The sequence below is a fragment of the Microcoleus sp. S13_B4 genome (assembly GCF_036700885.1).
In the GTDB taxonomy this organism is placed as follows: Bacteria; Cyanobacteriota; Cyanobacteriia; order Cyanobacteriales; family Microcoleaceae; genus Microcoleus.
Genome location: NZ_JAUBPU010000032.1, coordinates 1 through 57671 on the forward strand (window position 1 = coordinate 1; position 57671 = coordinate 57671).

Below are 57671 nucleotides of genomic sequence, written 5' to 3' on the forward strand. Positions count from 1 at the left end.
TAGCTCGTCAGCAGGGTTTTGACATCACTGTTAGTGGTTGGCAGTATGGCTAATTGAGAATGGTGCAAGATCTCAGTAATAACAGATGATCGTAAGGTGTTGAAGATCATTACTTCGGGGGAAGTGATTGAAGTCGGAGGTTCTTAAAAGTTCGCTGGGCGACGCAGCACAAGAACGCTTATGCACCCGATTGCACAGAGGTTATTTGTTGGGTTCGGAGGTAGTCTGCGGCGGGTGATTGATACCGTTTGATCGCTCTATTCCTGCGAGGGTGGTTCCGCAGATGGTACGGCTAGCTTCCCAACCTAACATGACTGTTTTACGCTCTACTCCCCAGCCATAGCCACCGAGTTCTCCAGATTCTCGAATGACTCGGTGACATGGAATTAGATAGCCGATCGGATTTTTACCGATCGCATTTCCTACAGCTCTAGCAGCAGTTGGGCGTGCTACCATTTGAGCTATGGTCTGATAGGTGGCGATCGCCCCAAATGGCAATTTCAAAAGTGCTCGCCAAACTTGGATCTGAAAGTTAGTGCCTTTTAGTAAGAGCGTTAGTGGTTTTTGAGCGTTGAGAGTTTCTGAAGTGAAAATCAGGTCACGCAATGATTGAGTGGCTTGCTCATCGCGGATAATTTCAGCGTTTTTCCATGCCAATCGCAGTCTTTGTGCAGCGGTTTGTTCGTCTGTTGTCTCCAAGAAATAAAGATTACAAATACCACGGGCCGTTGTAGCAATTAGTGATTTACCAAAAGGGGTATCATGAATACCATAGCGAATTTGTAAACCTGCTCCGCCTGCTTTGAACTCCCCTGGTGACATTGCTTCCAACGTGACAAATAAATCGTGTAATCGTCCGGGACTCGATAGTCTTACGTCCAATGTTAGGTCTAGAAGGCTTTTAGTCTGAGTGATTTTTGACTTGGCATATTCAACTGTCAGATATTGCAAAAACCGCTTGGGGCTAATGCCGGCCCATTGAGTAAATAGCCGCTGAAAATGATATTCACTCAGTCCTATGTGTTGGGCCACAGTTGCCAGATTGGGCTGGTTTAGGTGGTGTTGTCGCATAAAGGCGATCGCCCGAGCAATCCGGTGATAATCTTCGCTAGCATAGACACTCGCATTCTGCATCGAAATCATCTAGTCTAAATCAAGGGAATTTTGATGTTTCCTTACTTTAGCCATAGAGTTGGCTCAAAGCCACCCGTTTCTTGCGGTGAATGCAGTCAGTCGATTTTAGATTGAAGAAAGCGACATCCTTGCTAAACCTGGGGGCTTGCGATGAGGCTTCAAAGCTTTTTTCTCGCTCCACGGATGCCTCGGGCGACTTGTAACTAAATTTCTTTCGGTCAATCAATTAACCGAACTTTGGCCCTCACCCTCCGCGCAACTGCGTCACCAAGTGAACTAATTCAGGTAAAATTAGCTTTTCCACAGCTAGTTTCACACCATTGCTAGAGCCCGGAAGGGAAAAGACTAACTTGCCTTGATACACGCCTGCAACGGCCCGAGAGGCGATCGCCCTTGAACCAATTTCTTGATAGCTCAAAAACCGAAATATCTCACCAAATCCCGGTAAAATCCTGTCTAGCAAACTCTCCATCACATCATAAGTCGTATCTCGCGGAGCGATGCCCGTGCCGCCGTTAAAAATGATTGCATCCACATCTTCACGCTGGGAAAACGCCTGCATTTGCAATACAATTTTGGCCGCATCATCTTTAACAACAGTGTAAGCTACCACAGAGTGACCCGCATCTTTTAGCAGCTTCTTAGTTAACAAGCCACTATTGTCTGTTTCAGCCGAGCGCGTGTCGCTAACAGTAATGATAGCGCAATTTACGGTTATTGTAGATAAGTCGGGGTGAGGAATTTGCGTCATATAACAGATGTTGAAGGAAAAAGGAAGAAGCAAAAAGGAAGAGGGAATCAGGAAAAGGGAAGAGGGAGGAAGTCAATTAGTTAGTTGTGATTTGTTCGTTATTAGTTATTAGTTATTATCAAATAACTAATAACCAATAACCAATAACCAATAACCAATGCCCCATGCCCCATGCCCCATGCCCCATGCCCTATTCCCCATCAATTATGCCTTGCTAAATCCTAAGCCGTTTGCTTCCGAGTATCGTTCCATAAAACGCATAAATCGATCCCATTCTTCGGGACTTTTCATTAGATAAAGAGCTTCCAAACCCGCAGGCTGACCGTTGATGAACTTAGCCTTAACCTCGCGAGTGAGGATTTCACCTTCTTCGTCGATCATGTACATTCCAGTAATGTCTTCGGTACTGGTGCTGCTGAGAGCTTTGGGATTTTCAAAGATAAACGTGGCAGTGCCTTGAGCTCCCGTTTTAGAACGGGTTAGGCGCACTTCGGGTACAGCATCTTCGTCTATACCCCGAGAGAATTGAATTTTAGCCATAATCTGACACTCGAACCTTAAGGATTGCTTAATTTCTTAATGTTTAATCATAAAACGATTCGGGTACTCCCAAATCAAGACTTGGGAGAGTGGGAGTGGGTGAGAGCGGGCGAGAGTGGGGGAGAGTGGGGGAATCGGAGACAAGGGCGAGGGGAGATGGGTTGGTTCTTTGTACCCCAAGTTCTCCTCTCCCTTGTCTCCCAGTTCCCTTAGACGATGTAAAGAGAGTTAATGGCCTCGGCTCGCTTTGTCGCTACCAGAGTTTGGTAGATGAGGGCGGATATCTCGCCACGGGTGATGTCGTGGGCGGGGGAAAGCTTTTCGCGCGCGGGATAGTTGACCACGATTTTGCGCTCTGTGGCGGTTGCTATCTCGTCGGTGGCAAAACTGGGAATCTGAGCTCGATCGACATAAACGCTTAAAGAATTGGGGTTGCCGCCCGCCAACTGCAACCCGTTTACCAAAGATACGATCGCCTGAACTCTAGTCAAATTCTGCTCCGGGCGAAACGTGCTGTCTGGATATCCAGCCAAAAAGCCAGCTCGATTAGCTTGGTCGATCGCTCCCTGCGCCCAAAAATCCGCCGCCACATCCTTAAAAACCGTCGCCTCACGGCGCGGCATCAATTCAAACGCCTTCGCCAACATAGCCGCATACTGAGCTCTAGTTACAATCTCGTAAGGTTGAAAAGTGCCGTTAGGAAACCCGCTAACAATATTCATCTTTGCCAAGCAATCGATAAAATCCTGAGCCCAATGCGTGCTGATGTCGCTGAACTTTAGCCCGCCAGGAGTCGGAGTTGGCGTCACATTGCCCAAATCAAATAAACCTTTCACCCGCGAAGAATTGAGTTGATTCCCCACGGCAGAAATCTTAACCCCAGTCGCATTTTCCAAGTCTAATTCACCGTTATTCATAAAAATATTTCCGCCCAAATCTTGAGGATTACCCATATCTGGCAGCGACTTCCCCCCCGCAGTCAAACCGTATTCGGTATTTTTTTCAATGCGATTATTGCGTAAAATCGGCTTAGATTCTCCTGCTAAAACTATACCGGAGCGATTTTCCAAAATTTGGTTATCAGCAATCAAAGGAGCCGACTGAGCTTGCAGAGAAATTCCAAAACCCGTCTTTTGAAAAAGATTGCGCCGTATTGCTCCTTTAGCAGTTCCCGCCGTAATTACCCCAGCCGCTGAGTTTTCCATAAATATGTTGTCGAGAATCGCAGGATTAGCGGTTCCCGTGGCAAAAATGCCTTCGCGCTTGCATTGAGTGAAAGTGCAGTTAGCCACAGTCGGAGAAGTTGACTCTATCCAGACTCCCGTGCCGCGACTATCGAGATTAGTGACAGTTACTCCGCGCAATTCCGAATTAGTTGCTAGCAGCATAGTGATATTTTGATCCGCAGCGGTGGGACTGACAAATTTGCCGCTGCCTTGAATCAGAATGCCTCTACCTTTGTTAGCTTCATTACCAATAACTTTTACTCCCGATGGAATTTCCAAGGGGAATTTTTCGCCACTAGCTGCGCTGTAAGTTCCCGGTGCTAACTGAATCGTAGTTCCCGATGCAGCGCGGGCGATCGCGCGGGCTATAGTTTTGAATGGGGCTGATTGGCTGCCGACTGCGGAATCGCTGCCTGTTGCTGGGTTGACGTAAAGTGTTGTCATGTTTTTGCCCAAGAGATAATTTGCGATCGAGCTTTTCAATAGTCCGGACAGTTTTTATATTGCCCAATGGCTTATACTCTAAGACTTTGAGCCACTGTGGATAATTAAATCAATGTCAGCTCCACCCCTGACTTACATTTAATTCGGCTTTTTTATGATCCTTGCCCTGTAAAGCTTGTAGTATCGTTCCAAAAACTGTCCGGAGTATTGCTTTTGTGGAATTTTCATTGTCTACCAAGCAGACCCCGGATCTATATTCACCTTTGAGGAGATTATTTAATTGCACCATATCCGCCACCTTACTCATCAGCAGTGGCCACTGCTGCGGGATTGTCCCTACAAATCACTAAACTACTAATTTTAGGGTCGCAAACCGTTTTTTTTGCCTCCGCTTCAACCGGAAAACCGAGATTTTTAGTCATGAAACCAGATTTTTTTCTGGTTCCCAGTCAGAGGATAGTAACGGATTTATTTCTGGATCTGCTGCCTCTTAATTCCCGGTCAATTTTACAATACAAGACGCATCCAAAACCACTACAAATTCATTCTGAAAAACAGCACAACTTGTCATTGCTGAAGCTAAGGCGGGAATTTTCCCTTGTTTGAGATAAAGCATCGCCTCCGGTGTAGAATCAAATTGATTTAGCCACCCGTACTCCTCTACATAATCAAGAGTCAACGCCTTGCGCTCGATCATCCAAAAATCAACTCCATATTGATTAATGAAATTTTGCAACACAGCTCGATCCGGAGTGTATTGAGCGCGAATTAAATCGCTCACTCGCTGCCTAAATTTGCTATAGTAGCCTTTCTGATAAGGCACTGCATACTCCTTTGCCACCAAAACCGATCGCTGACTAAATGTTGGCAAATCGTCCGTCTCTGCCGCGATTGAAGCAATCAGGATATCTTTAGGTTGTTGTTCAAAGAATTTGTACAAAGCCGGCATTTCACCTTCTACATACCCGGCTGTGGGAAATTTTTCGACAAAGCAGGGATAAAGGACAACAGCGATAGCTATGGTTGCTGTCGTAATTAGTGCAACTAGATTTTTTAAATCAAATGTTGTTGCAGTTTTTGATGCCCAATGACCGACTCTATCGATAATTAAAGTTAGGACTATCGCACTTATAAAAACCACAATAAATCGCAAGCTGTAGGCAGTATAGCGACCTGGTTGATACAACTTAAAAATGGTAGCGTGAGCCGCGAAAAACATCGCCGAGGATGCTAAAAATAGCTGAAGCAAAAGCCAGATTTTGCTTTGAATCTGATTGGCTAAGGGAAAAGCCGATCGCAAAAACAGCAGCAGCGGAAATAGCAATCCGACACAGTGAGTTACAGGCGTAAACAGCGACTTTGGAAACATCCCGCTGCCCCGCCCTGTCAACCAATAATCTTTGGGATTTGGACGAAAAAAAGCATTTCTGCCGCCGGGTGCAAATTCGCTCATTTGCTTGGCTTCTGCTGCGGTATAAGTTGGGCCAAATTCAGAGTTATCTAAGGCATAGGGAAGCATTACTAAAAAGATTACTCCCAAACCTGTAGTGCAAAATAGATAATTAGTTCGATCGCCCGACAAGCGCCAACCGCCGTTTTTCCAGGATAGCAGCCGCAGAACTAAAATTCCGGCAGCAACCAAGGCGTAAGGAGGATAGAATAGTCCGATAAGTGCGATCGCCCCCAAACACGGCAGCAATGAAGTGCGCGACAAATAATATAAAAAAGCCAGAAATATCGGATAGATAAAAGCTCTTGGCGTTGTGGAAGCCAAATCATCAGTCATCCACATATGCTGATTTAGCAGCAAAGATGCAATAAATCCAGTCATCGGGACTGGCAACATTTCTAGACACAAGCCAAAACAGTAATAAGTGGAGATTAAGCCGAGAAATAGCGGCAATATCTTGTGAAAAAATAGTGGGTGAATGCCAACTGTTGCTGCTAATTTGTAGAGTGTGCTGTATCCTGCGGGGGCGACTGATTGAAAGTAATTAGCAATGAAATCGTTGGGGAATAATTCAGGATCGACAAACCGCATCATCCAGAAAACGTGCTGCCTCGCATCGTCTTGCACCATATACTCGGCGCTAAAGACTTGCTTGAGTCCTAAAATAGCATAAACTGCGGCAAATGTCAAGCTCAGAGTCAACCAAAATATTGTTTGCGATCGGGATGTGCGATCGACTGTAGCAGTTAGAAATTTGTGTAACCGAGCTATTAATACCATTTGAGATTGCAGATGTGAGATTAAAGAATCGGGAAGGAGTGATTCTCAAACCTACGACTATATCATGCCCGGCTAATTACCCCTAATAAAAACCACTTTACTTTACTTTCAACGTCGCCCGATTTGAGATTATTTGCCCGGCCGCACGCCCGCAATTTTAAGGCGAATCCGATACAGACTTGTATTTGCCGTAATATAAAGCGTTTTGCGATCGCTTTCTCCCCAAGCCAAATTAGTCGCCGTCTCAGGCACAGGAATCCTCCCCAAAAGCTTGCCATCCGGTGATAAAATCCACACTCCCCCCGGCCCGGTGCTGTAAACATTCCCCTCTAAATCAACTTTTAAACCGTCGGGAACTCCGCCTTGACTGGCGTCTTTTAAATCCGCAAAAAGCCGCTCATTTGTAACAGTTCCGTCCGGTTTTACATCGAAAACAGCAATGTATCCCGCTTCCGAATTGTTGACATAAAGCTTTTGCTCGTCTGGTGAAAAGGCGATGCCATTCGGTAGCACCAAATCCTTAACCAGCAGAGTTAATTGCCCGTCGGATGCCAGCCTGTAAACACCGTAAAAACCCAATTCTTCCTGCTCTTTAGTAACACCGTAGGACGGATCGGTAAAATAAATGCTGCCGTCGGATTTAACGACCAAATCGTTCGGACTGTTGAGCCTTTTCCCCTCATATCTATCCGCCAAGGTGATAACTTGGCCGTCTTTTTCTGTGCGGGATACGCGGCGATTTTCGTGTTCGGCAGTAAGTAAGCGGTTTTCTTTGTCTAAAGTATTGCCGTTGGCTTTTCCCGAAGGGCGACGAAATACCTCAACTTTCTGATTTGAGCCGAACTTATAGATAATATTGGCGGGAATATCACTGAACAGCAAAAAGCCGTCTGGATGCCAAATCGGGCCTTCTATAAATTGGAAATCCCCAGCTATTTTTTCTAATTTTGCGCTTTCATCGAGAATATCTTGCACGGTGTTTTTTTTGTCCTGGTTTTCCGTTTGGGCGGTCAACTTTGTTAAGTTACCCCTGACTTTCTGGTTGGGGTTGTTGACTGCTAAAGTTAATACTATCAAGAATAAACTAATTGTAGCAATTTTTAGAGTCATGTTTTCTCACAACTGAATTACTTCCTTCCAACCCTAAGATTACCTATCTCCTTCTTTACTTCTTCCTTTCTTCTTTTTTTTTTGCTACAAGAGCGGTATCACGCCCCTTGGCTAACACATTTAAAGCGGTTGGTAAACTCACTCTTTTGAGCGAAAAAAAAGATAATTGAGAGCGGTATTAAGTTCCATAGTACCGTATGCAACAAAAAAAAGAAGCTCGCATTTTCGAGCTTAATTATATTTAAGTTAAAACGTTTTACCTGTCAACTGTTAAGCTGGAAATGAAACAAAAAGCACCGCAATACCGATCGCGATCACCCCTATAGCCATCACAACAGACCAGAAGCGGTGATAACTCTTAACCGTCGTACCGCTATCGCTTTCAAGCTGAATCAAATCCATCCAAGGTGCAACACCCCGGCGGAACCAACCCAAAGTGCTAACATCCATTCCAATCAAACTTTTAACCCGTTTCATGCCAAACATAAAATTGCCAATTGGCCCAAAACGAGAAGCATACCGCAGATAAATCATTCCCGTTCTATCTTGCAATTTAAAATCAGAACCAAACGCATAACCGGCATCGCCGCGACCAATTAATTCCCCTTGTAGTTGCGCCGGTTGACCCCGCAAAGGACTTGCGTAAGGGTCAGACATTAAGGTTAAAACATCCAAGTGTTCTGCTTGTTCGTAATTGGGGAACATCACCAAAGTCTTCAGCAAAATTCCTGCACCCAAAGCGATTAAAGGACAAGCAACCATCATCATCGGGTTTACAGCATACAGGGAAATGCCGATCGCAAAACCCACCGCTAAGCCCAGAGTTTCTGCACTGTACAGCAGTAAATCGAAGACAAAATTGCCGTACAATCTCCGCTTGCTCAAATCGTTGCCTTCGCCGACAATCCGGCCCATGTCAAACTCAATATCCAAGCCTAATTGTTCGGCATAAGTGCTCAAAGCGCGAACTCGTTTACCAGTCAGCGGGTGAGTAGAGTTCAACTCCATCCACCAACCCCACGGATTAAACATATCCCACAGAAACACTCGCCCAATTTTTGCTGGTTCCGAAGTAATTCGGTAAGCGGTACCGGTAGATGTGGCAGCTTTGGCATCGTAAATGCCTAAAGCGCGAGTTCCTTCTAATAAGCGGCTGGGTTCGGTGGCTCTTTGTCCTTCTTCCAAAATACCGTAAGCAATTTTTACCAAAGCGCGAGACAAAGCATTGGGGTTGCCAGTAGTTTCGGCGGCAAAATGATCGGCAAAATATTCTCGCGTCCGCGACAAATACAGCAATAAATAAGTGCCGGCGATGTAAAACAAATAAGCAACAGCAGCTACACTACCCGCCGCATCTTTAGCTTTGTGGCCACCACTTCGACCCATCCTTTGAGCTGTAGTGTAAATTAAATAAGTAATCTGCACCAAAGTCGAAGCTAAAGTCATTACTGCAAAGTCCCAGTGGACGATGTGACCGAGCTCGTGGGCGTAAACAGTGGCAATTTCTTCGTCGTCTAAATAGGTAAAAAGACCTTGACTGACGACTAAGCGAGCGCTGTTGGGAAATGAACCGTAAGTAAAAGCAGTAGGGTTTTGGTCGTCGATAATTCCTAAACGAGGCTGCTGGAGTTTTTTCTGCTTGCAAACTTTCTTAATAACTTTCGCTGTTTCGGGACTTAGGCTTTCAATTTCTGCTAGGGAAACCCAGCGAGTATGGTATAGCCAATTTTGGCTTAAGTCCATCAAGTAAGGCGATAGGAAAAAAGCAGCAATGTTAAAAATCAGAGTTATTGGAAGTGCGATCGCCAATCCGGCGACTGGATCGGGACTGTTGAGAATCAAAACAGAGGCTAAAGATAGCGCTAACACCATACCAAACAGGAGGCTGATGGTGACGCCGGAAGCTAAAACGAGATTTCCGCCTGTTTTCTGTATCAGTTTAATGCCGGGTTTGGCGGATCGCCCTGCCTTGCGTAAAGGGGCGTGAGATGACATAATACTCTCCAAAGGTTATTGACAAATGGAAATGACCGTGGGATTTTATCTATACTTCACTGTTTTAACCTGTTAATGAGGATTGCTGTAAGGGGTCTCAACAAAAATATAGAATTTCCTTGAAAATTGTTAAAACTCAAAACCGCCCCTAAATTTATTTCTGGGGATTCAATTCAAAACTCAAAACCCAACAATCAAAACTATTTAAAAGTTACAGCCATGTCTATTATTGAAATTGCCCAAAAAACGCGCGTATCTGCTAGAAAATTGGCAGTTTTGTCCGCTAATGCCAAAAATCAAGCTATAGAAGCTATAGCGAAAGCTTTAGAAGCTGCTGCGCCGGATATTGTGGCGGCGAATGCGGCTGATTGCAAGGCGGCCCAGGCGGATGGAATTGCGAAACCGCTGTACGATCGCCTCAAGTTGGATGAGAGCAAGTTGAAAAGTGCGATCGCAGGCGTGCGAGATGTTGCGAAACTCCCAGATCCCGTAGGTTCCGTGCAAATCCACCGTGAATTGGATACAGGATTAATTCTGAAGCGCATCACCTGTCCTTTGGGCGTTTTAGGCATTATTTTTGAAGCGCGCCCAGAGGCGTTAATTCAGATAGTATCCTTGGCAATCAAATCAGGAAACGGCGTCATTCTCAAAGGCGGCAAAGAGGCTGTTCGCTCCTGCGAAATATTGACAAAAGTGATACATCAAGCATTAGCAGAAACTGCGGTTAATCCAGAAGTCGTGCAGTTGCTAACCACGCGGGAAGAAACAATCGAACTGCTCAAAATGGATGAATATGTAGATTTGATTATTCCCCGAGGTTCTAATTCCTTCGTGCGGTTCGTGCAGGAAAATACGCGCATTCCCGTGTTGGGACACGCCGACGGAATTTGTCATTTGTACGCAGACAAAGCAGCGGATATTCAGAAAGCAGTAGAGATTTCTGTAGATGCAAAAACTCAGTATCCAGCCGCCTGCAATGCCATTGAAACTTTATTAGTTCACAGTGCGATCGCCCCTAAATTCCTGCCCGCTGTGGCCGCAGCTTTGCAGCAGAAAAAAGTCGAATTGCGGGGAGACGAAAAAACTCGCGCCATCCTCGAAAATATTGCCGAAGCAAATGAAGCGGATTGGTCTACAGAATACAGCGATTTGATTTTGTCTATCAAAATAGTAGATTCTGTAGAAGAGGCAATTAGCCATATCAATACTTACGGTTCCAGACATACAGATGTCATTGTTACCGAAGATAGCGAAACCGCCGAGACATTTTTAAATGGAGTAGATGCGGCCGGAGTTTATCACAATTGTTCGACTAGATTTGCCGACGGTTTCCGCTACGGTTTCGGTGCAGAAGTGGGGATTAGCACGCAGCAAATGCCGCCTCGCGGGCCTGTTGGTTTAGAAGGGTTGATTACCTATAAGTATCGAGTTGTTGGAGATGGCCATGTTGCCGCTAGTTATGTAGGGAAGGATGCGAAGGAGTTTACTCATCGGGATTTGTAAAATCGAGGTGAAGTCAACTGGCTGTGCATATTCTGCACAATTTTGTCCCAGTAGGTGATTCAGCTTTTGGGGAGATGTCTAATGTTTATGCTACCAATGACAACTTGAGTAATTTTACTGAATTCTGTCTGCTCTGGAAATAGCGATCGCCTCTAGGGGCAGTTATACAAAATATAAACATTTTGTCAATGTGTAAGTCCTAGCGGCTTCTCTTAATTTTTATTGACTGGCTGGGGGAACTGCGGGGATGAAAATCATCTTTTCTCCAAGGGCGTTGATAAATCCTGCTTTGAACCGCTATATAGCGGGTCTAAATGAAGGGTCTCATTGACCGAGTAGAGACGTTCCCTGCTCTGTCGGTTTAGTCTCCAATAAATTCGTTAATTCCTAGGCTCTCCCTTCAGGCTAAAGGAATTTCAATAATGAACTCTGTCCCAACACCCTGTTCTGAAAAGCAACTCAGTTGACCACAATGTTTTTCTACAACAATCTGATGGCTAATCGATAAACCCAGTCCCGTACCTTTTTCTGCTGGCTTGGTTGTAAATAGATAATCAAATATTTTAGTGCATACCTCTTCCGGCATTCCCAAACCGTTATCTTTAATGTGAATAATGGCGATATTTCGATGGCGGTCCACTTCCGTGTCAATCATAATTTGTCTTGGATTTACTTTAATTTCTTCCAAGTTTTGCTTTTGAAGAGAATCTTCTAAAACATCAATGGCATTAGCAATAATGTTAATAAATACCTGATTTAGCTGTCCGGGGTAACACGGTACTAGAGGTAAATTTCCATATTCTTTAACGACTTCTATTTTTGGACGTGTATCATTTGCTTTTAATCGATGTTGTAGAATTAGTAATGCACTGTCAATCCCTTCATGCAGGTTAGCTTCTACTTTTGATGTACTATCAGCGCGGGAAAAAGTTCTTAAAGATACACTAATTTGACGAATCCGTTCTACACCCACTTTCATGGATGAAATAAGGTCGGGTAAGTCTTGTATGAGATACTCTAAATCCACTTCTTCGGCACGAGTTGCAATCGCTGCACCTGGAGAGGGAAACTGTTGCTGATAAAGATCAACAATTTCTAATAAATCTTGAATATAAGTTTCAGCATGAGTCAGGTTTCCCTTGATAAAGCCTACTGGATTATTAATTTCATGAGCCACTCCAGCCACTAATTGACCGAGGGTAGACATTTTTTCGCTTTGGATTAATTGGAGTTGAGCTTGTTGTATAGTCTGTAGAGCTTGTTTTAGTTCAGAGGTTCGGTCTTCAACTCGTTTTTCTAATTCTTGATTCAATTGTTGTAAAGTTGTTTCTAAAGTCGTTTTTTCTTCAATTTTTTCTTGGAGCAATTGATTTTTGCTTGCCAGATCTTTGGTCAAGTTTCGCAACTCTAAATGAACTTGAATTCGAGCTAATACTTCTTCTTTTTGAAAGGGTTTAGTGATATAATCTACAGCCCCAAGGCTCAAACCTTTGACTTTTTGATCGGTGTTGCCAAGAGCCGTCATAAAAATGATCGGGATTCCTGAAGTTGACGGGTTACTTTTCAGTCGAGAACACGTTTCAAATCCGTCAATTCCCGGCATCATTATATCTAATAAAATTAAATCGGGGGTGACATATTCTATTTTTTGCAGCGCACTTTCTCCATCTTGAGCTACTAAAACTTCTAGTCCTGCCTCATCTAAAACGTTAAATATAACACCTAAGTTTGTAGGATTATCATCGACAATTAAGAGGGTGTTTTTTGAGAAAGATAAATTATTCATAAAGCTTTAGCCTTCTCCTTGGTTTGTAATTATAGGCCGCGTGGCGTCCTGACTATCTAATCTGCCAGTTGGCAGAGCCAATCTGCAACAGGATTTTTCAATTATAAGCTGCGTGACGTTCTGACCATCTAGGGGTAGGGAAAAATTAACCTTCTCCCCATTGGTGTATCATCATATTATAGTTCAACGAGGATGCTAACCAATGTAATCTTTTTTATTTTAACGTAAAGTTTTTGTAACGCACTCTAGTCTTATGGCTTTCCTATCCCTTTCTCTACAGAAGAGTCCTACGTCTGGTGAATATTCTATGGCTCTATAGTATAGACAAATACATTTTTCCTAAAAAGTTATGCGTACAAATGTTGCTAAGTTCCAGAAAATGCCGCTACGCCATGTCTTAATTGTTCCTTTTGTTTTACAAATCTTTACAGCCGTAGGGTTAACCGGATATTTTTCGTTACAAAATGGACAGAAAGCTGTGAATGATGTAACGACACAGTTGCGCCGTGAAATTGCCACGAGAATTGACCAGAATTTGCATACCTATCTAGCGGTTCCCCATTTAGTTAATCAAATTAATGCAGATGCTATTAGTGTTGGTCAATTTAGCCTAGACAACCTGACAGTATGGGAGCGTCATTTTTGGCTACAAAAAAATCGCTTTAATAGCGTAGATGGTCTGACAATTATCAATGAAAAAGGGAAAGGTGTATCTATTATTAGTAACGATGAAAAAAAGCTCGTCATTCAAGCAACAATTCCAACCAAGCCGAACCAAGTATTCATGTATTTGGCTGGTAGTCAAGGAGAAAGAATAAAATTAATCAAAGTGGTTAAAAATTTCGATCCCCGAAGAATTATAGCTTACAAAGAAAGCATAAAAGCTGGCAAACCTAGCTGGACAAAAATACATTTTGGGGAAATTATTATCACCCCTATAATGACCGCAGGGCAACCAGTTTTTGATAAAAATGGAAAAGCTACTGGTGTCTTGTTAACTACTCTACGTTTATCCCTAATTGGGAATTTTTTGCAAACTCTAAAAGTTGGAAAAACAGGACAAAGTTTTATTATCGAGCGAAGCGGAATGCTAGTGGCAACTTCCACATCAGAAAAACCATACCGAAATAGGCAAAGATTTCCAGCCACTGACAGCAAAGATATTTTAACCAAAGCTACTGCAAAATATTTAACAGAGCGATTCAACAATCTTAATGAAATTAAAACTTCTCAGCAGTTAGACTTTTTAGTGAACGAACAAAAACAATTCGTACAAGTTGTACCTTTTCAAGATGGTAAAGGTATTGATTGGTTAATTGTAATTGCGGTTCCAGAAAATGATTTTATGGAACAAATTAACTGGAGTAAACATACCACGATTTTATTATGTTTTTTGGCACTATTTTGGGCAACTGTTTTGGGAATTGTGACTTCTGAATGGATAGCCCGACCGATTCGGCGTTTGGGTAAAGCCACAAGCGCGATCGCTGACGGCGACTTCGAGCAAAAAGTAACGGCTTCCTCCGTTAAAGAAATCAGTGCTTTAGCGACTTCTTTCAATTTAATGAGCCAGCAACTCAAGCAGTCCTACGCACAATTAGAAGATTATTCGCACTCCTTAGAACAAAAAGTCGCAGAAAGAACTCAAGCATTAGAGCAAGAAATGGGCGATCGCCAACAGATACAAGAGACGCTCCGGCAAAGCGAAGAAAGGTATCAATTAACCCTAGAAAGCGTTAATGAAGGCATCTGGGACTGGCAAGTCCAAACAAACGCTATCTATTTTTCACCCCAATGGAAAGCCATGCTAGGCTATCAAGACAGCGAAATTTCTAACGAGTTTAGCTCTTGGGAAGAACTGATTCACTCCGATGATTTACACCCGATATTAGACTCTTTAGGACAGTATTTAAAAAGAGGAAGTAACGAACCTTATAGTTGGGAATTTCGGATGCGGCACAAAAACGGTAGCTACAGGTGGATACTATCGCGAGGTCGGGTTGTCGAGCGAGATGGGGAAGGCCAACCCCTACGTTTAGTCGGCTCTCACACCGATCTTACCGATCGCAAACAAACGGAAATAGAATTGCAAATAGCCAAGGAAGCTGCCGACGCTGCGAACAAAGCCAAAAGCGAATTTTTGGCAAACATGAGCCACGAACTTCGCACACCCCTCAACGGGGTTTTAGGCTACGCTCAAATCCTCATGCGTTCAAAAAACTTAGACAATCAAGAGGTAAATAGTCTAAAAATTATTTATCAATGTGGCTCTCATTTGCTCACTTTAATTAACGACATCCTCGACTTTTCTAAAATCGAAGCCAGAAAAATAGAACTTTACCCGACGCAATTTCATTTTTGGGCATTTTTAGAAGATGTCAGCCAAATCTTTCGCCTCAGATCGGAACAAAAAGCCATCAGTTTTATTTGTCAATTTGACTCTTCCTTACCCACCAACGTGCAAGGGGATGAAAAACGCTTAAGGCAGATTTTAATTAATCTCTTAGGTAATGCTGTAAAATTTACCGATCGAGGGGGCGTCACCTTCAAAGTTCAACTGATAAAATCAGTACCCTTAGAAACTCACCCTAATGAATTAAATGCCATCAACTCTATCCGCTTTCAAATTGAAGATACTGGAGTGGGGATCGGCGAAGAGAAAATGCAGAAAATCTTTCAACCTTTTGAACAGGTAGGCAATACCGATAAGATGTCAGAAGGAACGGGTTTGGGATTAGCAATTACTTTAAAAATCATCGAAATGATGGGTGGCAGTATTCAAGTTAACAGTCAGTTAAATGCTGGCAGCCAATTTTGGTTTGATTTAGATTTACCTTCTGCTAGTAAATGGGAATCGGCAATTCAGCTACAAGCTGCGATCGATGGCTATCAAGGAACTAAACTGAAAATTCTCGCAGTTGACGATCAGTGGGAAAATCGATCTGTGCTGGTTAATTTGTTAGCACCCCTTGGCTTTGAAGTGCTAGAAGCTACGAATGCCAAAGAAGCTTTAAAACAAGTCGATTGTGGCCATTTTAATGCTATTATTACTGATTTAGTAATGCCAGAAATGGATGGTTTCGAGTTAGTAAGCCGTCTCCGCTCTCAACCTAAGTTTAAAGATTTAGTCATTATCGTTTCTTCAGCTAGCGTGTTTGAAGCTGACCAGCATAAGAGTTTAGATATGGGCGCAAATGCTTTTTTACCCAAACCCGTACAGGCGGCTGAGTTATTTGTATTGCTACAAAAGCATTTAGGGATATCTTGGGTATATCAAGAGTCACCTCACCTCAATCAAAATGTCAATCAATTCGTGCGATCGGATTCAGCTTCTTTGTTAGTCCCTCCACCAGATGAAGAACTGGTAATTTTATACGATTTGGTTATGAGAGGTAATTTAAAAGCAGTCACTCAACAAGTTGAACAGTTAAAAAAAATGGATGCAAAATATATTCCCTTTGCCGAACGGGTAGGTGAATTGGCTGCAAGCTTTCAGGAAAAACAATTACGGTTATTAATTAACGATTACAAAGCAGATAACAAAAATTAAATTGATGATGGAAAATAACACAAGATTATTTCAATTATAAGCCTATAAACCGCGTGGCGTTATGACTATCTAAGGGGCGAGAAAAAAAGTAACCTTGTCCGAAAATACATCCTAGTTCTCGAAGAATTTGTATTTGTTCTTGAGTTTCCAATCCTTCAGCAACAATTTCCATATTTAAATTCCTACCTAATAATATAATTGTTTGAATTAAACTTGTATCGTTGGGATTTAGAGCCAAGTTTTGCAAAAAAGAACGATCGATTTTTAAAGTATCAATTGGCAACTCTTTGAGTAAACTTAATGAAGAGTAGCCAGTACAAAAATCATCGATACATATACCAACCCCCATAGCTTTTAAAAATTCAAAGTTAAAATTTGTTGTTTTTAATAGACAACTTTCAGTAATTTCTATATTTAAAGTGTTTTTATTTATCCCAGTTTGTTGTAAAATTTCTGCAATTTTTTCCAAGCAATTAACTTGCTGGAATTGAATAGGAGAAAAGTTAACGTTCAGTTTCAAAGGCAGGTCAGGCAATTCCTCTTGCCAACGTCTTAACTGGCTGCAAGCTTCCCGTAAAATCCACCAACCTAAAGGATTAATTAATCCTGTTTCTTCAGCAACAGGGATAAATTGATCGGGTGAAATCATGCCTTTGGGATGATTCCAGCGGATTAAAGCTTCAAAACCTTTAATTTCTTCAGTAATGAGGGAAACAATAGGTTGATAGTACAAGCAAAATTCTTGTTGAGAGATCGCTTTTCGCAAGTCTTGCTCCAGTTCGAGGCGTGCGATCGCATCTGCTTGCATCTGCGGATCGAAAACCTGATAGTTACCACTTCCCTGCTTTTTGGCTCGATACATCGCAATATCCACATCTCTAAGGATATCCATCGGGTGTTGATAATTTATTGCACTAGAAGTTATACCAATACTCGCTTCTACGATAGCTTCATATTCATTAAAATGAAAGGGTAACTTAAACTGTTCTAATAATTTTTGAGCGACTAAAGTTCCGGTTTCTGTTTCGAGTAAAATAACAAATTCATCCCCACCCATTCGCGTTGATATTTGGCAAGGTTTTAAACACCCTTGCATCCGCTGAGCTACGCACTTAAGTAGCTCGTCTCCTGCTAAATGTCCTAGGCTATCATTTATAATTTTAAAACGATCTAAGTCAACAAACAAAACAGAATAACTTGTATTTGCTGCAATTAACTCATGCAATTTCTTAATCAACCAGTCTCGATTTGGCAAACCTGTTAAGGAGTCATGGAAGGCATTATGCTCCAATTGAGATTGACTTCTGTACAAGTCTTGCAGCGTTTGAGACAGTTCTGCTGTTCGTTCTTTGACTCGTATTTCCAATTCTTGATTTAGCTGTTTTAAGTCTGCACGAGCCTTGGCGTGATCCGCAATTTCTTGTGATAAATGCTGATTTTTAACTTCAATAGCTTTAGTTAAATGCCGTAAATCTAAATGCGTTTTAATTCTCGCTAAAACCTCTTCTTTTTGAAAAGGTTTAATAATATAATCTACGGCTCCTAAAGATAAACCTCTGACAACATTATCTGTTTCAGAAAGAGCCGTAATAAAAATTACAGGAATTTGACTCCATAAGGGGTTTTCTTTCAAGCGTTTATAAGTTTCAAATCCGTCTATTCCGGGCATCATTATATCTAATAAAATTATGTCTGGAATCACATAATTTATTTTTTGAATAGCACTTTCTCCATCTTGAGCGACCAAAACCTCAAAACTAGCTTCAGTGAGGAAATCCGCTAATATTCCTAAATTAGCAGGGACATCATCCACTACCAAAATTGTATTTGAGTAAGAATTTAAATTGTTCATAAATTTATTTCCTTGTATTGAGTGAGCATTTCCAAGATTTTTTTCTCTTGAAACTCTTTAGCTAACTGCCGCAATTTTGACGCAAATGATATATATTTTGGATCGGTTTCTTCAAGAGTTTTTGTCTGTTTTATAATCTCTTTCAAATTACCTCGCAAAGCCAAATTAAACAGTTTATCTAATACTTCTGGAGGAGGAGGAACAATTTTATCGTAATTGGGTTTCCTTCCTGAAGGCATCAATGATGCAGCTTCATAAATCCATTCTAGTTGTAAATGAAGTTCTAACTTTTCTAAAAGTTCTTCAGCTTGAACTGGTTTGGCTAAAAAATCAACGGCTCCAGCTTGTAAGCTTTGATTTTGGTCTGTTTCAAAAACACTTGCCGAAGAAACAATTATTTTAATATCTTTTAATTCTAAGCTTGTTTTCCAGTATTCCATCAATTGAAATCCATCCATTTCTGGCATAACTAAATCTGTAATCACTAAATCTGGTTTAGCCTGAGTTGCTATGTTCAATCCTTGTTTACCGTTAGTCGCTTCTATTACTTCAAATCCTAGAGGAGTCAGTAAATTAACAATGACCGATCGATTTTCCCAACGATCGTCAATCACGAGAATTTTTTGGGGATTTCCTTTAAATCCAATAATTTTACCTTTGTCAGTTTGAGAACTTGTACTAACCCACTCTGTGGCTTCTAATAAATCTAAATCAAACCCAAAAATACTGCCCATTTGTAATTGACTCGTGACTTGAATGGTACTACCCATTAATTGAATAATTTTTTGAGTAATTGCCAGTCCTAATCCCGTTCCTTCTGCTTGATTTTTGCGAGATCCAACTTGTTCAAAAGGTAAAAATATTTTGGCGATTTCTTCGGGTTTAATTCCTACTCCTGTATCTTTGACACTGAAGCGAATTTTACAGCTAGTTTGATGGGAAAAATTAATATTTTTTTCAATTAAACTGACACTAAAACTTATGTCTCCTATTTTGGTAAATTTGATGGCGTTACCAATAAGGTTAATTAATGCTTGTCGCAAGCGTTTTTCGTCGGCGTGAATGGCAATGGGTAAATCGGGATCGGGTTGGTAGCTAAATTTGAGACTTTTTTGTTCGGCGCGAATGCGACAAATTTCGGCAACGGCCTGTAGAAAAGCGGGAAAATGAAATTCTGTAGGGTAGAGTTCCATTTTCTGAGCTTCTATTTTAGACAAATCGAGAATATCGTTAATCAAAGTTAGCAGGTGAGAACCGCACTGGTAGATAATTTCAATGCTATTTTGTTCGTGTTCTCCTAGTTTTACAGAACGCTTGAGGATTTGGGCATAGCCTAAGATCCCGTTGAGTGGGGTTCGCAGTTCGTGACTCATGTTAGCCAGAAACTCGCTTTTGGCCCGGTTGGCATTTTCTGCGGCTTCTTTAGCGGCATAAATTTCTTGTTCGGCACGTTTGTATTCGGTAATGTCTTCTACTGTACCTTCGTAGTAGAGAATATTGCCATTTTCATCACACATAGCGCGAGCATTTTCTGAAATCCAAATAATACTACCGTCGCGGCGATAAACCTGAGATTCAAAGTCGGAAACACTGCCGCAATCGCTTATAATTTTTATGAATTCTTCTCGGTGGTTGGGATCTACATAAAGTTGTTGTTTAATATTGGTTAATTTGCCAATTAATTGGTCAGAAGAATTGTAACCATAAATTTCAGCCAAGGCTGGATTAGCGCTAAGATATTCCCCTGCTGGCGTAACTTGGAAAATTCCATTAATTGAATTGTTAAAAATGCTCCGATATTTGGCTTCAGCAGCTTGTAATTCTTTTTCAAATTGCAGGCGCTTTTTGCGGTTGCTGACAAAAGCTATAAAAATGTAAGTCACTACCGCTAATACTAGCAGTGCAAACCCGATGATTTGATATTTTCTACCAACTAACTGATTCAGTCGCTGTTCCAATAAACGATCTAAAAGTGGAAAAGCTGTATCGTAAAGTTTTAATTGGGACTCTAGGGCAGTTGTGGCTGTAGCTGTATATACGAATGGCTGTAAGTTGATGGTATTGGCATTAATGATATCTTTGTCGAGTAAGTCAATAAATCTTTTGATATCCTTGAAATTTTCGCGTACGCTAGTGGATAGCTGCCGCTGAATTTGCGGATTAGCATTAGCAGAAATTTGCAAGCCTCTTTGCACTGCTTGGATAGGCGGTGCTATTAAACTCCGAATAATCAAAAGTTTTGCTCGATCGCTGTCTGCAATTTTTTGTTTAGCTTGTTGAGTGGCTATCTTTGCACCTAGATCTTTAGCTTGAGCCGTATTCTCTATCGTTAATGGTAGCTGCGTGACAACGGTATCCATTAAATAATAACTGTCTAAAGATGGATCGAGAATGAGATTAGAAACATCTCCAATGTGGGCAATTAAATCGAGGATATCGTTAACAACAGTTGTATGTGCTTGCCAGCTTTGGGTAGGAGATAAGTTTAATTTTTGCTTTTTTAATTGCTGCCAGTTGCCATTAATGGAATTTTTGAGCGCTAGCCATTGCGGGCTAGCTTTAAATTGGGGCGATAGCTGTTTTTCCACGGCATTGAGGTTTTGGATTGCCGTCTCGATCTTTTCTGTTGCCGTGGCGATCGCAGGGGCTAAAGACTTGTCCCCATTTAAATATTGATTAACTTGCGTGCGGTGTTCAATAACAGCGACAAGCAAATTTTTCAACGGATAGTTATAAGCCAAGCCGACTTTTTCTTCTTGGGCGAATTCAATTTTTGTATCAATTTCAGCCATTAATTGATATACTACCAGAGCAAAAGGAAATATAAAAATCAACAACAACGCCATTAAATTTATGGGTTCTGTGAGGTGCTGATGTATGGGCTTGTTCATAATTTAATAAGTAATGGATAATGATTGATTTTTAAATGGATAGGAGGATAATTGTCAATCTGTATTCTAGCCTCATGGCGGAGTTTGACAATTTATTGAGTAGCTATTTGTCCATTCTGTAAAGAGACATACCCCGTTATTCCTACACCCCCAAAAATATTTAGGATAAAAGGTCGAACCAACAGGGTAAACGCATCTTGTCAATAACGAGGGGTTTTAGCACTGCGGACTTGGCTTTATTGTTGTTTATTGAAAACGGTTTTTCCACCTGTAGCGCTTTTGTCTCTACTCAAACGCTATATATGGGAATTTAGAAATTAGATGCGTTTACCTTGGTGGAACCAAGAGCAGACCTAACGGAACTTTGGGAGTTGCAGTCATCCACTAACTGGCGGAGGCTTTTTTAGAATTTGTCCAGGTACTGGGTTAATATCAATCTTACGCTGTCTTTGGTCCAACAATATGTATTATAGTTGAACGAAGATGCTAATATATGTCATGGTTATTACATTACATTAAAATTCCTACAAAACACTCTAGTCCTATAACTCTTCTATCCTCTTCTCTACGGAAGACTCCTACCTTTGGTAAATATTGTCTTCTTCGAGACCATAGAGTAATACATTTTTTGAATTTATGTATAGAATTGTTTCTCACTCTCAGAAAAGACCGCTCCCCAGTATCTTACTTCTAGGACTTACGCATTGACAAAATATTTATATTTTGTATAACTGCCCGGAGAGGCGATCGCTATTTCCAGATCAGACAGAATTGAGTAAAATTACTCAAGTTGTCATTGCCAGCAGAAACATTAGACATCTCCCTAAAAGCTGAATCACCTAATGAGTCACAATTGTGCAGAATATGCACAGCCAGTTGACTTCACCTCGATTTGACGACAGCATCAGGATGAGAAGCAATTCTAGTTAAAAGCTAGTTCAGAAATAGCGCTTAGTTTAGTCGTTTTTTTGATAATGATGAGGGAGAGTCTACATCATCAAACGATCGCTAAAGCTATTGAGTAGAGGATTGATATTGCTGGGGCGATCGCTCTTTCTTCTCTCCCTTGTCAACAATTTTCGCTACAATAAGCTATACTGTGCTCCACGACTCCCCTACTCGAACAATTTGCCGTGGTTTATGTCTAACTCCTCCCTCCTCACCCCAGGTTCAACTCTCGAAAAACGCTACCGAATCCTCCGCGAATTGGGCCGAGGTGGCTTCGGCCGCACTTACCTCGCCGAAGATATCAACCGCTACAACGAACATTGCGTGCTCAAAGAGTTTTCTCCGGTGGTTCACAGCCCGAAAGCTGCCGAATTGTTCGATCGCGAAGCGAGTATGCTTTACAACCTCCAACACCCGCAAATTCCAAGGTTTCGAGAACTGCTGCGAACGGATTTGGGCGGGAATCCATCTTTATTTTTAGTGCAAGATTATATCAAGGGTCAAACCTACGAAGAAATATTGATATCGCGCCAGCAACAAGGTAAAAATTTTACCGAAGCCGAAGTTACTCAACTGCTATTTCAGCTTTTACCAGTTTTAGAATACATCCACTCAAAAAATTTAATTCACCGCGATATTTCCCCGGATAATATTATTCAGCATGATGCTGACAAACTACCATTTTTAATTGATTTCGGTTCCGTCAAGCAAATCGCAGCCAATGCCGTACTTCAGTTTAACGGACAATCGGATACGGCGATCGGCAAACAGGGTTATTCGCCGGCCGAACAAATGCGGCTGGGTAAAGTTTCTGCTGCTAGCGATTTGTACGCTTTAGCCGTCACGGCTTTGGTACTGCTAAGCGGCAAAAAGCCTCAAAAATTGTACGATATCAATAATAAAACTTGGGATTGGCGATCGCACGTCAGTGTCAGTCAAAATCTCCCTACGGTGTTGGATAAGATGCTAGCAGAACAACCGGGCGATCGCTACCAATCTGCAAAAGCAGTCCGCGAAGCACTCAAAGATCCAAAACTCTCTCAAATTGGCAGTATAATTTCCCAAATGGTGACAATGAACTTTGTCGGCCGCCCTTTCAAAAACACCACTCAAACTGCTACCAGCAATCATACTCCTGTTCACCAAAATCCTCAAATTGTTAAAAACAACAACATTTTCCAGTTAATACCTTGGAAAACCCTAGGGAGTTTAAGCGTGGTTTTATTGCCAGGAATTTTAGCTTTTAGTGTAGTCAAATCTGGTTTCACGTTGCCCCAGTTGCCGGAGTTACCTAAATTTTCTTCGCGCCAGCAACCTCCCGATACGTCCTTAGAGGAAGCCGAAATAATTCGTCAAGAAAATATTGGTAAACGACGCAAAAATCTCAACATCAATCAAGATATATTCTATCAAAAAGTGGATGAATTATATTACAATAAATATCCAGAATTACAAGGGCGCAGCTTGACAGAAAAGCCAGAAGATGCTGAAATTAGGCGGAAATGGTATGAAGTTGCTGAAGATTTACTCGACAAGTTGGAGAAAGGAGGAGAGTTATAAAATCTAAGATAGAATAAGAGTGATTGAACCGCAGAGGGCGCAAAGAGCGCAGAGGGAGAAGGAAAAGGGCAAAAAAAGAGAGGGAAGAGAAAGAGAACTTTATCTGGTTTAATACAAACTGGTATAGACAACGCACTTTTAGTTTATTGCAAAATGGATTCTATTCAACTTACAGGAATTCGCTGTTACGGATATACGGGCTATCTGCCGGAAGAGCAAGTTTTGGGGCAGTGGTTTGAAGTGGATGTTACTCTATGGCTGGATTTATCGCAAGCTGGAAAAAGTGATGATATTCAACATACTCTTGATTACCGCAGCGCAATTACTCTGATTCAAAAGCTAGTCCAAGAGTCGAAATTTTTATTAATCGAACGCCTAGCAGATACTATTGCTCAAGCGCTTTTACAACTACCGTTAGTGGAAAAAGTTAAACTACAACTCTCGAAACCTGCTGCCCCCATCCCTGATTTCGGTGGCAGAATTACTCTAGAAATTACTAGAACGAAAGACAGTAATTAAAAGTAGGGACACGGCAGTGCCGTGTCCCTAAAAATGTACCGCGTTTTACAAATATAATTTGCAATTAACCCGATTTAAGATTACCACTTCAGCAAATTAAATTCTTCCATGTCTACGGTATTGCGGTTGCGATAAATCGCCAAAACAATTGCCAAACCCACCGCAGCCTCAGCCGCCGCTACCGTAACTACAAACACGGTAAAAACTTGGCCCTTAATTTGTACAGGGTCGAGATAATTGGAGAAACCCATCAAATTGAGATTGACAGCATTCAGCATCAACTCGATCGACATCAACACGCGCACTGCATTTCTGCTGGTAATCAAACCGTAAATACCAATACAGAAAAGTGCGGCGGCTAATAACAGGAAATACTGGAGTTGCAGTTGCATAAATTTTTTGAGTTTTTCTCAATCAACATTACTACAAGACAGAGAGATAGGTGCCGTGAACACCCTACTGTAGCGTGTCTAAATCATTCATACATTAGGGGTAGTGCTCCGTACCTACCTTCGAGCGGGGCAACCACGGGTAAATTGCTCCTACCTTAATTGTACGAATCATTTAGACTCACTACTTTTACTTAGATTCTGGCGAAGGCACATCTCCGGCAGAAACTAATTCGCGAGGTCTTTCCGGCAAACTCAAAGCAGGTGTTTCGGATAGCTTCTTTGACAGTTCATCCGGGAAAAAATCGCGGCGTGCTAGGACAATTGCTCCTACCATTGCCATCAACAAAAACACTGATGCTAACTCGAAAGGCAGCAAAAAGTCGGTGAAGAAATGTTTGGCGATAGTCACGATCGAACTTTCGGCCGGTGCTCCTGTCGTTGCGACAATAGCCCAAGGAGTAGATACCACCATCGTACCCAAAAGCGCAAACAAGCCTACGCAAACTACTGCTGTTGCTACTTGACGCACCCAAGCGTTGGGAATTGTGCGGAAGTCTTCTCGCTTGTTTACTAGCATGATGGCAAACAAAATCAAGACGTTAACGGCGCCAACATAAATCAACACCTGCGCTGCTGCTACAAAGTCGGCATTCAGCAACAGGTACAAGCCGGCAATGCTGGTAAATACGCCGCACAGCAAAAATGCTGAGTAAACGATATTTGAGAACAGCACTACTCCTAGTGCTCCTGCAATCATCATTACGGACAGTATGCCAAATGAAACAATTTGAACCCCTTCAGCTAGATTCACAATTTTTTATCCTCAATTATTAGTTTTCTATTGTTCGTTTTTACTCATTAGTTAGCAGTCATTAATAATTGGTTATTTCACTAATGACTGATGACTACTGACTAATGACTAATTACTTACTTTTCGATAATTTCCTCTGGACGCAGACCGGCGCGGCGATCGGTGTAGGAAACTTCATGGGGGTCGATCGCACCTTTCGGCAAATAAGCGAATTCCCGCATCGGTGTCACCATCGGGTCATCTGTAACCTTGTAAGGTAAACGTCCGAGGGCTACGTTGTCAAAATTCAGTTCGTGACGTTCGTAGGTGGCTAACTCATACTCTTCTGTCATCGACAAACAATTAGTCGGACAATATTCTACACAGTTGCCGCAGAAGATACACACTCCGAAATCGATACTGTAGTGCTTGAGTTGCTTCTTCTTAGTTTCTTTGTTAAATTCCCAATCCACTACAGGCAAATTGATCGGACACACCCGAACGCAGACTTCGCAGGAGATGCACTTGTCAAATTCAAAGTGAATCCGACCCCGGAAACGTTCCGAAGGAATTAGTTTCTCGTAAGGATACTGCACCGTAATCGGCCGGCGTCTCATGTGGTCAAAAGTAACAGATAGCCCTTGACCGATATACTTAGCAGCTTGAAGAGTCTCTTTGGCGTATTCGCCTACTTGATTGAGGAATTTTAGCATGGTGTTCTCTCTCTGTACTTGAGTTTTTGGTAATTGCTAATTGATAATAGGTAATTGGTTAACAGCTATTTTTGTTTAGCTATTGCCCTTTACCTATTATTAATTAACCGCCAAAAGCAAAGGGAAACGCAAGTTTCAAAGCTGCAGTCAATAGCAAATTAACTAGAGCAACGGGAAGTAAAAACTTCCATCCCAAATCTAGCAATTGGTCGATCCGCACTCGCGGCAGAGTCCACCGGAGCAGAACTGCCAGAAACAGGAAAAAGTAGGCTTTCAACATGGTCATCGTAATGCCCAGCAAACCGGTAATTACCTGCAACCAAGGAGTCGTCTCGCTCAATCCCAGGGCATTTGTCAGCACTTCGACAGGAATCGGACATTCCCAGCCGCCGAGGTACAAAACTGCTACTAGCAGGCAAGAAAGGACGAGGTTAACGTAGGAAGCGATATAGTACAAAGCAAATTTCATGCCTGTGTACTCAGTCTGATATCCTGCTACCAATTCTTCTTCTGCTTCCGGGAGGTCAAAGGGCAAGCGTTCGCATTCTGCGAGTGCTGCAATCCAGAAAATCAGGAAACCGGCTGGTTGCCGCCAGACGTTCCAGCCGACAATGCCGTAGCCGGCTTGCTGGTGTACGATGTCGATCGTACTGAGGCTATTGGACATCATCACGACTGCCAATACTGCCAAAGCTAGGGGAATTTCGTAGCTGAGGGATTGAGCGGCTGCTCTGAGTCCTCCGAGGAGGGCGTATTTGTTGTTTGAAGCATAGCCCGACATCAGCAAGCCGATCGGCTGAATGCTAGACAGGGCAATCCACAGAAATATCGCTGTCCCCATATCGGCGATCAGCATATGCTCTCCGAAGGGCACGATTAAGTAAGACAGAAAAACTGGAATCACCACAATTACCGGGCCGAGAGTAAATAGCAGCGCGTCAGCTTTTGCGGGTACAATGTCTTCTTTGAATACCAACTTCAGACCGTCAGCAACGGGTGCTAGCACTCCCAGAGGGCCGATAAATTCCGGGCCTATCCGCTGTTGAGCGGCGGCGGAAATTTTCCGTTCCAGCCAGACGCTAGTTAGTACCCCGAAAACGGCAGCGACAATCATCAGCAACATCGGCAGCGGTAGCCAAAGCACTTGGGCGATGTCCGCCGGTAAGCCCAAATTCATGAGGGCTTCTACGAAACTTCCTTGTAAGTCAATTCCTGGGTTCATTTGTCCAGCTTTTGAGCGATCAGCATATAATTTTTCACCCGTCCTTTGTAGGAGTAGGCTTAGAAATCGGGGTCTTTGTAAAGATTTTTAATGCTTTACCGCCTAATAGTATATCGCCCGACAGGCTCCAAGAACGCACAGACAGGGTGAAGTTATAATTATATGACCCCGCAGCTTGGCTAATGGGTTGGTAATTTATGTATTTTTACTTGGCCGCTCGATCGGCTCGATCAATTTTAGATTTTAGATTGAATGAACATTGAATGCCAAACAAAAGGGCCCAGAGTTAACTCTGGGCCCTTTTAATGCTTTAAAGTGCCTTTCAAATGGTTTAAACCATTGATTTTACGTCACTTTTTTTATGGAACTGGGCAGAATCGAACTGCCGTCCAAAGCGGGTATTTACCTTCCGATCGTTCACAGGTTTATCCCTTCTAATCCTCAGGGCGGGAACCATCTTTATCCCAAATGGGGGGATTTTCTAGTGATTGCTTTCCTAGCTAGCCGACTAGAAACGTTTAGCTAGGGCATCCGTTGGGGGTTGTTATGCTACCGTTAACGGAGTTAGGTGGCATACACTCTAAACCAAGCTCAAGAAGTTTTTAGGCTACAGCTACGGCTTTGCGAGCGAAAGGAACGATGTTGTTCGCATTTACTTTTTTGTTTGAGCCGATATTAACGAGAGTAGACTCCCTCTCGACCTGCATCACGGAGCAGCTTTCGCCACCCTGTCGAAACCATTACAGCCCCTCGTGTGTTCTTTAATCATAGACAATATTTCGTGTTGCGTCAAGTCAAGCGATTTTAGATTTTGGATTTTGGATTTTGGCACAAAGCTGAGTCGGGAATATTTACATCTTGCACCATTTTCTTGAACAGGCAAGATGCCTGTTCCACAAGAGTTGAGTTTTCCTGTGGGGTGGGCCCCAGAACCCGCTCTTTCAAGGTTTATTGACAAGGGTGCAAAATGTCAGCCATGCCAAATTTAATGCAAGTTGTCGTCCCAGACGCCGATGTAAATCCGATCGCGCTCGTTGCGTTCGATCATCCCTTCCAGCGAACCCTTCCTAAACGTAAACCGATTACTCCGGCGCTGCTGCACCTGGCCCAAGCCTTGCAAAATCTCCCGGCTGGCGCCGCCCACCATCCCGTTTAAGGCGGTTCGCACTACCAAATCGTCCACCGACGGGGCAAAAGAACCCTCTGTTTGTACTAGCTGGCCCGAATCGCGATCGTAAATGTAGCCGAGAGTAATCCGGTTCGGCAATATTTCGTAAAGTGCAGTGCGAGTATTCGGCCAATAGCCCCGGGCTTGAGAGTCAGTGGGTTCTCCCAATTGGGATAAAATTTGACTTTCCGCCGTACCAACCGCAAACCCAGGGATTGTGGGAGTCTTCTGATAACTGGTTCCCGGTTGTTCGCTGGGTGCGGGCGATCGATCTGGCGGCAACTCTTTGTCAACAAGTTTTTCTGTTGGTGTGGGTTCGACAGCTTCGGGAGTTGGCGCTGGTGTTGGCGCTGGTGTTGGAGTTGGCGCTGGTGTTGGAGTTTCAGCAGCAGGCGTTGGAGTTGGCGCTGGTGTTGGAGTTTCAGCAGCAGGCGCTGGAGTTTCTCTGGGAGTCGGCGCCGGCGTTGGTGTCGGCGCGGGAATTGGTGTGGGGCTTGAGCGCGTGTCTGGATCTGCGGGGGCCGAAGTGCGATCGTCCTGGGCCACTGGTGCGGGTTCCGAAGACGGCCGGTTGAGGAAAACCCTAGCAATACCGACAAAACCTGCCACAATAAGTGCGATCGCCACCAACCCTAAAATCCACCAAACCTTGCGGTTGCCTTCCCCTGAAGGCACCACAGCAGGCGCTGTTCGGGAACCCGCAGGCGATTGAGGCCCGTGTCCCGGAATGACCGCCACCGTCGGTCCGGTGCTCGGCGACGATGCACTCCCCTGCCCATGCAGCAGCGACAGCCACTCATCCACGCTAGCAGGGCGATTTTGAGCCTCTACCGTCATCCCCCGCATCACCGCAGAGCTGACGGTTGTACTTAGCTGAGGCTGCAAGTCGCGGGGTGAAGGCATCGGTTGGCTGGTGCGGAGAATTGCAGCCACCGGCACTTGTCCTGTCAGCAAAGTATAAAGCGTCGCGGCCAGACCGTAAACATCTGTGGCGGGCGTGTATTTTCCTTGGGCAAAATACTGTTCTGGCGGCGCGTAGCCATCGGACACCATATTAGTGTGAGATTGAGTTGCACCGGGAGTAAACTCGCGGGCAATTCCAAAATCAATTAACACAACTTCCTGAGTATTTTGGCGCAGAATAATGTTTTGTGGTTTGATATCTCGGTGCAGCAAACCCTTTTGATGAACCGCCTTCACAGCAGCGCCAATTTGAGTTATGTAGGAAATTGCGAGTTCTTCTGGAAGCGGTCTATTTGGCAACACTACATCGCCCAAATTCTGACCGGCTATGTAATCCATCACCATGTAAGGCTGCCCGTCTTCCACAAAAAAATCGCTGACGCGCACAATATTGGGATGGACGCAGGAAGCCAACCGCCTCGCTTCGTCTTGAAACTTGCGATCGAACTCAGCAAAATTGGGTTGCTGCCGCAGAGATTCGTTGAGGGTTTTAATGACTACAGGCTGTCCTAAATAGCGGTGATTTGCCCTGAAAGTTATTCCAAAGCCGCCTCTTCCCAATTCTTGTTCGAGGGTGTACTTTCCACCCTGTAAAGTTTTGCCGATTAGCGCATCCATAGATTCAGGCGATCGCATACCAGAGAATATCGCTGATTATGGCACGTATGGTCGGATCTCCTCACCACTCCAAAGAGCGATCGCACTCCTCGATCGGCGTTGCCATTCCTTCCCGAATTGATTCCCGCATCTCCGGCATTGAGAGAAGATACAATGTTTCACGGGCAACCGATGCGGAGTCTGATTCAGATAATAATACTGTATTGCTAGTCTGTCGTGCGATCGCGATCGGTTGATGCGAGTGACTCATGGGAACGATCGACTGCTGCAACTGATGTTGAGCTTCATTAATTGGGATCATAATTTTCCATTTGTCTAAATACACTTTTCTAATTGATATTGGCTGGCTGTAGACACTGCTACAACTGCCCCAGAAACTTGTCCTCCTCTGCGTGTGAACCAACCCAAAACCAGATTACAGTGTTCTCCGTCCAACTGACCCACTGCTCGATAGTTTTTGCTAATTCGGGCTGAGTAGATTGGTAAGTCTGGATGCACCTTCTTGAAACGCAGGTTTGGATGACTTGGGTATTCCTTGAACTGGCTATACGCCCCGCGTATCTGCTGTTGAACTTGTTCGGGTAAATCAGCAAATAATCTACGGAACTCGGTTGTAGTGCGTGAATTCACAATGTTTCTGGATCGAGTTCTTGGGTTTTGCCTGCATGATACTCAGCCATTGCTGAAGCTGCGAGTTGAGCAAGAGCATCTGGGGAACGGGAGAATGCTTGAGCCCAGCGCCTATCGTCTTCAAGTTCTTCCAGAATCATTGAAGCGAGGGCATCTTGTTCGCTGGCAGACAATGTTTTCAACTTGGCGATCCTCTTCGAGGGCTCCGCTAACGCACGTTCCAGTAACTCAGTCATAGCTACCACACTTTTACAATTAAAATGGCATCCTATCCATTATCCATTGTTTCAGGCAAGTTGAGGGTAGGGCGAACAAATGGCAGGCTAATTATCATCATTACTAACTACGGGAGACCCACTTCTATGTTTTATACGGGATTTTTCATGCACTTAAATACATCTCTATATCTCGCTAATTCAGGAATTCCACTATTCAGTCAGAGTGTTTTTTATCAAATTATTTTGCTAATCCCAATTATCGCAATAGAAGCTTACATTCACAAAAGCCTACTCAATCTCAGTATCCTAAAAGCAAGTTTTATTGCTTTTACAACAAATATCATATCGACGATTGGGGGAGGTTTTATTATCGTATGTATTGGGGCGTCTATTGGAGAGCTCGTCTTCCACACAAGCGTGCCTGTACAGCCTGGTTCTTTTCCATTTCTGCCGTTGGAAATTATGATTACACTCATTCCTATGTTTTTCTTTTCCGTTTTCCTAGAATTATTAATAGGGAGTTTGGGACTAAAAATAATTGAAAAACGCAAAGTGAATAAATCATTTATAATAGCTAATTTATTCACCTACTTAATGCTTGAGATATTAGCTTTTACCCAACTTGTCAAGGGATACATTGAAGGGCGTGGCTAACCCAAACGTTCTGTCTCGTCGGCTCACTGATTGACATCTTGAGTCGCCATCATTGCATTGATGTGGGTAAAGATACGATCTAATTCCCCAATGGCGTCTAGTTCCGCTGCCTCTTCTGCTATTAGTTGATCTGCCTTTTTCTTCTCTAACAATTGTTCCATGCGCTGTTGGAGCGATTCACTAAATTTGAACAACTTCCACCCCTCGACTTTTTCAATGCAAATCTCATGGATTAACGAGGATGGTTTGTTGAGAATTGAAACCATTGTAGGCTCGGAGCTTCGGGTTGTAGATAGTGAGTAGATTATAGCTTTTATTCAATCTGCCAGATTTAATGCTCCAACCGAGAACCTTCAAATTACCGCCACAACCCTTAGCCAAACGGCAGCCAAACGGCACTATTGAGTGGCAGGACCCCAAATTTAAGCGCTGGAACGAAACCCTGCAAGTCCGCTCCAACGACTCGCATCACCATAGCCGCAGTACAATACACTATCGAAACGCTGTTCTCGGAACCCTGGCGAGTTGGTAGGCGCCCCGACTGTCCAACAATTGATATTGATTTGGCTGCAATCCTAATTGCTCAAATTTTTCTGGATATCCCAGCAACAAAATAGAGGGAGAAGTTGGGTTTTTAGATTCCTTAATGTAGTCGAGCCCCTTTGTCAGAGATCGGTAGTAAGTCACCGGCTCTTGGGTATAAAAAACCAGACTTGGTTTCCAGAAACCAACCATAATAAACTCTTCCCCTGGCAGTTTTTGTTGAACGGCAACCTGTGCTAACTGTCTCAGGGGTAACTGGCGGTTGATATCGACCACTTTGTAGGCGGGAGTAAGACCAAAGATGATAAATGCTACTAACCCGATGAGGTTAGCAACCAAAATCCAGCGCTGTTGGCGCTGCCACAGTAAAAGTGCGATCGCCACCGCTGTAATTATCCAAATCGTACCGCCGACAATCAGCAATCCCGACTGCTGAATTGCTTGGGGAAAATTGGGCATTGCCGGGTCGTCTCCCAGCCAGTGGTAGCAGTAGAAAGTTGCTCCGGCTATCATTAATAAAAATACGACATTGAAAATGTATGTAACTAACAGTCCTCGCGGTAAAGAATTCGGTTTTTTTTCTAACTTTGTCCGCCTGTTTTCTGGTTCGTTACCTGCAATGATATCGCTCCACAGCAGCGTTACCAAAATCGCTGCGGCGGGGATTAAAGGCAATACATAACTCGGCAATTTGGTCACGGCGATCGTAAAAAAGCCAAAGATGCAGCCGAACCAAAATAGGGCAAATAAACTCAACTGAGCCGATCGCGGTTGACGACGCCAGTAACTGCGCTGCCAAAAACGAGTACGGGCGATCGCCACAGGCAAATAAATCGACCAAGGTGCAAAACCAACTAGCACTACAAAAAAGTAAAAATACCAAGGCGCCGAGTGCTTGTTGACTACTCCAGTAAAACGCTGGAAATTGTGATAGCCAAAAAAGCTGTCAATATAAGTTTGACCGTTGGCTAAAATAACCAAAATGTACCAAGGCAGGGCGATCGCCAGAATAATTAAGATTCCCGACACCGGACGCATTTCGCGCCAAAGTTGCCGAAAATTTCCCAAATAAAGCCCAAAACCGCCAATAATCAGCGCTGGCACGACAATTCCCACAGGCCCCTTAGTCAGAATTGCTAAGGCAATTAGTACGTAAAAAGTTAGATACCACTTATTGGGAAATCGGGAAGCGGAAACAGTGGAAAATTCTGCTTGTTCTCTCTGTTCTTCTAGAGTGTAACCGAGGAAAAATGCGAGGAGTGCCGAACACATACAGCCGACTAATAGCATATCTGAAACGCCAGTTCGTCCCCAGGCAATAGTGTGGGGATTTAAAGCTATTAGGGCCGCACCAATCCAAGGAGTAGAAAAAAAGAGGGGAAGACGGCGAGTTTTGAGTTTTGAGTGTTGATTCTCTGTTTCTTCTTCCGGCTTCCATCCAACTTCTTCCTGCTTCCTGACATCCGTTAAATCCGTTACAGAATCCGTTGCCGAACTTCCTTCTTCCTGGGATTTCGATAGGGTATAAAATCCGAGGCAAGTCACACCGATCGCGCACAAAGCCGACGGAAGACGCACGGCCCATTCGTTAACGCCCAGAGTGCGGTACGCCACCGCCATCAGCCAGTAAATCAACGGCGGCTTGTCAAACCTGGTTGCGCCGTTGAAATAAGGAGTGATCCAATCCCCTGTCACCGTCATTTGACGGGCGGCTTCGGCAAACAACGGTTCGGTTTCGTCAACTAAACCGATGTTGCCGAGATTCCACAAGAAACCTACCCAGGCGATCGCGAACAGCCACAATAGCGACAGCAGCTTTGGTGGGATCCTCTTCGTTGGCGTAGCCCCCGTAGGGGCGGGCTTCGCTAACGGGCGATTTCTAAACTCTGACAAACTTTTAATAACTTCCTTCACCCAAACTTCCTGCGATTTTAGATTTAAAATTTTAGCTCGCATAGAGAGTCTACCGAAAGATTCGCATTCTCGAAACTCCCAAGTCGATCAAATCCGGTTCAACAGAGATGTTGCACCATTCTCAACCAGCATTTCATGGGCGGGATCTCCTGCCCAACCCGTACTCCCCACAAGAAAATTCACTCTTTGTGGAACAGGCATCTTGCCTGTTCTTTATAATGGTGCGGCTATGTGAGTTTAACCTCACATAGCCGCATCGTTTTCAATAAAATCGTATCAACCGGGTTTCTCGACCAAAATCTCGGCACCTGCAGCTAAGTGTTCACGGCTGCAAAATTAATTGCCATTCTCCGGCTGTGCTGTTCCAAGCGGGCGAGGCTGTCTCCCCGGCGACGTAAGGCCCCCAGTAGCGGCGAGAACCATCCTGAGCAAAAACCACCAGAATGTCTCCCCGTTTGACTTCTAAATTGCCATCCGGCAGCGATAGCATCAGTCCCTTGCCGCCGCCTTCCCCCGGTGCAAAATCCCAGTGCGCCGGTTTGCCGTAGGATTCCTTGGATTGCCGTTTCGACAGCAGGGCCACTCGCACTGGGTGTTCGCTGCGATTGCTAACGCGCAGACGGCCGGAGGCATTAGTAGTATTTGCAGGGATTGAGGAAAGCAATTCCTCTTCTGGATCTGGGGGGGTTGGTATTGAGTCGGATTTGGGCTCGCTGGCGGTGCCTGCAGAAGGTGTCGCGACTGGGGAAACGGGGGGTGTGGGGGGATATGCGGTGGCTTGTGAGGGCCAATCGCTCGACTGATTTGAACCGTTGGAGATAGTGATTTCAAAACGTCCTAGAAACATTCCTGTAATTAGGACGATCGACACTCCCATTACGATCTGGTAAATTTTAAGATTCATAAATTTTAGGCTTAAAGGATAGGCTGCACCCGCAATGAGTCTTAACTATTTTTAATGTAAAACCCGGGGCTGCTGTGCCACAAGATACAGTTACACTTAATTACTTGAGCGTTCTCGGCTATAAAGCGCCGATCGCTCAATACCATTTTAGATGTTAAATTTTAGATTTTAGATTGCGACATACTGACACCGATAAGGATTTGGAGTTGGTTGTGAGAGTCATTTGTTTACTCATCCGTATAACTTTTAATACCAGTTGAAAAAAAGAATGCCACTATAAGCCCGTACTCCCAACCCTAATATTCATCAGTCATTCCGCCTCTCAAATCTCACATCTCACATCTCAAGTGGTATAACTTTTATGCAGAATACCCGAATTAACAGATTGATTGATGTTCTGGGCGATCGCTTCGGAGGCTGGCTTAGCAATCCTTGGCGGCGGATTTCGCTCCTGCTAATTAGCCTGCTGTTCGGTACTTTTTTGGGAACAGCTATTTCGACGATCGCCGGACAATCTGCGGATTGGGATATTATCGCAGCCGGGCTGTTGGTGTTGTTGACGGAGTTTGCGAACTGGCTGGTTTACGGTGGCCGACGGTCTGCCGCCCGTTCTTTGTGGGTGGAGATGCTCAATGCTCTGAAAATTGGTCTGACTTACAATTTATTTGTCGAGGCTTTCAAACTCGGCTCTTAAAAAATGGTGAAATATTTGTCTGCTGTAGATAGTATTTATATAAACGTGCTCTTAAAAAAATTTGAACCTGTAGTGCCGAGTTTAGTGTCAGTCGATTTGAGATTTTAGACTTCGGCCTCAGCCCTCAGTCGAAGGATTTTAGATTTGAGATGTATTCCACAGATGAATTTCGGATTTTGAACTAAGGTCGAAATGTGGGATCTCTCCACGACAGGAGTTGGGGTTTGTATCCGTTTTGGGTGGGGTAAAATATTTGTCAATTGCAGATAATTATTTTTGTACAAAACCCCCCCATAAAGAGCTTGGAGAATATGGATCGATCGACTGTAACCCCTGTTGAAATTTTACGCCGGTGGCAAGCGGGCGATCGCCCGATCGCTCCCGACTTCGATCAACTGGCTTTTTGGGAACTGGCGGATGATGTGCGATCCTCTTCGAGGGCTTCGCTAACGCGCGCTTTTGGCATTACTCCCGACACTGTAGCCGATGTTGTCCGCTGCAAAACCGATTTATTCTTTTCTCTTCTTGACGAACTGCATACTTTCCCCTTAAAGTCAACTGCTTTTCTTGAAACTTTGTGGCATCTGTGGCTGCCGCTGGCAATGCAATTATCGGCTGCCAAACAAAGTTTAAACCGTCCTTTAATTCAAGGAATTTTAGGAGGGCAAGGAACCGGAAAAACTACTTTATGCCAAGTTTTGAGGCTGATTCTGGGAAAAATGGGATATTCTACTGTCAGCCTTTCTTTAGACGATATTTACAAGACTTATGCCGATCGCCAACAACTCCAAAAAGCCGACCCGCGTTTAATTTGGCGCGGCCCCCCCGGCACTCACGATATTGACTTGGGAATCGCTGTTTTAGACAAGTTGCGCGGTTCTCACACTCGCGAATTAGCAGCAGTTGACAATCCCAAATCTGATGCTCTCAAACCGGATATAATTAAAAATATAGAAATTCCCAGGTTTGACAAATCTGCCTACGGAGGTGCAGGAGATAGAAGTCAACCCGAAATTATTTCCGGTGCGGATATTGTACTTTTTGAAGGTTGGTTTGTCGGCGTGAATCCGGTGGCTGATGCGAAATTGAACGAGTTTTTGGCGGCTGCACCGTTTCCGATTTCCACAGAGGGCGACTGTCAGTTTGCGCGCGATATGAATGCGAAGCTGCACGACTATCTGCCGCTGTGGAACCGATTAGATCGGTTGATGGTTTTGTATCCCCAAGATTATCGCATTTCTCAAGTCTGGCGCAATCAGGCGGAACGGGAAATGATAGCGGCGGGGAAGTCGGGAATGTCAGAAGCTGAAATTAATCGGTTTGTTGAATACTTCTGGAAAGCGCTACATCCCGAGTTATTTATTAAGTCGATGCTGGAGGGCGATGGGGTGGATTTAGTAATTGAAGTTTTGGGCGATCGCACTGTCGGCCAAATTTGTCGGGCGATCGACTTAAAATTAAGCGATTAGGGACACAAAAAATTAACTGCTTAAGGACACAACATGGTTGTGTCCCTACTCTAGAGCCATCCTAAATCATTTGTGAATTTCTTACTCCCTCCCCTTATCAAGGGGAGGGCTGGGGTGAGGTCAAAAATTTACGACTCATTTAGGATTGCTATATTGCAGCTTATCGTGCGCTCACTTGACAATTCAGGACTTATGCAAAAAGTGATTTGACGCGCGAATTATAGGGGTAAGGCGCGCCATAAGCACCCTACAATACAGAGGTTGTCCGTCGAGGATGGAGAATTTCTAAATTAACTGCCGGGAGTCCCAAGATCGATCGCTTTCTGCATCAAATCGTCGGTAACATTGCCCGGTGTACCAGCAGGCGTAATGTCCTGAGCCATCGAACGAAAATCATTGGGATTGCCGCTTGTATCTGCCGGCAGGGGGATGTCTTTAGGAGCCGGAATATCAAATTTAGGTGCAGTTGCAGCGGCGGCAGCTTGAGCGCCGGCACCCGTGCGATCGATGTCACTAACGCTGAATTCTTTTGAAGCTTCGTAGTCTGCTGATACATCAACGGTTGGCAACTTTTGTTCTCCAGCTTCCGCGCTTTCAGTGATCTGCTGAGCGTCAAAGTTTTCAGTGTTATTGACTTCTGTATTGATTTCAGACATAGCCGACTCCTTGCTAGTTTTATTTAACAATTCACTGTATCAATTATTACTTTCAATCCCCGGCTTTTTCATCTACCCGCAGATGTATCGTTGGCTTCTATCTTAAGAATGATTTCTTCTAGGGTAGTGCCTTAACATTACACCACTTTCCGAAAAGAATGCAGCTTTAGGCAAGCTCCAAACCCATACATACTCAGTCATTCTCCATTGTTTAATCTAAAATCTAAAATTTAAAATCTAAAATCGTATTACCTCTCGGGGAGGGTGACTTGCACTTACAAATCTTGATACTTATATATTCTGGAAACATTTTTAAGGAATTTTATTTATGAACTCACCCGCCGCGACCAATCCTCACTCTCTCTCCAACGACACTCAAAACATCGTTCAGGCAATCAACGGGTTGGGTACAGATGAAAAACTGGCGCTTCTCTACTTTGTTTATGAAAAAATGGGAGATTCAGTTACACCAGCCGCTCCCGCCGCCGCCGACCCACAGTTAGCTCCCATGCTGCTCGATGATTTTTACAAGCTTTCCCATGACCAACAACTGAATATAATGCGCGGTATTGTCAACCGCGACGACACGCCGTATTCTCACGCTTACGGAGCTTTAACTGCTAACAATCAGTTGGTGGTTTGGTATGCTTGGGCTATTGGTATGGGGGAAACAATTGTCGATATCCCCGAAGGATATGAGGCAACTGAGGCTGTCAATGGCGTGTTGGGTCAAATTGAAGGTCTTGAGTTTGAACAGCAAATTACAGTGCTGCGCGACGTAGCTAATAATATGGGCTACACCGATGTTAAACCAATTGCTACTCAGGCCGAAGTAGGGAAAACTTCTAGTCTTTAAAGAAAACTCGGCGCTTCAAACCGCTGCATAGAGTCAAAAGAAGTCCGTCTCTGCGGACTAAATTGCGTACCTTACCGCTATAGTTCGCAGGTCAAACCTTTTTTTGCCTTAGTCGTGTATATGTAGGGTGCTCTTCGGCGCACCTTACTGCTATAATTCGGTCGTCAAACCATTTTTTTGCCTAATTCTCCTTCAATCTGCCACAAAATATAAGCCCAATTTTCCGTTTTTTTGGATCACAGTCAACAGTCAACAATCATTCGGGTTCAACCGGAATCGATATTAGCCCTGTTGATTTTTTAGTGTCTTATAGAGTAACAAAAGTTTTTGTAGGAGCGGTTTTAACCGCCGCTTCTTATATATATAATGTTGGCAGTCAGGAAATGAGTTTTTTGTGGTGAATTTTTCGCGGAAATTCGAGCCGAAATGTCGAACCTTTTTTTAGTTGACTTTCGGCAGTAATTGTGCCATGGATCATCTTGACTAAAGAGGCACAAATAGCTAGTCCTAAACCGGTGCCTGAATAGTGACGGGTTGTGGTTTGGTCGGCTTGGCGGAACTTGTCAAAAATGTGGGGAAGAGCAGTTTCACAGATACCGATTCCTGTATCCTGAACAGTGATAATTAGCCGATCGCAATTTAATTCCCGCACTTCAATGCAAATGCTGCCCCGATGCGTGAATTTAACCGCGTTGGAAACGAGATTGACCAAAAGTTGCCGCAGGCGCAACTTGTCATTAACTATCAACTGATTTTGCAAGCACACGCTGACAGACATTACCACATTGTTTTCCGTGGCTTGATTTCTGAATTCCAGGGCGACATCCATTACTAAAGGCGCTAAATCAAATTCTTCAATTTCTAGTTCTATGCGGCCACTCTCGATTTTGGAGAGGTCGAGGATATCGTTAATCAGCACTAGCAGGTTTTTGCCGTTATGTAAAATGCGCCCCACCATGTCTTTTTGCTGGGTACTGAGCAGTTGTTTGTGCTGGCGTAGCAGCAATTGGGAAAAGCCTATAATCGAATTCATGGGAGTTCGCAATTCGTGGGACATGATGCCCAAAAATTGCGATTTTAACTTGGCTGCTTCTAGCAGTTGCAATTTTTGCTGTTGAATGCGTCGGCCCTGATTTTCCAGTTCTTCCTGCTGGCGAATTAGCAGCTCGTTTTGTAAGTCTAAAAGCTGTTCCTGCTTTTTTAATTTTTCGATCGCCCGCGCGCTGTTAATCGCGATCGCAGCTTGTTTTCCCATCACCGCTAGCAGTTGCTGAGTTTGCCCGTCTATCGCCTTAGTGTCTTTCTCGTTGCCGATCGCCAACACACCCAAACGCCCGTTTTCGCCCGACTCGATCGCCGCTGCACAGGCCGCCGCCGGCAGCCAGCCTTCGCACTCCGAGCACCACAGTACAGGCTCTCCCGTCGCAAATGCTTTCCACAGCAGCTTGTTTTGCACGTGGGGGGTTTTGCCTGCTGCAAAGTTTTCCGCGCCTCCGACAGCGCTGAGCTTCAGCCCTGTGCAATCGCTCTCCCGGAGGGCAACCAGGCAAAATTCAGCTCCGGCGATCGCCTCTACAGTCGCGTCCGCGATGGCTTGCAACAACTGACCCAAGTTACCCGCGCGCTGGCTCAACAGATTTGTAAACCGATCAATCGCGTGCAAATCCTGCCCCCCGTCCCTTAGCGTCCCGGCTTCGCACAACTTTTCTGCTTTGAAGTTGGCTTCCGAGCGCGCTTGATGGGGCAAAAATTCTGATCCTGCTTGGGGATCAACTTGAGTTTGTTGCAGCGCGTCCATATCTGTGTACGTTCCCATCCATTCTAAAACTTCCTGGCTCTCTGGATTAGCGGGCGTGGCTCTGGCCAAATTCCAGCGGTAAGTCCCCTCTCGCGTCCGCAGACGAAATATAATTTCGTAACTTGGCGGCGGGAACTCACAAATGCGCGACTTCGCCAACAGACGAGGACGGTCTTCTGGATGAACCTGCGCCAGATAGCCGAAACCCAAAGCTGCTGCTGCTGGTACCCCCGTATATTCCTCCCAGCACTGACCTAAGTAAGTCACCCAGCCACCGGCATATGCTTTCCAAATTATGTGAGGAGTTGCCTCCCACAGGCGATCTTCTTCAGTTTCGCGATCGCCAACTTGCTGTTGGGGGGATGTTATTTTAGATACTTTGTGTAATATTTCCGCGTCGGAAAACTCCGAGGGAAAAGAGTTTTTGCCGTTGTAGTGAGTCATAACAGGTTGTATAAATAACCATAGAACTTGAGCCCTAACACCGGCTAAAGACTCGTACTGCTAGCTTTATTTATTTTGACGGTCCAAGTGCCTCAAAATTTTTTATACTTTAAACTTATCCGGGTAGTGGTATCTTTACCTCTATCAAGGGGTGGACAATGAGATAATTCAGTTAAACTATTGAAACATTGAGAGCTTACCTGTCCCGAGGAAGGCTCGTGCAGGCATCGCCGCCAAAGAACTTAAAAATTAACTTGCTTTCTTGGCGGCTGCATGAGTATGCTTGAAAATGATGTGCGACCTGTCAAACCATAAATCAGGACACATTCTCAAATTTTCTCAGTTTAGCTGAGTCAGTTGACGATATTTTAAAAGTTTAGGGGACTATTGGAAGAAAGATGAGTAAAATTCGCGTTGCTTTGATAGAAGACCATGACCTAACAAGAGTCGGCATTCGCACAGCTTTACAACAGCGTGACACGATAGAAGTTGTCGGCGATGCCGCTAACGCTACAGATGGATTGAAACTGCTTCAGTCTTCAAAACCTGACGTGGCAATTGTAGATATTGGGTTGCCGGATTTTGATGGCATTGAACTTACACAAAAGTTCAAAAAATCGGTAGCGGAGTCTGATCCCGATACAAAAATTTTGATTCTGACTTTTCAGGACAATGAAGAAGAAGTTCTGGCAGCTTTTGCCGCCGGAGCTGACTCTTACTGCATGAAAGATATTAGCTTCGATCAGTTGTTGGATGTAGTAAAAGTAACTCACGAAGGTAACTCTTGGATTGATCCGGCGATCGCCCGTATCGTCCTGAAACAAGCTCGCACTCAGGAACCCGCACCGGAAGAACCGAAGGCGGAGGGCAAAAGAGTCACAATTAAGGCTGCCGAACCCGAGTTTAGCCACATTATTGAGACTTACCCTTTAACCGAGCGGGAATTAGAGGTTTTGGAACTGATCGTGCAGGGTTACAGCAATGCTGCAATCGCCGAAAAGCTTTACATTACTGTCGGTACAGTCAAGACTCACGTCCGCAATATTTTGAACAAGTTGTGTGCTGATGACCGCACTCAGGCTGCCGTTCTCGCCCTGCGTTCTGGCTTGGTTGGATGAAGCCTTATCGTCAGGCAAAATCAAGTTAAAAGTAGGGTGCGCCTAGCGCACCTTACGGCCACTGATTTAGGGTGTGCACTGTACACCGACTGACTAATTGTTACAGAAAAATTAGGGGAGGCAGTGTGCACCAGCCGAGCAATTGTTTGTTGTTAGAAAAAGGGTAAACTTTAAAGTGGCATCTATCCCACTACAGATATTTTTTTAATGTTTTAACAAGTAAATCTACCTTAAGATAGATGCTAAAAAAATCTCATACTACTAATACTTATTGTTGGGCGATCGCCAGTTAGATAAATTTCGCTCACACTGCCCATATTGCGCGATATCACTTCATAAAAGGCGCAGGCAGAGGCAAGATTACCATACTTTTAGAAATAGTTAAGGCTTAAATAAATTATATCCGCAGAGCGATGCTGAGTCCGCTTAAGTTTGCCAAATTAAAAGTATCAACTGCTACTGAAATATTTTAGAAAGAGGTATTATGGCTGCTCCAATTGAATTCAAGTTATTTGCTCCCTACAATAAAGGAGCTGCCTTGATTGGCTCTTTTTCTAATTGGGAAGAGATTCCGATGGAAAAAGACGAAGAAGGTTATTTCTGCACGCGAGTTGAGTTGGAGGATGGCGTTTATCAATACAAATTTCGGGTTCAGTCGAAAAGCTGGTTTCTGGAAGCAGATCAGTGGGTAGATGTGGTCGATCCCTACGCGACTGACATCGACGATCCTACTCAAAACGGCCTTGTTCGGATCAAAGATGGGTCGCGCATTGTTGATACCTACGTCTGGAAACACGACGACAAACCGCTACCGGCCGATCGGGAATTAGTGATTTATGAAATGCACGTTGCTGACTTTTCCGGCGGCGAAGCTGATCCCCTGGCCCGCGGCAAGTACAAGCACGTCGTCGAAAAACTCGATTACCTAGTCGAACTCGGCATCAACGCGATCGAACTCATGCCCCTCAAAGAATACCCGGGCGACTACAGTTGGGGCTACAACCCCCGCTACTTCTTGGCTGCCGAGTCCAGCTACGGAACCACAGAAGAACTCAAAAACCTGATAGACGAGTGTCACGGGCGCGGGATTCGCGTCATCATGGACGGGATTTACAACCACTCGGAAGCGTCGAGCCCCCTCACTCAAATCGATCACGATTATTGGTATCACCACGAACCCCGCGATGCAGACAACAATTGGGGCCCGGAATTTAACTACGAATTCTACGACGAAAACTTAGGAACTTTCCCGGCGCGCAGATTTGCTGGCGATACAGTCCGCTTCTGGATTCAAGAATATCATCTCGACGGCATTCGTTTCGACGCGGCCCGACAAATTGCTAACTACGATTTCATGCACTGGGTCGTTCAAGAAGCCAAAAGTGTCGCCGGCCCCAAACCGTTTTACACCGTTGCCGAATTCATTCCCGACGAGCCCAGCATCACGAATCTAGACGGGCCGATGGACGGCTGCTGGCACGACAGTTTCTATCACTCGATAATTCCACAACTCTGCGGCGACAATTTTGATTTAGAACGCCTCAAAGAGGTAATCGACTGCAAGCGGCAAGGTTACTTGGGTGCTACGAATGTAGTGAATTATCTGAGCAATCACGACCACGATCGCGTTTTTGCCGAATTGGGCGATCGCGGAATTTTGGATGAAGCAGCCTTCAAGCGGGCGAAATTAGGAACCGTGCTGTTAATGACAGCAGTTGGCGTGCCACTAATTTGGATGGGCGAAGAATTTGGCGAATACAAAGCCAAAACAATTGAGCAAGCTAAGATTGACTGGACGCTGCTAGGAAATGACCTGAATAAAGGTTTGTGGGAATACTACAAAGGCTTAATTCACCTGCGTAAAAATAACCAAGCACTTTACACAGAAAACATTGAATTTTTCCACGAAGACCCCGAGTCGAAAGTTTTTGCTTACACTCGCTGGAACGATGAAGGTTCGAGAGTTGTAGTAGTGGCGAATATGTCGGAAAATTATCTAGCTGGTTACAGCGTTCCCCACTTCCCGGCAAACGGAACGTGGCACGAATGGACGGGCAATTATGATGTGGAATCGGGCGATAACAATATTATGATAGACTTGCCGGAATACGAAGCGAAAGTGTTTGTTTGGCAGTAATATCAAATCTAGCCCATTACCCCTAATCAACCTGTTTGTAGTGAGGACTTTAGCCCTTATACCAATTTTTTATGAGGCCCCGTAGAATCAGATCCCCCCTAGCCCCCCTTAATAAGGGGGGGACAAGATTCCGCTCAAAGTCCCCCTTCTTAAGGGGGATTTAGGGGGATCGAGATATGTGCAACTTCACATTAAATTGGTATTACTACAAACCAATTTTATTGTGGTCGTTCTAGCGGACATAATGTAATACCAATTTAAAAAAGTCTTGCTACAGTCCTCCATCTTATACCAATTATTAAAAGCCAGCCGTAGGGACAAAGGCTTTCGCCGTGTCCTACAGATATCGCTTTTCAGAATAAATCTGATTCCCAACTCAAAATAGAAGCTCTTGTTTGTTTCCCCGTTGATTTTCTAGGCACAATTGGGTTATAGCGGCCGCCGGTATTGGTTTGCTAAAGAAGTAACCCTGACCTATATCGCACTGATGCGAGTGCAAAAATGCCAACTGTTCTGCTGTTTCCACTCCCTCGGCAATCACCTGTAAATTCAGGCCCTGTCCCAAGCCGATCGCCAGTTTCACAATAGTAGCACCGCTGCTACCGGTCACCAAATCGGCCACGAAAGATTTGTCTATTTTTAAATTATTGAGGGGAAAGCTTTTCAGAGACCACAGTGAAGAATAACCGGTGCCAAAATCGTCCAGAGAAATGTGAATTCCCATGTCCTTCAACTGCTGCAATACCGACAGCGTAAAGCTCACATCTGTCATAGCAATGCTCTCGGTAATTTCTATTTCTAAATATTCGGGATTTAACTTGGTTTCTGATAAAATTTCAGCGATGATTTGTACTGTGTGAGGTTGCAGAAACTGGCGGGCTGATAAATTCACCGCTATTCGCATCGGCGGCAATCCCCGTAACTGCCACTCTCGATTTTGCAAGCAAGCAGTCCGCATCACCCATTCGTCAATTTGGCAGATTAATCCTGTTTCCTCAGCTAAGGGAATAAATCGATCGGGAGAAATCAAACCGCGTTCGGGATGATCCCAGCGAATCAGAGCTTCCATGCCGACTATTTTGCCAGTATTTAAGTTTATTTGCGGTTGATAGTGCAGGACAAACTCAGTTTTTTTTATAGCTTTGTAAAGATGATTTTCTAAGTTAAGATCCTCGGAGACTTTACTGCCGATCGCCCGCGTGTAAAACTGATAATTATTGCGACCTTTCTGTTTAGCTTTGTACATCGCAGCATCAGCATTTTTCAGCAAAGTTTCTGCATCTTCTCCGTCATAAGGAGCCAAAGCAATTCCCAAGCTAGCCTTAGTATAAAGTTCCAGACCCTCAAAATCAAAAGGACTGCTTAGACTCTGGATAATTACCTGGCAAATCTTAGTTGCTTCCTCTGGGGTATTGATATTGTACAGCAGCACAGTAAACTCATCTCCGCCCCAACGAGCAATCGAATCCCCCACGCGCAAACACTTACTCAAACGCTGAGATACACTTTGCAGCAACAAATCGCCCACTGGGTGACCGAGAGTATCGTTAACATTTTTAAATCGATCCAAATCTAGAAAGATTACTGCCAGCATTTCTCCATTTTGGTGAGCGCTAGCTAAAGCTAAAGACAGCCTTTCATTAAACAGTAATCTATTAGGTAAACCAGTTAATGGGTCGTGAGAAGCTTGATGTCGGATCATCGCCTCGACGCGCCTCTGCATTGCAGCCATGTACAGGTGAGTTCCTAAAGATTGTGCTAGCTTCTGTTCCTCGCTGGTCCACTTTTGAGCTTCGCCGGTTTTGATTTCTTTCCAAGCTGCAAAGGACTGTCGGGGACGATCGTTCCGGGCGTCCGAACTGCAACGGCCCGCCCACAAAATTTCGGTTTGTATAGGGCTGCGAAAAACGGTGAGACAGCCGATGCACTGTTGCCGATATTGCAACGGTACTGCCAAAAATGATCGAATGGAAGCTGCGACTAAATTGGCAGATACAGATTTAAGTTGAGGTTCTTTAGAAATATCGGAAATTGCGTACAAGTGCGGTACAAGAAAACTGGAAACATTGCTGTCAATTGAACTGTAATTCTGGGAATATATATTTTCAAAAATACCTAATTGCCTGGGATGATTAGCAGTTTTTGCTTGATCGCCTTGGTGGTCAAACCCCATGATCTGCTGCCAAAACGGGCTGAGTTCAAGGTCGAGGTCCGTGGGCTGCTGGCCACAGGTATAAAGCAAAGCTGGCCGATCGCCAAACTCCGCTGCAAGGTACAGTCGTCCTCCCGAACCATGCAAATGCTTGACAGTTTGTTCGAGAACTGCTTTGCGAATTTCGTTTAGTTCCAGAGGAGAATGCAGCAAACTGGTAATTTGGTTTACAACGGCTTCGTCGCGCGCTTGCTGTCGAGCTTGACTCAGCAGAAAAGATTGGGCGATCGCAATTGAAAGTTGATCCACAAGCAACTGCACCATTTTCAATTCTCGATCGCTAAACCGTTTCGGTTGGCTGTGGTGAGACACCAACAGTCCCCAAAGGTGATTTTGATGCAAAATCGGCACCGTCAGAGAAGAACGGGCCCCCATAGCCTTCAGATATTCAGCATGACAGGGGTCTACAGGACGATAGCTAATATCTTCAACTGCTAAAGTTTTGCCGGTTTCGGGACAATCTAACCGATTAAGTGTTTGATGCTTCAATTCCACATCTACAATCACTCGCTGGCGCGCTTTAAGAAACATTTCCCGAGCACTCTGGGGAATGTCGCCTGGTGGAAAGCGCAAACCCAGCATAGATGGCAAATTGTCGCCGTTGATGGACTCAGCAATGACCTCGCCGCTACCGTCGGCCTCAAAGCGATAAACTTTTACTCGATCGCTAGCTAAAAAACTGCGGATTTCTCGCGCCGTTGTCGTCAAAATCTCTTGCAGTTCTAAAGAGTTGCGGATGCGATTGGTAATTCGATTGAGTAAAATCTCTTGTTCCAGGGTCGATCGTGACATTTGTCTCACTTTGGTGCGGGCCATCCCTTTTCATCTCCAGGGCTGTTGACAGCATTTTTGCGAGCCACCGTGTTAACTCGCCCTGTATTATAGAATACAACATTTTCCTCGCGTCTATAAGACTTACCCAACCCGGGATTTAAAAACCCCGTTTCTGGAGTTCTTTCTGGTTTTTCGACAAATTTTGGTGAGAAACCGGCTTTTTCACAGCAGTTACAAGGCAAGGAATGAGCGAGCAGACAAGTAGTGAGGACTCAAGTCCGATCGAGTTGGATCAGGACTCAAGTCCTCACTAAAAAGCAATTGCAGAGCTACAAGACAAAAGGTATAGAGAAACCGGGTTGACCAAGCAATATTGTGCCCTATGGAGGGAGAATACTGGTTCGTCAACCCGGCTGGTAAGTATTTATACCCGGAAATATCCCGTTAAGCCGACTCCCAAATTTCCTGAATTCTGTCCGGCAAAAAGCCCGCTATTTCCTGAATTCGCTCCGCGGACAACTCATCCTTCGTTGCCGAGAATACAGCCGCGATCGCAGTTTCCGGTTTTACTCCCGAAGGAAGTGCGCCTTCTAGTTCCACCCTCCGTGCAAACAAATTGCCATCGATCCCCGCAGGTGCAGGCGGGCCGGTCAAAGGCTGACGTATCCGGCTGAGCAATCCCACCAGCGGATTGGTATCTTTCCAGAGGTCTGCTATTTCTTGTTGCAGGGTTTTGTCATCCGTAGGCAAAACTTCTTTGTGCAATTCAGATTCCACGTGCTCGATGGCATCTTTTGTCATCACATCGCGCATGACCCGGTACACTACTTCGGTAATGTCGCGGGCATCAAAAATATCCTCCAAGTGACCTTTTACCAACACTTTTTCCAAAAACGGCATATCCTTTGAAGCGATAGGAACTGCCGATCCTTCCTGGTGGAGCGAGGTCGGAGGATTCGTCTCCATTTTGTGTAACAGTTTGCGGCCTTTTTCTGTTAACTCAGCTTGTTGGAATGCCACTAAAGGTGGCAATAACTCAGATCCTCCGTAAGGTTCTCCACTAAACTCCGCTTTGATAAATTCTCTTTGGTTTAGGTAGTCCAGATGACCGAGCAATTCCGCTTCCGCCACCTGGTGACCGACATATTCTTCGGCTGCGTTCCTAATTTCCGACTCTCCCTTGCCGTTTCCGCTGCCAATCTTTTTGAGCAAAATGTAAGTCAGGTCGTCTCTGATTGGAATTGTCATCAAAACCTCCTAGGTTAATATGCGTTTAAACCAAAGTAAAAACTGATTTTTTTACTTGCTAAACTTGCAATAATTACTACTTAAAAACATTGAAGTATAAAGTAGAGTAACAAGTATCTCTCACCAGGTGGAAGTTATTAAAATTAAGTATCGGTTAGAATCTTCCTTTAGGTAGATCCATCTATGGGAACCCACGTCTAATGTGGTTAGTACCCTGAAAAGCTGTCGCCACTCTTCAAGGCTATTAAGCGAGGATGCTTTATTGGTAAGATTTTCGGTATTTATGGCGTGTTTTTACCAAGGCAAACGCACCAAGAGCGCCTAAGTTGGTAATTGGCGCTAGGAGAGGTAGAATTAAGCAGATGCGATGGGTTCGATCGACTGTGGCCCTCTTGCCCCCAGCTTGCATCGATATTGTACAATCGGGTCATACCAGAAACGGGCCATTGGAGAGCTACAAATACGAGCCAATCTGTTTCAAGTGCCGGAGCGCCACTTGAGGAATGCCTCGGGGACAACTTTTTTGATCGTTTTTCGATCGGCATTTATGAACTACCCTACTTGGAAGAAGAAATTGGAATCCTCGTTTTTAAATAACGGTCAACCAACGGTAGACAAGCGTCCTGTAGTTTTGGCTGTAGACGACAATCCCGACAACTTAGAGCTGCTGACACAAATACTCGATTTATTCGGGTGCGAGTGCGTAGGAGCCGTTGACGGGTACGCAGCTCTTTCAGCAGCAGTCGATCGACCTCCCGACCTAATCGTACTCGACATTTGCTTGCCGGATATAGACGGTATGGAAGTAGTAAAACGCATTCAACAAAACCCCGACCTGAGACATATTCCGATTGTTGCTATCACAGCACTAGCCAAACCAGAAGACCGCGATCGGATTCTCCAAGCCGGCTGCGTGGAATACCTTTCCAAACCTTTTAACATCAAGGATTTAGAAAGAATTATCCGCCAGCACATCAACTCTCAACTGCTTTTGGTTGAGTTTTAGACTTAGAACTAGAATCGCGAACTTTAGGTGCAGAGTCCAAAATTGCGATCGTTCCCGTGCGGCCAGTCTCCAAGGTCGCATCGCTGAGCCAATCAGTCACTCCCACGCCCAAAACCTCTTTGATTAAATCTTTCAGTAACAGTTCCAGAACTGATTGTAGTTGTTCTCGCACCTGCAAAGCCAAATCGTGCTGACCGTTCTGAGCCAGCAGTTTTTCTGGTTGAGTAAGCCCATTTTCGATAACAATTATCAATTTGTTATCCAAAAGATTGCAGAGCGCTTGACTCGTTTGGTGTCCGAGTTGAGAGCGGTACAAAGCTTGAATTCCCTGCGAAAGAGTGCGTTCTAATTTCCCCCGAGTAGGTTCTAAGGTTTCCCCTGTCATATTTTTTACTAAAAAAAAGATAAATCAAAAAAACAGTTAACTGTTAACTACTAACTGGTTAACTGTTAACTGCTAACGGTTAACTGTTAGAAATAACCGTCGCGCTACCCGACAGTAACTTGATCAGTTTCCACGCCAGTTGCACCCTTAACACCTTTAGCAATTGTCACTAACTTGTTGACAATTGCCTGCTCGGGAACTGTACCTTTGAGAACCACAGTAGTGCCCAGTTGAGCCACATAAACAGTCTCAATATCCGCAACCTCTGGATTTGCATCGAAAGCCTGAGCCACCCGTTTAGCTAAACCGCTTTGATCGTATTCTCCATTCAATCCCATGCGTTCCGGCGGGATTGTCTGATTGCTCGCAGCAGGTTGAGCTTGAGCTTGAGCTTCCGCTACAGGTGCTTGGTAAGCAGGAGCGTCAACAGTTTCTTGATTTTCAAGTTTTTCTAAACCAAACAATCTTTTTAGCCAGCCCATAGAGTTTGTCCTCCGACAAAGTTTGTGTTAATTGACTTGTTAATTGACAGTAGGCACGTCGCCGTGCAATTTTTATTCTCAATACCAGGAATGAGGATCGCACTGTAGGACGCAGAAACCGGATTTTTCTCTAAAAAAGTATCGTTCCAGCCTTCGGCCCCGATAGGAAAACCCAGTTTGTTGAGTTGTGTGCGCCCATCCTAGATACCATTTAATGTTGTACAACTTCCTCCATCATCTGCCTGGAGACATAATTCTGCCGCTCTCAAACAAATACTTGGGCTGACCATTCCGGCACATCAAACTTAAACCCTTCTTCCCCAACTTCTACTATTTTGTTATACATCCACTCGTGCCAAGTTCCCGCAGCCGGAAACTTAGGAATGCTGTTACCAGATAGATAAGTATGCGAAAAATTAGCGACAACTACTGCTCGCGTTCCCTCATCGCTCCAACGGTAGTAAGCGATGACTTTGGCTTCGGGATTTTCGTGGATAAATTCAATGTTTTCGGTATAAAGTGCCGGCCAATGTTCTCGCAGCAGAATCACCTGTTTGTAGTATTCCAACAACTCATGATTTGGCTGATTTTTCAACAAAGACCATTGCAGTTTATTCGGCTGGTGGGGAGTTGGTCGAGGGGATTTTCCAAACTCTTCCCCCATCCACAGCATCGGTATTCCTACTGCTGTTACTAACAAAACCGCTCCCTATTGAGCGCGTTTAAAAACCGCTTCTCGATCGATATCCCGAAAGCTTGCTTCCGCCAGCAAGTGGGATCGATCGTGACTGGCTAAATAATTGATAACATTAGTTGTGGTTTGATAGCCTTGTTGTTTGGGTTCTAAAACTTGTTTGAGCTTTTCGATATCGAAAGTCTTCGCCCCCAGATTTTCTATGGTAAAAATGCGAAAACTTTTGTGCCAGCACCCGTCCATCGGCCTGTCCGCAGCGACGAGTTCGGGAAGTTCGGGGATGTGTTCTGCTATGTTGTAAAATGGCTTGTTACGGGCGGTTTTTTTCGCTTCACGAGTTATCCAGTGTAGGAAATGTTGATTATCCAACTGCCGCACTGCATCTGGGGCGAATGCCGTCGATATGATATTCTGGAATCCAGAAATTAACGACATCGCCGATGAATTTCCCAGCGGGACGAATGCCGAGTTTTGGGCCGAAGTTTTCGTAGTTAAACTCCGGGGCCCAGTAGTTAGCCGGATCTTCGGGATAGTGTTTGTGGCGGTAGTAGCAGTAATTGCGATCGATTAGCAATAAAGGACTTTCTTCATCGCAGTGGTTGTAAATCCCGTCCAGAACCACCCGAATGCCCCGTCCGTGGCACTCGTCAATCAATTGCTTGAAATCTGCGGTTGCGCCGTAGCTGGACTCTAGGGTAAAGAAATCGCGGACTTTGTAGCCCTAGCTATAATCGCCCGCATATTCATTAACTGGCATTAGTTCGATCGCATTTATCCCCAAATCGCACAGATAATCTAATTTCTCCCTCACCTGCTGGAATTTACCGCGACTGTCGGAACCATCCGACCCGAAAAAATCAGCAACGTGCGGTTCATAAACGACTAATTCTTCATTATTGGGGAGTTCTTTGTCGTCGTGCTGCCAAACATAGGTATCAATAATTCGCGCCCCTGCTTTGATGCGAATTGTACTTGTATTAGTAGTGCGGTCAATTTCAGTAGCGTAGGGGTCATTGACTTCTACCCCTTCGTCCGGTTCAAAACAGGGACTTTGCGACTGAACTCGGAATTTGTATTGATAAATACCGTCTTCTAACTTAATGTTAGTGCGGGAATAACCTTTGTCATCTTTTTCTAAGGGAATTTCTGCCCATTGGGAAAAGGAGCCGAGCAGTGTAGCTGCTTTGTTGTTGGGAGCGAAGAGTTTGAATTCAATTGCAGCGGGCATAAATACTTTGTTTGCAGAACTTATAAGTGTGATTAGTATTGATTTTTACCATTTTGCAAATCTGTCGCCATCGTTCTTAAGATTTAAACCTGTAACGCTTATGTTGTAAGGTGCTTGGGGGCGCACCCGGACGATTGAGTAGTGCGAACCCTAGCTATTGAGTAAGGTGCACCCCTAGGCACCCGGAAACCTGATTTTAATCAAAAATGTAGTAAAAGTAACTAAAAATTATTAAGCGCTGTTTATGAAAAATAGTCGGGACTGTTTTTAGTTCGTAGTCTGAAACCCTAGATTTTCTATTGGTAGCGAACTTGCCTTGGAGCCTTGAAACGCTTATTCTACCGTTGGCTATCAAAAACTGTCCGAAGTATTGTATGAAAAGTAATTTAACTTTTGATAAGTAAATAAATCGTGGTCAGCATTTAACATTTGTAACTAAAGAAACATTTTTTAGCCGACAGGGGTAATACCGTAGAAAGATGTCATTTTATGCGGAAAGAGCGAGGATCAGCGTGTAATTGTAAGGCAAGGGAAACCAGAAAAATGAATCCTTTATTCAACTGGGTTTTCCTCCGACTTTAAGCCAAGTTAGAGCCGAGAATAGCAAGGATTATTTTTGCTTATGTCTTGGCAGCACTTGTTTTATAGTTTTTGACTGGTAAACTTTGTAGAACCAAAATCAGCTTTAACGACTGCTGCTACCTCAGTAATTGGTAATCGGTGAAAATCTCATCCGTCCCTGTTACCCGTTAGATATTCCGAGCAGTGGCTCTAAGGCTCTAAAAGTTTAATGTGGGATGTTGGCGAATTACCGTTACTGTAAAACTCTGGAGTGTTAAAAATGCTAAAACAAATGTGTTGGTTGCCCCGATTGGGACGCAATGGAGAAAAGATATTGCACTTACGCACCGATGCCCGTCAGGGGTGGCGGCCTTATACAGCTTTTCCGCAGTTTGCTGTATCCGATTACCGGGAACCGGGCGGTTCTAAGGGATGGGCAACTTATCAGAAGCTGAGAACTCAAGGGTGGAATTTAATATCGACTGCAGAAGGGCAGCAGTCGATTTTTGGCGAACAGAAAAGTGCTTAAAAAATCAGAAACCGCCGCAATAAAAGAAGAGGTAAAATCCTCTTCTTTTATTGGTTCGGGACGCAGAAACTAGGTTTTTAACCATCCTACTTGGTTGCAGCGGTAAGGTGTGCATTATACACGCTACATACTTTCTTTTGAGATGTTTGCCAGTTGCAAGTAAATTAGGCGATCGCCCTTTGTCTCTCTGCTGTTGTTGCGACGCTATCAAACACCGGCTGGCGAGTTTTCAAGTTAAACCGATATCCGTGGGGGAGGATGTGCAACTTGGCCCCGCAAATCGCCAAACCCTCATCCTTCAAGCGTCCTTCAATATTGTCGTGGAGTTTTTCCGACTCGTCGATGACAGTTACAGCGCTTTCGCCAATGACTTCCAACTCGTCACCGTGGACTAAAATAGCTGTATTTTCGTCAATACCAAATCCCAACACAGCCGGTTGCAGCAAGAGTGCCGTAACTAAGCGTCCCAGACGACCTCGTTGGGCGAAATGCTGGTCGATGACAACATCGGGAAGGAAACCCATACCCGGGCCCATTGCTACCACATCAACGCGGGGGTTTGTCTCGGAGTCTCCTTCAATAATCATCATGTCTGGCATCATCGCCGCGCCGGCACTGGTGCCACCAATGATAATCCCTTCAGAGTAGCGTTTGTGCATAGCTGCGTCGAGTTTTGTGTCTTTCAAGCAGCTAATAATCCGCGCTTGATCTCCGCCGGTAAAGAATATGCCCGTGGCTTGTTCGATCGCTTCTAAATAATCTGGATTGTTGGCATCTTCGGGTCTCTGGGTGTCAACAACTCGCACATCTTCAGCGCCCAGTCGCTCAAACACTCGGATGTAATTATCTCCTACTTCTCCCGGCAAGCTTGTGGCAGCAGTCATGACAACAATGTGCGCTTTAGTGCCTCCGGCGCACCGCAAGAATTCCCGCAGAATTTTGCAGTCCCCTTCTTTGTCTTCCGCGCCACCAATAATTAGCAACTTTCCCTGAGTTTCCTGGCTCGCCATATTATCTCCACTTTTAATTTATTAAATTTCACTAAAACACAAAATTCCTTTGTCCGAAAACTGCCAAAAGGTATATATAAATACAAAAAAATATCCTACTTCTACCACTCCAGGACGCAAACAGCTCAAGCATTCGGGTTGTTTTTTACTCAGGCTTTGGGCTGTAACAATGTTTTTGTTAAACAAAACTTAACCCTCCCCTAACAGGATAGAGGTGGGTCAAAAAATGAGTTAAATTTATCAAGACTTACCGGCGCGGGGTAATCAATCCGGTTTCTGACGGGATTCTTCGCGACTCCTCCTATTAGTTTCTCCTAGAAATCGGATTGATGAGCGTAAGTCCTCAATTAGTCCGATCGCCTGTTAGTGCGATCGCTCGATCAAATTGCTCAATATGGTACTCGCCCGTTCTAAAGGTAGGTGTCTGGGTTTGCCGTTCCAGACAATCTGATATTCGTTGCTGTTTTGACCATCGCCGTAGCCAGAAATTAGCTTCCGGTGAAATGCTTCCTCAGCTAAGTGGTGAACTTTGTCCCTGAGAGCAGTTTGTGCGATATTCATAATTTGCTGCCTCTTAAATTTTCTTTCACTGTCATAAACTGTCATAAACAATTATAAGTGGGCCGTGTACCTCTCTAAAGTTATAGATTTTATTCTAAAGGGGGAAGAAAGTAGTCATTAGTTATTAGTGCTTAGTTATTAGTGCTTAGTTATATGTGCTTAGTCATCAACCTTTAGTCAGATATTGAAGGAAGAAGAAATATTTTCTTACTTCCTCCTCTTCCGCAATGCTGAAGGGAGAATTGGCCGGAGTATCTGTCTCAACTGAGCAGTGCAATAATATCTATACCCGCAGGTAGTATCCCCTGCACCGACTATAAAGTTACCGTAAAAATTTAACTCAAAGGAGGTTAGAAAATGCTGCAAGAAAAAAGCACCGAAACAGCCCGCGTTAATGCTCGAAAAACCGATATTTTTGATGTTTTCAATTTCAAACACTACATGGGGCCCAACCCTTATTTAGACACCGCTGCTTTAGTTTTTGATTTAGCGGTAACGGCCGCGAGCGAACCTTTGCCCATCGCATATTACCAGAAAATTATTGGTGATCGCTACCCCCAACTGCTGCACGAAACTTTCTCGAACCATGCCCAACTGTTCGGCCGTACCGCCTCAGAAGTAGCAAAACTCGACATGGGTTTGCACTTCCAACACTGGAACATCAAGCCATTTTCTCACTTTAACAGAATCAGCATAGAAGCACTTCACGCCCGCACAGGCAGAGCCGTAGTTTACGCAGTTTGGGATTGGTTTGAAGCCATCAATCAAAATCAAGACTTTCCCTTGGAAGCACAAATGGGCGCGCTGCAAAATATGTTCCGGCAGTCAGTTTACGGAGGCCCGACAGTTTATTCGTTAATGCGATCGGCATCCCAAAAAGGCATCCCCGCATTTTACTTGTGGGATGAAGGACTAATGCAATATGGGTACGGTAAAAAACTTGTGCGCGGATCTGCAACTACTTTTGATTCTGACAGCCATTTAGACTCAGATTTTACCACGCGCAAAGACGATTGTAAAGCTTTTCTCGCTACATTAGGATTTCCTGTTCCCAAAGGCGATATCGTCTCCACAGAAAACGGAGCTCTGGCAGTTGCTAGAGAAATTGGCTACCCAGTTGCTATCAAACCAGTAGTCGGTCATAAAGGGATTGGCGTAACAGCAGATGTCCGAGATGCTGAGGACTTGCAGGCCGCTTTTAAAAGAGCAGTTAAGGCAATTCCCGACACAGATCCGGTGCGAGTAATTGTGGAAAACAGCATCAAAGGCTCGGATTTTAGGCTGCTGTGCGTTGACGGCAAATTTGTTTCTGCAACTGAACGCCGGCCCGCTTGGGTAACAGGTGATGGCGAATCCACAATGCGGGAATTGATCCGTCGTGAAAACCGCAAACCCCAACGTTTGGATACGCCAACTTCGGCCCTGAGCAAAATTCAGTCTGACGAAGCGATGGAAATGTATCTGGCAGAACAAGGGCTGTCATTGGATAGTGTCCTAGAGGGCGATCGCATTGTGTATCTACGCAAAGTCGCCAATCTTTCCGCAGGCGGCGTCAGCATCGACGCTACCCGCAATATTCACCCGGATAACATTGTTTTGGCTCAAGATATTGCCCTACATTTTCGGTTAACTTGTTTGGGGGTTGATGTGATAACAGAAAGTCTCGCCAAATCTTGGAAAACAGGCAATTTTGGGATTCTCGAAATCAATGCAGCGCCGGGGATTTTTATGCACCTCAACCCGGCTGTCGGCGAAGGTGTTGATGTGCCTTCGCATATTATCGAAACTTTCTTTGACTCGGGAAAAACCGCCCGAATTCCGATTATTACTTTCAACCGAATTTCGGTGCACGATCTGCAAGAAATAATCGACCACATTCTATTGCAGCATCCCGATTGGACGATCGGTGCTGTTTGTCGCGGTGGACTTTTTGTCAACCGTTCTGAAAAAGTTTTGAATAAGAATTACAATCTTAACGTGCAAAGTTTGCTGCGGAATCCCAAGCTCGATTTGTTAATTGCTGAATATCCCGAAAATATTTTGGAAGCTGAGGGAATGTTTTATCGGGGCAGCAATATGGTGGTGCTGGACAATCCGGGGGAAACTGAGATGATGTTGGTCAGAGAAAGCACTGATGATGATACTGTGGTGGTGAGGGAAGGAAGTAGTATTTCTATTCGCCGCCAGGGGTTGATCGAACAGTATACTCTCGGGGATGATGAACCGTTTACACGGGTTTATTTGAAGGAAATAGGGACGGTTTTGTAAGCTGTTCCAAATTTAAGTTGACTTTGTGGGGCGGGTATTGAGTACGCGCCCCACCAGATAAAGGCTTTTTCTCGTTCCCGGTTTCTTCCGGGGAAGGAAGTTGGGGAGCACCCAGATTTGAACTCGCTTCGTTACACTTAGTGACAGTTGGTTTCCCTTCCTGAGTCGTGGATGTATTCTTCGTAAGAAAGCGAGTTTCTTCCCAACTTTCTCGTTACCACACCAATATTTTTGTAGAAATTGGGTTTCTCAGGGTAAGTCCTATTCCTGAGCTCATAAGTTTTTAAACAATTTAGTTTCTGCGCTGTCGATCGTCTTATCAAGGAATTTCACAAGTCTTTAAACAATTGCACTCCGGTGGCAGAAGGTGTGGAAAGATGAATGTTGCGAGCAATTGGTTTAATTCCCTGAAGGAAACTTTACTGTAGCACCGTCGCTACATTCCAGCAGCGCTGACTCTTTGCACCGGTACAAGCTTGTCATTGGCACCCGTGGCCGTTGTTTGGCATGGGGAAAATCAACGAGTGCAAGCTCAATTTCATCAGCAAGCCGATCGCCTAAATCTGGCATTACAGCAATTACAGCAAAGCATTAACAAAAATTTAGACGTTCTGTATTCACTTGAAGGCTTCTACAGCGCATCTACTGAAGTTACCAGACAAGATTTTAAGCAAGGCGTATATACCCGAGACTTGCTGGAACGTGTGGAAATATACCAGCAGCAATATCCGAAACCAACGCCCGAAGTGCAAGCGAAACTACAAGAGATTGAT

47 protein-coding genes, 1 other RNA gene and 1 pseudogene (1 of these 49 running past the window's edge) are annotated in these 57671 nt (G+C 44.3%); 14 read left to right on the forward strand and 35 right to left on the reverse strand.

Going from position 1 to position 57671, the window contains the following annotated elements; genetic code table 11:
- Positions 1 to 201: 201 nt before the first annotated feature.
- From QT994_RS17145 to QT994_RS17180, 8 genes are all read right to left on the reverse strand, one after another.
- The gene (locus QT994_RS17145) at positions 202 to 1134 is read right to left on the reverse strand and encodes a methylated-DNA--[protein]-cysteine S-methyltransferase (protein ID WP_333176396.1); all 933 of its coding nucleotides are present in this window, start codon (positions 1132 to 1134) and stop codon (positions 202 to 204) included.
- Positions 1135 to 1378: 244 nt separating this feature from the next.
- Positions 1379 to 1885, reverse strand: a complete 507-nt coding sequence (locus QT994_RS17150; RefSeq protein WP_333045565.1) for a MogA/MoaB family molybdenum cofactor biosynthesis protein — start codon at positions 1883 to 1885, stop codon at positions 1379 to 1381.
- A 204-nt stretch (positions 1886 to 2089) separates the two neighbouring features.
- Positions 2090 to 2425 (reverse strand): photosystem II reaction center protein Psb28, encoded by a 336-nt coding sequence (psb28, locus tag QT994_RS17155; RefSeq protein ID WP_333045566.1) that lies wholly within the window; start codon positions 2423 to 2425, stop codon positions 2090 to 2092.
- A 209-nt stretch (positions 2426 to 2634) separates the two neighbouring features.
- On the reverse strand, positions 2635 to 4095 hold the full coding sequence (locus tag QT994_RS17160; protein WP_333176398.1) for a DUF1565 domain-containing protein: 1461 nt from the start codon (positions 4093 to 4095) through the stop codon (positions 2635 to 2637).
- 299 nt (positions 4096 to 4394) lie between these two features.
- A complete protein-coding gene (locus tag QT994_RS17165) occupies positions 4395 to 4517 on the reverse strand; it encodes a hypothetical protein (RefSeq protein ID WP_333045569.1) in 123 nt (40 codons plus the stop codon).
- A gap of 68 nt (positions 4518 to 4585) precedes the next feature.
- The gene (locus tag QT994_RS17170) at positions 4586 to 6325 is read right to left on the reverse strand and encodes a hypothetical protein (protein ID WP_333176400.1); all 1740 of its coding nucleotides are present in this window, start codon (positions 6323 to 6325) and stop codon (positions 4586 to 4588) included.
- A gap of 129 nt (positions 6326 to 6454) precedes the next feature.
- Positions 6455 to 7435 carry an SMP-30/gluconolactonase/LRE family protein gene (locus QT994_RS17175; protein WP_333176402.1) on the reverse strand — a complete coding sequence of 327 codons (981 nt, stop codon included), beginning with the start codon at positions 7433 to 7435 and terminating at the stop codon, positions 6455 to 6457.
- 270 nt (positions 7436 to 7705) lie between these two features.
- Positions 7706 to 9430, reverse strand: a complete 1725-nt coding sequence (locus QT994_RS17180; protein ID WP_333176404.1) for a zinc metalloprotease HtpX — start codon at positions 9428 to 9430, stop codon at positions 7706 to 7708.
- Between the two features lie 219 nt (positions 9431 to 9649).
- Between QT994_RS17180 and QT994_RS17185 the strand changes: the two genes are divergently transcribed.
- Entirely contained in the window at positions 9650 to 10933 is a 1284-nt protein-coding gene (locus tag QT994_RS17185; protein WP_333176406.1) for a glutamate-5-semialdehyde dehydrogenase, read from the forward strand.
- A gap of 400 nt (positions 10934 to 11333) precedes the next feature.
- Here QT994_RS17185 and QT994_RS17190 read toward each other — a convergent pair whose 3' ends face one another.
- Positions 11334 to 12719, reverse strand: a complete 1386-nt coding sequence (locus QT994_RS17190; protein ID WP_333176408.1) for a response regulator — start codon at positions 12717 to 12719, stop codon at positions 11334 to 11336.
- Between the two features lie 349 nt (positions 12720 to 13068).
- On the opposite strand from QT994_RS17190, the gene QT994_RS17195 reads away from it, so the two are divergent.
- Positions 13069 to 16269 (forward strand): PAS domain-containing protein, encoded by a 3201-nt coding sequence (locus tag QT994_RS17195; RefSeq protein WP_333176411.1) that lies wholly within the window; start codon positions 13069 to 13071, stop codon positions 16267 to 16269.
- A gap of 34 nt (positions 16270 to 16303) precedes the next feature.
- On the opposite strand, the gene QT994_RS17200 is transcribed toward QT994_RS17195, so the two are convergent.
- A complete protein-coding gene (locus tag QT994_RS17200) occupies positions 16304 to 18121 on the reverse strand; it encodes an EAL domain-containing protein (RefSeq protein WP_333176413.1) in 1818 nt (605 codons plus the stop codon).
- A complete protein-coding gene (locus QT994_RS17205; RefSeq protein WP_333176415.1) occupies positions 18118 to 21012 on the reverse strand; it encodes an ATP-binding protein in 2895 nt (964 codons plus the stop codon). The genes QT994_RS17200 and QT994_RS17205 overlap by 4 nt, the downstream gene beginning before the upstream one ends.
- A 1140-nt stretch (positions 21013 to 22152) precedes the next feature.
- Between QT994_RS17205 and QT994_RS17210 the strand changes: the two genes are divergently transcribed.
- Positions 22153 to 23520 (forward strand): serine/threonine-protein kinase, encoded by a 1368-nt coding sequence (locus QT994_RS17210; protein ID WP_333176417.1) that lies wholly within the window; start codon positions 22153 to 22155, stop codon positions 23518 to 23520.
- A 153-nt stretch (positions 23521 to 23673) separates the two neighbouring features.
- A complete protein-coding gene (gene folB, locus QT994_RS17215; protein ID WP_333045579.1) occupies positions 23674 to 24039 on the forward strand; it encodes a dihydroneopterin aldolase in 366 nt (121 codons plus the stop codon).
- Between the two features lie 80 nt (positions 24040 to 24119).
- Here the strand turns inward: folB and nuoK are convergent, their stop codons facing one another.
- From nuoK to QT994_RS17260, 9 genes are all read right to left on the reverse strand, one after another.
- Positions 24120 to 24425 carry an NADH-quinone oxidoreductase subunit NuoK gene (gene nuoK / locus QT994_RS17220; RefSeq protein WP_228042566.1) on the reverse strand — a complete coding sequence of 102 codons (306 nt, stop codon included), beginning with the start codon at positions 24423 to 24425 and terminating at the stop codon, positions 24120 to 24122.
- A gap of 193 nt (positions 24426 to 24618) precedes the next feature.
- On the reverse strand, positions 24619 to 25242 hold the full coding sequence (locus QT994_RS17225; protein ID WP_333176419.1) for an NADH-quinone oxidoreductase subunit J: 624 nt from the start codon (positions 25240 to 25242) through the stop codon (positions 24619 to 24621).
- Between the two features lie 116 nt (positions 25243 to 25358).
- Positions 25359 to 25934: an NAD(P)H-quinone oxidoreductase subunit I gene (gene ndhI, locus QT994_RS17230; RefSeq protein WP_333042046.1), complete on the reverse strand. Its 576-nt coding sequence runs from the start codon at positions 25932 to 25934 to the stop codon at positions 25359 to 25361.
- Positions 25935 to 26037: 103 nt separating this feature from the next.
- Entirely contained in the window at positions 26038 to 27156 is a 1119-nt protein-coding gene (gene nuoH / locus QT994_RS17235) for an NADH-quinone oxidoreductase subunit NuoH (protein ID WP_333045582.1), read from the reverse strand.
- A gap of 359 nt (positions 27157 to 27515) precedes the next feature.
- Positions 27516 to 27906, reverse strand: a transfer-messenger RNA (tmRNA) gene (gene ssrA, locus QT994_RS17240).
- 235 nt (positions 27907 to 28141) lie between these two features.
- Entirely contained in the window at positions 28142 to 29923 is a 1782-nt protein-coding gene (locus QT994_RS17245) for a serine/threonine-protein kinase (protein WP_333176421.1), read from the reverse strand.
- Between the two features lie 43 nt (positions 29924 to 29966).
- Positions 29967 to 30206, reverse strand: a complete 240-nt coding sequence (locus QT994_RS17250; RefSeq protein WP_333176423.1) for a type II toxin-antitoxin system Phd/YefM family antitoxin — start codon at positions 30204 to 30206, stop codon at positions 29967 to 29969.
- Between the two features lie 14 nt (positions 30207 to 30220).
- Positions 30221 to 30535 carry a ParE family toxin-like protein gene (locus QT994_RS17255; protein WP_333176425.1) on the reverse strand — a complete coding sequence of 105 codons (315 nt, stop codon included), beginning with the start codon at positions 30533 to 30535 and terminating at the stop codon, positions 30221 to 30223.
- On the reverse strand, positions 30532 to 30771 hold the full coding sequence (locus tag QT994_RS17260) for a hypothetical protein (protein ID WP_333176427.1): 240 nt from the start codon (positions 30769 to 30771) through the stop codon (positions 30532 to 30534). Before QT994_RS17260 ends, QT994_RS17255 begins: the two co-directional genes overlap by 4 nt.
- A 24-nt stretch (positions 30772 to 30795) precedes the next feature.
- Here QT994_RS17260 and QT994_RS17265 point away from each other — a divergent pair, with 24 nt between their 5' ends.
- Complete coding sequence (locus QT994_RS17265) at positions 30796 to 31407, forward strand: hypothetical protein (protein WP_333176429.1); 612 nt, start codon at positions 30796 to 30798, stop codon at positions 31405 to 31407.
- A gap of 23 nt (positions 31408 to 31430) precedes the next feature.
- Here QT994_RS17265 and QT994_RS17270 read toward each other — a convergent pair whose 3' ends face one another.
- From QT994_RS17270 to QT994_RS17280, 3 genes are all read right to left on the reverse strand, one after another.
- Entirely contained in the window at positions 31431 to 31673 is a 243-nt protein-coding gene (locus tag QT994_RS17270; protein WP_333176431.1) for a hypothetical protein, read from the reverse strand.
- Positions 31674 to 31899: 226 nt separating this feature from the next.
- Positions 31900 to 33906, reverse strand: a complete 2007-nt coding sequence (locus tag QT994_RS17275) for a glycosyltransferase family 39 protein (RefSeq protein ID WP_333176433.1) — start codon at positions 33904 to 33906, stop codon at positions 31900 to 31902.
- A gap of 280 nt (positions 33907 to 34186) precedes the next feature.
- Complete coding sequence (locus tag QT994_RS17280; RefSeq protein ID WP_333176435.1) at positions 34187 to 34768, reverse strand: hypothetical protein; 582 nt, start codon at positions 34766 to 34768, stop codon at positions 34187 to 34189.
- 361 nt (positions 34769 to 35129) lie between these two features.
- Between QT994_RS17280 and QT994_RS17285 the strand changes: the two genes are divergently transcribed.
- Both QT994_RS17285 and QT994_RS17290 read left to right on the forward strand, forming a co-directional pair.
- The gene (locus QT994_RS17285; protein ID WP_333176437.1) at positions 35130 to 35462 is read left to right on the forward strand and encodes a DUF565 domain-containing protein; all 333 of its coding nucleotides are present in this window, start codon (positions 35130 to 35132) and stop codon (positions 35460 to 35462) included.
- Positions 35463 to 35773: 311 nt separating this feature from the next.
- The gene (locus tag QT994_RS17290; RefSeq protein ID WP_333176439.1) at positions 35774 to 36931 is read left to right on the forward strand and encodes a glycerate kinase; all 1158 of its coding nucleotides are present in this window, start codon (positions 35774 to 35776) and stop codon (positions 36929 to 36931) included.
- A 290-nt stretch (positions 36932 to 37221) separates the two neighbouring features.
- Here the strand turns inward: QT994_RS17290 and QT994_RS17295 are convergent, their stop codons facing one another.
- A complete protein-coding gene (locus tag QT994_RS17295; RefSeq protein ID WP_333176441.1) occupies positions 37222 to 37587 on the reverse strand; it encodes a hypothetical protein in 366 nt (121 codons plus the stop codon).
- A gap of 328 nt (positions 37588 to 37915) precedes the next feature.
- On the opposite strand from QT994_RS17295, the gene QT994_RS17300 reads away from it, so the two are divergent.
- A complete protein-coding gene (locus tag QT994_RS17300) occupies positions 37916 to 38443 on the forward strand; it encodes an orange carotenoid protein N-terminal domain-containing protein (protein ID WP_242716741.1) in 528 nt (175 codons plus the stop codon).
- Between the two features lie 376 nt (positions 38444 to 38819).
- Here QT994_RS17300 and QT994_RS17305 read toward each other — a convergent pair whose 3' ends face one another.
- Positions 38820 to 40685 carry an ATP-binding protein gene (locus QT994_RS17305; protein WP_333176443.1) on the reverse strand — a complete coding sequence of 622 codons (1866 nt, stop codon included), beginning with the start codon at positions 40683 to 40685 and terminating at the stop codon, positions 38820 to 38822.
- 398 nt (positions 40686 to 41083) lie between these two features.
- Here QT994_RS17305 and QT994_RS17310 point away from each other — a divergent pair, with 398 nt between their 5' ends.
- Positions 41084 to 41803 carry a response regulator transcription factor gene (locus QT994_RS17310; protein ID WP_333042026.1) on the forward strand — a complete coding sequence of 240 codons (720 nt, stop codon included), beginning with the start codon at positions 41084 to 41086 and terminating at the stop codon, positions 41801 to 41803.
- Between the two features lie 484 nt (positions 41804 to 42287).
- Positions 42288 to 43940 (forward strand): alpha-amylase family glycosyl hydrolase, encoded by a 1653-nt coding sequence (locus tag QT994_RS17315; RefSeq protein ID WP_333176446.1) that lies wholly within the window; start codon positions 42288 to 42290, stop codon positions 43938 to 43940.
- 376 nt (positions 43941 to 44316) lie between these two features.
- Here QT994_RS17315 and QT994_RS17320 read toward each other — a convergent pair whose 3' ends face one another.
- Positions 44317 to 46968: an EAL domain-containing protein gene (locus QT994_RS17320; protein WP_445243918.1), complete on the reverse strand. Its 2652-nt coding sequence runs from the start codon at positions 46966 to 46968 to the stop codon at positions 44317 to 44319.
- A gap of 402 nt (positions 46969 to 47370) precedes the next feature.
- Positions 47371 to 48174, reverse strand: coding sequence for a DUF2267 domain-containing protein (locus QT994_RS17325; RefSeq protein WP_333176449.1), 804 nt, complete (start codon positions 48172 to 48174; stop codon positions 47371 to 47373).
- A 547-nt stretch (positions 48175 to 48721) separates the two neighbouring features.
- On the opposite strand from QT994_RS17325, the gene QT994_RS17330 reads away from it, so the two are divergent.
- Positions 48722 to 49180 (forward strand): response regulator, encoded by a 459-nt coding sequence (locus QT994_RS17330; protein WP_333176451.1) that lies wholly within the window; start codon positions 48722 to 48724, stop codon positions 49178 to 49180.
- On the opposite strand, the gene QT994_RS17335 is transcribed toward QT994_RS17330, so the two are convergent.
- The 6 genes and pseudogenes from QT994_RS17335 to QT994_RS17360 form a co-directional block, all read right to left on the reverse strand.
- A complete protein-coding gene (locus QT994_RS17335; RefSeq protein ID WP_333176453.1) occupies positions 49149 to 49565 on the reverse strand; it encodes a DUF2294 domain-containing protein in 417 nt (138 codons plus the stop codon). The two genes, QT994_RS17330 and QT994_RS17335, sit on opposite strands and share 32 nt — an antisense overlap.
- Positions 49566 to 49669: 104 nt before the next feature.
- Positions 49670 to 50047, reverse strand: a complete 378-nt coding sequence (locus QT994_RS17340; RefSeq protein WP_333176455.1) for a BON domain-containing protein — start codon at positions 50045 to 50047, stop codon at positions 49670 to 49672.
- A 265-nt stretch (positions 50048 to 50312) separates the two neighbouring features.
- Positions 50313 to 50747, reverse strand: a complete 435-nt coding sequence (locus tag QT994_RS17345) for an alpha amylase C-terminal domain-containing protein (protein ID WP_333176457.1) — start codon at positions 50745 to 50747, stop codon at positions 50313 to 50315.
- Between the two features lie 9 nt (positions 50748 to 50756).
- Complete coding sequence (locus QT994_RS17350) at positions 50757 to 51176, reverse strand: hypothetical protein (RefSeq protein ID WP_333176459.1); 420 nt, start codon at positions 51174 to 51176, stop codon at positions 50757 to 50759.
- Positions 51103 to 51402, reverse strand: a pseudogene (locus QT994_RS17355) (alpha-amylase family glycosyl hydrolase); the annotation flags it as partial. The pseudogene QT994_RS17355 and the gene QT994_RS17350, both read right to left, overlap by 74 nt.
- 60 nt (positions 51403 to 51462) lie before the next feature.
- Positions 51463 to 51969, reverse strand: a complete 507-nt coding sequence (locus QT994_RS17360) for a hypothetical protein (protein WP_333176461.1) — start codon at positions 51967 to 51969, stop codon at positions 51463 to 51465.
- Positions 51970 to 52810: 841 nt separating this feature from the next.
- On the opposite strand from QT994_RS17360, the gene QT994_RS17365 reads away from it, so the two are divergent.
- On the forward strand, positions 52811 to 53059 hold the full coding sequence (locus tag QT994_RS17365) for a hypothetical protein (protein WP_333145102.1): 249 nt from the start codon (positions 52811 to 52813) through the stop codon (positions 53057 to 53059).
- A 164-nt stretch (positions 53060 to 53223) separates the two neighbouring features.
- Here the strand turns inward: QT994_RS17365 and QT994_RS17370 are convergent, their stop codons facing one another.
- Both QT994_RS17370 and QT994_RS17375 read right to left on the reverse strand, forming a co-directional pair.
- Positions 53224 to 54069, reverse strand: a complete 846-nt coding sequence (locus QT994_RS17370) for a cyanophycinase (RefSeq protein ID WP_333045611.1) — start codon at positions 54067 to 54069, stop codon at positions 53224 to 53226.
- A 363-nt stretch (positions 54070 to 54432) separates the two neighbouring features.
- Positions 54433 to 54630 (reverse strand): hypothetical protein, encoded by a 198-nt coding sequence (locus QT994_RS17375; RefSeq protein WP_333176463.1) that lies wholly within the window; start codon positions 54628 to 54630, stop codon positions 54433 to 54435.
- 357 nt (positions 54631 to 54987) lie between these two features.
- Here QT994_RS17375 and QT994_RS17380 point away from each other — a divergent pair, with 357 nt between their 5' ends.
- Both QT994_RS17380 and QT994_RS17385 read left to right on the forward strand, forming a co-directional pair.
- The gene (locus QT994_RS17380; protein WP_333176465.1) at positions 54988 to 56898 is read left to right on the forward strand and encodes an ATP-binding protein; all 1911 of its coding nucleotides are present in this window, start codon (positions 54988 to 54990) and stop codon (positions 56896 to 56898) included.
- A gap of 524 nt (positions 56899 to 57422) precedes the next feature.
- A protein-coding gene (locus QT994_RS17385) for a hypothetical protein (RefSeq protein ID WP_333176467.1) crosses the window boundary here: on the forward strand, positions 57423 to 57671 show its 5' end (the start). The gene runs 474 nt beyond the window's last position; only the first 249 of its 723 coding nucleotides appear in the window; its start codon is at positions 57423 to 57425; its stop codon lies beyond the right edge, outside the window.

Excerpts from the sequence above, each read along its gene's own strand:
- QT994_RS17210 (WP_333176417.1), top strand. The coding sequence starts at position 22,153 with ATGTCTAACTCCTCCCTCCTCACCCCAGGTTCAACTCTCGAAAAACGC.
- QT994_RS17280 (WP_333176435.1), bottom strand. The coding sequence starts at position 34,768 with ATGAATCTTAAAATTTACCAGATCGTAATGGGAGTGTCGATCGTCCTA.
- QT994_RS17330 (WP_333176451.1), top strand. The coding sequence starts at position 48,722 with ATGAACTACCCTACTTGGAAGAAGAAATTGGAATCCTCGTTTTTAAAT.
- QT994_RS17160 (WP_333176398.1), bottom strand. The coding sequence starts at position 4,095 with ATGACAACACTTTACGTCAACCCAGCAACAGGCAGCGATTCCGCAGTC.
- QT994_RS17265 (WP_333176429.1), top strand. The coding sequence starts at position 30,796 with ATGGCATCCTATCCATTATCCATTGTTTCAGGCAAGTTGAGGGTAGGG.
- QT994_RS17260 (WP_333176427.1), bottom strand. The coding sequence starts at position 30,771 with ATGACTGAGTTACTGGAACGTGCGTTAGCGGAGCCCTCGAAGAGGATC.
- folB (WP_333045579.1), top strand. The coding sequence starts at position 23,674 with ATGGATTCTATTCAACTTACAGGAATTCGCTGTTACGGATATACGGGC.
- QT994_RS17340 (WP_333176455.1), bottom strand. The coding sequence starts at position 50,047 with ATGGGCTGGCTAAAAAGATTGTTTGGTTTAGAAAAACTTGAAAATCAA.
- ndhI (WP_333042046.1), bottom strand. The coding sequence starts at position 25,934 with ATGCTAAAATTCCTCAATCAAGTAGGCGAATACGCCAAAGAGACTCTT.
- QT994_RS17310 (WP_333042026.1), top strand. The coding sequence starts at position 41,084 with ATGAGTAAAATTCGCGTTGCTTTGATAGAAGACCATGACCTAACAAGA.
- QT994_RS17295 (WP_333176441.1), bottom strand. The coding sequence starts at position 37,587 with ATGTCTGAAATCAATACAGAAGTCAATAACACTGAAAACTTTGACGCT.
- QT994_RS17285 (WP_333176437.1), top strand. The coding sequence starts at position 35,130 with ATGCAGAATACCCGAATTAACAGATTGATTGATGTTCTGGGCGATCGC.
- psb28 (WP_333045566.1), bottom strand. The coding sequence starts at position 2,425 with ATGGCTAAAATTCAATTCTCTCGGGGTATAGACGAAGATGCTGTACCC.
- QT994_RS17335 (WP_333176453.1), bottom strand. The coding sequence starts at position 49,565 with ATGACAGGGGAAACCTTAGAACCTACTCGGGGGAAATTAGAACGCACT.
- QT994_RS17170 (WP_333176400.1), bottom strand. The coding sequence starts at position 6,325 with ATGGTATTAATAGCTCGGTTACACAAATTTCTAACTGCTACAGTCGAT.
- QT994_RS17190 (WP_333176408.1), bottom strand. The coding sequence starts at position 12,719 with ATGAATAATTTATCTTTCTCAAAAAACACCCTCTTAATTGTCGATGAT.
- QT994_RS17200 (WP_333176413.1), bottom strand. The coding sequence starts at position 18,121 with ATGAACAATTTAAATTCTTACTCAAATACAATTTTGGTAGTGGATGAT.
- QT994_RS17300 (WP_242716741.1), top strand. The coding sequence starts at position 37,916 with ATGAACTCACCCGCCGCGACCAATCCTCACTCTCTCTCCAACGACACT.
- QT994_RS17305 (WP_333176443.1), bottom strand. The coding sequence starts at position 40,685 with ATGACTCACTACAACGGCAAAAACTCTTTTCCCTCGGAGTTTTCCGAC.
- QT994_RS17205 (WP_333176415.1), bottom strand. The coding sequence starts at position 21,012 with ATGAACAAGCCCATACATCAGCACCTCACAGAACCCATAAATTTAATG.
- QT994_RS17365 (WP_333145102.1), top strand. The coding sequence starts at position 52,811 with ATGCTAAAACAAATGTGTTGGTTGCCCCGATTGGGACGCAATGGAGAA.
- QT994_RS17180 (WP_333176404.1), bottom strand. The coding sequence starts at position 9,430 with ATGTCATCTCACGCCCCTTTACGCAAGGCAGGGCGATCCGCCAAACCC.
- nuoH (WP_333045582.1), bottom strand. The coding sequence starts at position 27,156 with ATGAACCCAGGAATTGACTTACAAGGAAGTTTCGTAGAAGCCCTCATG.
- QT994_RS17185 (WP_333176406.1), top strand. The coding sequence starts at position 9,650 with ATGTCTATTATTGAAATTGCCCAAAAAACGCGCGTATCTGCTAGAAAA.
- QT994_RS17195 (WP_333176411.1), top strand. The coding sequence starts at position 13,069 with ATGCGTACAAATGTTGCTAAGTTCCAGAAAATGCCGCTACGCCATGTC.
- QT994_RS17275 (WP_333176433.1), bottom strand. The coding sequence starts at position 33,906 with ATGCGAGCTAAAATTTTAAATCTAAAATCGCAGGAAGTTTGGGTGAAG.
- QT994_RS17315 (WP_333176446.1), top strand. The coding sequence starts at position 42,288 with ATGGCTGCTCCAATTGAATTCAAGTTATTTGCTCCCTACAATAAAGGA.
- QT994_RS17360 (WP_333176461.1), bottom strand. The coding sequence starts at position 51,969 with ATGCCCGCTGCAATTGAATTCAAACTCTTCGCTCCCAACAACAAAGCA.
- QT994_RS17250 (WP_333176423.1), bottom strand. The coding sequence starts at position 30,206 with ATGATCCCAATTAATGAAGCTCAACATCAGTTGCAGCAGTCGATCGTT.
- QT994_RS17350 (WP_333176459.1), bottom strand. The coding sequence starts at position 51,176 with ATGTCGTTAATTTCTGGATTCCAGAATATCATATCGACGGCATTCGCC.
- QT994_RS17150 (WP_333045565.1), bottom strand. The coding sequence starts at position 1,885 with ATGACGCAAATTCCTCACCCCGACTTATCTACAATAACCGTAAATTGC.
- QT994_RS17380 (WP_333176465.1), top strand. The coding sequence starts at position 54,988 with ATGCTGCAAGAAAAAAGCACCGAAACAGCCCGCGTTAATGCTCGAAAA.
- QT994_RS17375 (WP_333176463.1), bottom strand. The coding sequence starts at position 54,630 with ATGAATATCGCACAAACTGCTCTCAGGGACAAAGTTCACCACTTAGCT.
- QT994_RS17165 (WP_333045569.1), bottom strand. The coding sequence starts at position 4,517 with ATGACTAAAAATCTCGGTTTTCCGGTTGAAGCGGAGGCAAAAAAAACG.
- QT994_RS17145 (WP_333176396.1), bottom strand. The coding sequence starts at position 1,134 with ATGCAGAATGCGAGTGTCTATGCTAGCGAAGATTATCACCGGATTGCT.
- QT994_RS17320 (WP_445243918.1), bottom strand. The coding sequence starts at position 46,968 with ATGGCCCGCACCAAAGTGAGACAAATGTCACGATCGACCCTGGAACAA.
- QT994_RS17290 (WP_333176439.1), top strand. The coding sequence starts at position 35,774 with ATGGATCGATCGACTGTAACCCCTGTTGAAATTTTACGCCGGTGGCAA.
- QT994_RS17245 (WP_333176421.1), bottom strand. The coding sequence starts at position 29,923 with ATGCGATCGCCTGAATCTATGGATGCGCTAATCGGCAAAACTTTACAG.
- QT994_RS17270 (WP_333176431.1), bottom strand. The coding sequence starts at position 31,673 with ATGGTTTCAATTCTCAACAAACCATCCTCGTTAATCCATGAGATTTGC.
- QT994_RS17175 (WP_333176402.1), bottom strand. The coding sequence starts at position 7,435 with ATGACTCTAAAAATTGCTACAATTAGTTTATTCTTGATAGTATTAACT.
- QT994_RS17370 (WP_333045611.1), bottom strand. The coding sequence starts at position 54,069 with ATGGCGAGCCAGGAAACTCAGGGAAAGTTGCTAATTATTGGTGGCGCG.
- QT994_RS17325 (WP_333176449.1), bottom strand. The coding sequence starts at position 48,174 with ATGACAATTCCAATCAGAGACGACCTGACTTACATTTTGCTCAAAAAG.